The 49,762-nt window shown below is 64.0% G+C and carries 49 protein-coding genes and 1 pseudogene; 14 read left to right on the top strand and 36 right to left on the bottom strand.

The features are described from left to right. Positions 1–134 precede the first annotated feature (134 nt). The 8 genes from QOL62_RS17865 to QOL62_RS17830 form a co-directional block, all read right to left on the bottom strand. A complete protein-coding gene (locus QOL62_RS17865) occupies positions 135–1,790 on the bottom strand; it encodes an ATP-binding protein (protein ID WP_089220666.1) in 1,656 nt (551 codons plus the stop codon). An 84-nt stretch (positions 1,791–1,874) separates the two neighbouring features. Beyond that, positions 1,875–2,228, bottom strand: coding sequence for a DUF3768 domain-containing protein (locus QOL62_RS17860; protein WP_020818778.1), 354 nt, complete (start codon positions 2,226–2,228; stop codon positions 1,875–1,877). Continuing rightward, entirely contained in the window at positions 2,225–3,202 is a 978-nt protein-coding gene (locus tag QOL62_RS17855) for a hypothetical protein (RefSeq protein ID WP_037485697.1), read from the bottom strand. Before QOL62_RS17855 ends, QOL62_RS17860 begins: the two co-directional genes overlap by 4 nt. A 412-nt stretch (positions 3,203–3,614) precedes the next feature. Continuing rightward, positions 3,615–4,397 (bottom strand): arsenical resistance protein ArsH, encoded by a 783-nt coding sequence (arsH, locus tag QOL62_RS17850; protein WP_021223100.1) that lies wholly within the window; start codon positions 4,395–4,397, stop codon positions 3,615–3,617. After that, complete coding sequence (arsB, locus tag QOL62_RS17845; RefSeq protein ID WP_025160954.1) at positions 4,394–5,467, bottom strand: ACR3 family arsenite efflux transporter; 1,074 nt, start codon at positions 5,465–5,467, stop codon at positions 4,394–4,396. The genes arsH and arsB overlap by 4 nt, the downstream gene beginning before the upstream one ends. A gap of 13 nt (positions 5,468–5,480) precedes the next feature. Further along, entirely contained in the window at positions 5,481–5,927 is a 447-nt protein-coding gene (gene arsC / locus QOL62_RS17840; protein WP_020819444.1) for an arsenate reductase (glutaredoxin), read from the bottom strand. Further along, a complete protein-coding gene (locus QOL62_RS17835) occupies positions 5,924–6,460 on the bottom strand; it encodes an arsenate reductase ArsC (protein ID WP_020819443.1) in 537 nt (178 codons plus the stop codon). Before QOL62_RS17835 ends, arsC begins: the two co-directional genes overlap by 4 nt. Positions 6,461–6,470: 10 nt before the next feature. After that, positions 6,471–6,815: an ArsR/SmtB family transcription factor gene (locus QOL62_RS17830; RefSeq protein WP_025160953.1), complete on the bottom strand. Its 345-nt coding sequence runs from the start codon at positions 6,813–6,815 to the stop codon at positions 6,471–6,473. Between the two features lie 231 nt (positions 6,816–7,046). Between QOL62_RS17830 and QOL62_RS17825 the strand changes: the two genes are divergently transcribed. Genes QOL62_RS17825 through QOL62_RS17795 form a run of 7 tightly spaced genes read left to right on the top strand, consistent with a single transcriptional unit; the run spans position 7,047 to position 15,122 of the window. Beyond that, the gene (locus tag QOL62_RS17825) at positions 7,047–7,655 is read left to right on the top strand and encodes a TetR/AcrR family transcriptional regulator (RefSeq protein WP_020819441.1); all 609 of its coding nucleotides are present in this window, start codon (positions 7,047–7,049) and stop codon (positions 7,653–7,655) included. Further along, positions 7,652–8,683: a secretion protein HlyD gene (hlyD, locus tag QOL62_RS17820; protein ID WP_020819440.1), complete on the top strand. Its 1,032-nt coding sequence runs from the start codon at positions 7,652–7,654 to the stop codon at positions 8,681–8,683. The genes QOL62_RS17825 and hlyD overlap by 4 nt, the downstream gene beginning before the upstream one ends. 1 nt (position 8,684) lies before the next feature. Beyond that, positions 8,685–10,457, top strand: coding sequence for an ATP-binding cassette domain-containing protein (locus QOL62_RS17815; RefSeq protein ID WP_020819439.1), 1,773 nt, complete (start codon positions 8,685–8,687; stop codon positions 10,455–10,457). Positions 10,458–10,492: 35 nt separating this feature from the next. Next, on the top strand, positions 10,493–11,611 hold the full coding sequence (locus tag QOL62_RS17810) for an ABC transporter permease (protein ID WP_020819438.1): 1,119 nt from the start codon (positions 10,493–10,495) through the stop codon (positions 11,609–11,611). Positions 11,612–11,617: 6 nt separating this feature from the next. Further along, positions 11,618–12,742, top strand: a complete 1,125-nt coding sequence (locus QOL62_RS17805; RefSeq protein WP_020819437.1) for an ABC transporter permease — start codon at positions 11,618–11,620, stop codon at positions 12,740–12,742. Between the two features lie 29 nt (positions 12,743–12,771). Further along, positions 12,772–14,265, top strand: a complete 1,494-nt coding sequence (locus tag QOL62_RS17800) for an efflux transporter outer membrane subunit (protein WP_223308155.1) — start codon at positions 12,772–12,774, stop codon at positions 14,263–14,265. Then, entirely contained in the window at positions 14,262–15,122 is an 861-nt protein-coding gene (locus QOL62_RS17795; protein WP_020819435.1) for a class I SAM-dependent methyltransferase, read from the top strand. Before QOL62_RS17800 ends, QOL62_RS17795 begins: the two co-directional genes overlap by 4 nt. Before the next feature lie 7 nt (positions 15,123–15,129). Here QOL62_RS17795 and QOL62_RS17790 read toward each other — a convergent pair whose 3' ends face one another. The 19 genes and pseudogenes from QOL62_RS17790 to QOL62_RS17700 form a co-directional block, all read right to left on the bottom strand. Next, positions 15,130–16,377 (bottom strand): TolC family protein, encoded by a 1,248-nt coding sequence (locus tag QOL62_RS17790; protein WP_020819434.1) that lies wholly within the window; start codon positions 16,375–16,377, stop codon positions 15,130–15,132. Beyond that, a complete protein-coding gene (locus QOL62_RS17785; protein WP_020819433.1) occupies positions 16,374–16,673 on the bottom strand; it encodes a DUF3240 family protein in 300 nt (99 codons plus the stop codon). Before QOL62_RS17785 ends, QOL62_RS17790 begins: the two co-directional genes overlap by 4 nt. Then, the gene (locus QOL62_RS17780; protein WP_037485651.1) at positions 16,666–19,737 is read right to left on the bottom strand and encodes an efflux RND transporter permease subunit; all 3,072 of its coding nucleotides are present in this window, start codon (positions 19,735–19,737) and stop codon (positions 16,666–16,668) included. The genes QOL62_RS17785 and QOL62_RS17780 overlap by 8 nt, the downstream gene beginning before the upstream one ends. A 9-nt stretch (positions 19,738–19,746) precedes the next feature. Next, complete coding sequence (locus QOL62_RS17775) at positions 19,747–20,859, bottom strand: efflux RND transporter periplasmic adaptor subunit (protein WP_037485649.1); 1,113 nt, start codon at positions 20,857–20,859, stop codon at positions 19,747–19,749. 58 nt (positions 20,860–20,917) lie between these two features. Then, a complete protein-coding gene (locus tag QOL62_RS17770; protein WP_037485648.1) occupies positions 20,918–21,934 on the bottom strand; it encodes a sensor histidine kinase in 1,017 nt (338 codons plus the stop codon). Further along, positions 21,931–22,608 carry a winged helix-turn-helix domain-containing protein gene (locus QOL62_RS17765; RefSeq protein WP_020819429.1) on the bottom strand — a complete coding sequence of 226 codons (678 nt, stop codon included), beginning with the start codon at positions 22,606–22,608 and terminating at the stop codon, positions 21,931–21,933. Before QOL62_RS17765 ends, QOL62_RS17770 begins: the two co-directional genes overlap by 4 nt. An 85-nt stretch (positions 22,609–22,693) precedes the next feature. Next, positions 22,694–23,425 (bottom strand): cytochrome b/b6 domain-containing protein, encoded by a 732-nt coding sequence (locus tag QOL62_RS17760; protein WP_245656672.1) that lies wholly within the window; start codon positions 23,423–23,425, stop codon positions 22,694–22,696. 74 nt (positions 23,426–23,499) lie between these two features. Beyond that, positions 23,500–24,201 carry a VIT1/CCC1 transporter family protein gene (locus tag QOL62_RS17755; RefSeq protein WP_020819427.1) on the bottom strand — a complete coding sequence of 234 codons (702 nt, stop codon included), beginning with the start codon at positions 24,199–24,201 and terminating at the stop codon, positions 23,500–23,502. A gap of 78 nt (positions 24,202–24,279) precedes the next feature. Further along, on the bottom strand, positions 24,280–24,981 hold the full coding sequence (locus QOL62_RS17750) for an energy transducer TonB family protein (protein WP_021224255.1): 702 nt from the start codon (positions 24,979–24,981) through the stop codon (positions 24,280–24,282). 3 nt (positions 24,982–24,984) lie between these two features. After that, a complete protein-coding gene (locus tag QOL62_RS17745; protein ID WP_020819425.1) occupies positions 24,985–27,129 on the bottom strand; it encodes a TonB-dependent receptor in 2,145 nt (714 codons plus the stop codon). 63 nt (positions 27,130–27,192) lie between these two features. Further along, positions 27,193–27,588: a hypothetical protein gene (locus tag QOL62_RS17740; RefSeq protein WP_020819424.1), complete on the bottom strand. Its 396-nt coding sequence runs from the start codon at positions 27,586–27,588 to the stop codon at positions 27,193–27,195. 81 nt (positions 27,589–27,669) lie between these two features. After that, positions 27,670–29,010: a ferredoxin reductase family protein gene (locus QOL62_RS17735; protein ID WP_020819423.1), complete on the bottom strand. Its 1,341-nt coding sequence runs from the start codon at positions 29,008–29,010 to the stop codon at positions 27,670–27,672. 192 nt (positions 29,011–29,202) lie between these two features. Beyond that, positions 29,203–29,469 (bottom strand): hypothetical protein, encoded by a 267-nt coding sequence (locus tag QOL62_RS17730; RefSeq protein ID WP_025160949.1) that lies wholly within the window; start codon positions 29,467–29,469, stop codon positions 29,203–29,205. 98 nt (positions 29,470–29,567) lie between these two features. Next, entirely contained in the window at positions 29,568–29,738 is a 171-nt protein-coding gene (locus tag QOL62_RS17725; RefSeq protein ID WP_020819421.1) for a hypothetical protein, read from the bottom strand. Positions 29,739–29,742: 4 nt separating this feature from the next. After that, positions 29,743–30,000, bottom strand: a complete 258-nt coding sequence (locus QOL62_RS17720; protein ID WP_145907140.1) for a hypothetical protein — start codon at positions 29,998–30,000, stop codon at positions 29,743–29,745. 10 nt (positions 30,001–30,010) lie between these two features. Continuing rightward, positions 30,011–30,211, bottom strand: coding sequence for a hypothetical protein (locus QOL62_RS17715; RefSeq protein ID WP_089220669.1), 201 nt, complete (start codon positions 30,209–30,211; stop codon positions 30,011–30,013). Beyond that, complete coding sequence (locus QOL62_RS17710) at positions 30,204–31,568, bottom strand: hypothetical protein (protein ID WP_342746610.1); 1,365 nt, start codon at positions 31,566–31,568, stop codon at positions 30,204–30,206. Before QOL62_RS17710 ends, QOL62_RS17715 begins: the two co-directional genes overlap by 8 nt. A 262-nt stretch (positions 31,569–31,830) precedes the next feature. After that, entirely contained in the window at positions 31,831–32,475 is a 645-nt protein-coding gene (locus QOL62_RS17705) for a hypothetical protein (RefSeq protein WP_020819416.1), read from the bottom strand. A 61-nt stretch (positions 32,476–32,536) separates the two neighbouring features. Then, a pseudogene (locus QOL62_RS17700) lies at positions 32,537–33,570 on the bottom strand (deazapurine DNA modification protein DpdA family protein). A gap of 28 nt (positions 33,571–33,598) precedes the next feature. On the opposite strand from QOL62_RS17700, the gene QOL62_RS17695 reads away from it, so the two are divergent. Next, positions 33,599–34,093 (top strand): hypothetical protein, encoded by a 495-nt coding sequence (locus QOL62_RS17695; RefSeq protein WP_020819414.1) that lies wholly within the window; start codon positions 33,599–33,601, stop codon positions 34,091–34,093. A gap of 35 nt (positions 34,094–34,128) precedes the next feature. Here QOL62_RS17695 and QOL62_RS17690 read toward each other — a convergent pair whose 3' ends face one another. The 4 genes from QOL62_RS17690 to QOL62_RS17675 all read right to left on the bottom strand — a co-directional run bounded on the left by QOL62_RS17690 (position 34,129) and on the right by QOL62_RS17675 (position 36,137). Then, complete coding sequence (locus QOL62_RS17690) at positions 34,129–34,635, bottom strand: thermonuclease family protein (protein ID WP_020819413.1); 507 nt, start codon at positions 34,633–34,635, stop codon at positions 34,129–34,131. Positions 34,636–34,688: 53 nt separating this feature from the next. Next, the gene (locus tag QOL62_RS17685) at positions 34,689–35,168 is read right to left on the bottom strand and encodes a hypothetical protein (protein WP_020819412.1); all 480 of its coding nucleotides are present in this window, start codon (positions 35,166–35,168) and stop codon (positions 34,689–34,691) included. A gap of 118 nt (positions 35,169–35,286) precedes the next feature. After that, positions 35,287–35,493, bottom strand: coding sequence for a hypothetical protein (locus QOL62_RS17680; RefSeq protein WP_020819411.1), 207 nt, complete (start codon positions 35,491–35,493; stop codon positions 35,287–35,289). 32 nt (positions 35,494–35,525) lie between these two features. Then, positions 35,526–36,137, bottom strand: a complete 612-nt coding sequence (locus QOL62_RS17675) for a DUF6927 domain-containing protein (protein WP_067738952.1) — start codon at positions 36,135–36,137, stop codon at positions 35,526–35,528. Positions 36,138–36,301: 164 nt separating this feature from the next. Between QOL62_RS17675 and QOL62_RS17670 the strand changes: the two genes are divergently transcribed. After that, the gene (locus QOL62_RS17670; protein ID WP_020819407.1) at positions 36,302–37,228 is read left to right on the top strand and encodes a PLP-dependent cysteine synthase family protein; all 927 of its coding nucleotides are present in this window, start codon (positions 36,302–36,304) and stop codon (positions 37,226–37,228) included. On the opposite strand, the gene QOL62_RS17665 is transcribed toward QOL62_RS17670, so the two are convergent. Beyond that, positions 37,117–38,178: an ArdC family protein gene (locus QOL62_RS17665; protein ID WP_081796477.1), complete on the bottom strand. Its 1,062-nt coding sequence runs from the start codon at positions 38,176–38,178 to the stop codon at positions 37,117–37,119. The genes QOL62_RS17670 and QOL62_RS17665 overlap by 112 nt on opposite strands. Positions 38,179–38,259: 81 nt before the next feature. Continuing rightward, on the bottom strand, positions 38,260–40,374 hold the full coding sequence (locus tag QOL62_RS17660; RefSeq protein WP_020819396.1) for a ParB/RepB/Spo0J family partition protein: 2,115 nt from the start codon (positions 40,372–40,374) through the stop codon (positions 38,260–38,262). A gap of 179 nt (positions 40,375–40,553) precedes the next feature. Between QOL62_RS17660 and QOL62_RS17655 the strand changes: the two genes are divergently transcribed. Next, positions 40,554–41,393 (top strand): arginase family protein, encoded by an 840-nt coding sequence (locus QOL62_RS17655; RefSeq protein WP_051146802.1) that lies wholly within the window; start codon positions 40,554–40,556, stop codon positions 41,391–41,393. 204 nt (positions 41,394–41,597) lie between these two features. Here the strand turns inward: QOL62_RS17655 and QOL62_RS17650 are convergent, their stop codons facing one another. Next, the gene (locus QOL62_RS17650; RefSeq protein WP_020819394.1) at positions 41,598–42,209 is read right to left on the bottom strand and encodes a PAS domain-containing protein; all 612 of its coding nucleotides are present in this window, start codon (positions 42,207–42,209) and stop codon (positions 41,598–41,600) included. Between the two features lie 248 nt (positions 42,210–42,457). On the opposite strand from QOL62_RS17650, the gene QOL62_RS17645 reads away from it, so the two are divergent. Beyond that, a complete protein-coding gene (locus QOL62_RS17645) occupies positions 42,458–42,706 on the top strand; it encodes a hypothetical protein (RefSeq protein WP_218821450.1) in 249 nt (82 codons plus the stop codon). Positions 42,707–42,779: 73 nt separating this feature from the next. On the opposite strand, the gene QOL62_RS17640 is transcribed toward QOL62_RS17645, so the two are convergent. Together QOL62_RS17640 and QOL62_RS17635 are read right to left on the bottom strand one after the other, a co-directional pair. Further along, entirely contained in the window at positions 42,780–43,946 is a 1,167-nt protein-coding gene (locus tag QOL62_RS17640; RefSeq protein ID WP_283407097.1) for an SH3 domain-containing protein, read from the bottom strand. Between the two features lie 300 nt (positions 43,947–44,246). Next, positions 44,247–45,983: a strawberry notch C-terminal domain-containing protein gene (locus tag QOL62_RS17635; RefSeq protein WP_346770705.1), complete on the bottom strand. Its 1,737-nt coding sequence runs from the start codon at positions 45,981–45,983 to the stop codon at positions 44,247–44,249. Positions 45,984–46,145: 162 nt separating this feature from the next. Here QOL62_RS17635 and QOL62_RS17630 point away from each other — a divergent pair, with 162 nt between their 5' ends. The 3 genes from QOL62_RS17630 to QOL62_RS17620 are packed head-to-tail and all read left to right on the top strand — an operon-like array spanning position 46,146 to position 49,602. Further along, on the top strand, positions 46,146–47,690 hold the full coding sequence (locus tag QOL62_RS17630) for a tyrosine-type recombinase/integrase (protein ID WP_283407096.1): 1,545 nt from the start codon (positions 46,146–46,148) through the stop codon (positions 47,688–47,690). Next, the gene (locus QOL62_RS17625; protein ID WP_283407095.1) at positions 47,687–48,601 is read left to right on the top strand and encodes a tyrosine-type recombinase/integrase; all 915 of its coding nucleotides are present in this window, start codon (positions 47,687–47,689) and stop codon (positions 48,599–48,601) included. The genes QOL62_RS17630 and QOL62_RS17625 overlap by 4 nt, the downstream gene beginning before the upstream one ends. Continuing rightward, positions 48,598–49,602 carry a tyrosine-type recombinase/integrase gene (locus tag QOL62_RS17620; protein ID WP_283407094.1) on the top strand — a complete coding sequence of 335 codons (1,005 nt, stop codon included), beginning with the start codon at positions 48,598–48,600 and terminating at the stop codon, positions 49,600–49,602. The genes QOL62_RS17625 and QOL62_RS17620 overlap by 4 nt, the downstream gene beginning before the upstream one ends. Positions 49,603–49,762: the final 160 nt, after the last annotated feature.

The raw sequence follows: 49,762 nt of genomic DNA, 5'->3' as shown, positions 1-49,762 counted from the left end.
GCGCAAGCGCCATAGCCGAGGCCCGCGTCCGCGGCCTCGGGACGATCCGGTCGATCCATGGATCGATCCGAACAGCCCCCGCCTGGTCCCGGCCTGATCAACCCCACCCCCGACGCCAATCGTCGGGCAGCAGATCAGCTGCTCGCCGAAACCCGCTCAATCCGTAGATCCATGGCCTCGCGTCCGATAACGGCGACGAACCGGGAGCCTTCCGGAACGAACCATTGGGTCCGGTAGGCGAGGACGGCGCGCAGGCGCTCGAGCAGGGCCGCTTCATCGCCCAGAAGGAGACGGGTCGCCATTTCCTGCGCATCGAGCAGGAAACGATCGTGCTGCGTATCCCAGCTATCAGCCTCGCGATCGTCGCTGGCGCAAAAGCAGGCGCCGTCGAGCAGATCGACCAGTTCGGCAGGCGTGACGGCCGTGGGTGCCGCCAGGAGAATATTAGCCTCCTCAAAGCTCCAGAAGAGGCCATCGTCATATTCGATGGCGACAGGCGCCGGTATATGAAGCGTTTCAGGGGCGGGGCCAGAAATCGTCAGCACGAGATCCAGTCGCTCGACCGTGCCGCTGTCGATACCGGGAAGGTCCGACCCACCGAGCACAAGCGTCTCGCCCCCCTTGTCGATCTCGAAGCGGAGATCAGTGATCCGGGGAAGCCGGTCATACCAGCCATAGCCCACCATCGCCTCGTCGGATTCGGCGAGCCGTCCCTCATAGCGGCCGTCCTTCGAGAGCGCGAATGCAGCGCACTGCTCGAGCGGCGGCCCGAAATCATCGATCAGGACGAGATCGTCCGTCGAGGTCAGGTGCTGGTGCCCGGACCCGCTGTTGTAGTCGGCGACCGCCGGCGTCCATGAGAAAAGCTCACCCCGTGCCTCGGGAAGCTGAACATCGAGATCGGCCGCCTCTCGCCAGTCCGCGAAGGCCAGACGATGACTGCCGAGCGCCTGGATATGCCGGTAGATGGCGAGGCGGATCGCCGCGCGCAGGCTCTGCAGCGCGCCATTCTCGACCATCTCCTTGCGGGCTGGGAGTACGAGCTGCAATTCCGGAGCATCGACGATGTCGATCTTGGCCGCCCAGTGGCGATCCTTTTCCGCGACCGTTGGAAGGAGCGACGCGACAGTCACGCCATGGAAGTTGATGCTCGGGCTGAAATGCCGGTGAAGATAGTTGCGATAGATGCCGATGCGGACGCCGTCCTGCTCGATGATCGTCTCTGCGCCCTTCAGCCAGTCCTCGCGGAGTAGATCCTGGCCGTCGAGCCGAACCGGAAGCGGGCAATAACGCGCGGCGCTTTGTGCAATAGTCTCGAGTGACTTGAGCCATTGCGCGTCAATCGGCACCCGGATCTCGGTTCCGAACGGGTGGGTGCAGGGCGCAACGGCGATGGGCGCGCCGGACTCCCAATCGCCTGAAGCGATGCGGATCGACCAGCCCTCGCCAGTCGAGCGCGGGCAGGAGCGAATCTCGACATCGCGACCGGCAAGGCTGAACACGCCCATGCCGGCAGGATCCTCCCGCCGCGCGATCTCGTCACCCCAACCCGACCGACCGAGGGCGAGAATGACCGATGGATCCTCGATCCCGGCGCCATCGTCGGCAATGGCGAGAAACGCAGTCCCATCGGCGTCGATGACCTTGAGGTCGACCGCGCTCGCACCCGCCCGGCGTGCGTTTTGGATAAGCTCGGAGAGAATATCGCCAAGCGTGTTATTGAAGAGGCGGGTGACTCTGGTGACGGCGGCAGGATCGACCTGGCTGTTGATCGTGGCGGGAAGGGACATCTGGGGCTCCTCGACAAGTGGAAATTCTCCACCTGCAGTCCCCCTCCCCTTTTCCCGGACCGCCGAAGGGCGCGATCGAAGCCCTCAATAATCCTCGGCGAGCATGATCGTGAGCACGCGCCGCGTGAGCGATGCGTCCGCTGGATCTTCCGATCCGAATTCGAGGGCGGGATCATAATAGTCGATCTTGAAGAAGATGCGTTCGCCCCGAAGATCAAAGGCGCCGAAGTCTCGTTCCGGGCCGTCGCCGGGGCCAAAGTCATACCGGCGGACGGCGGCGAGGAGTTCAGCCTGGGCAATGATTTCACGAACCGCGTCTTCTTCGCCTGCGAGACGAGCGAGGCAGGCGCGGGTCACGACAAGGCGAGCGGTCGGATCGAAACCCTGGCGGCAACGGTCGTTCAAACGGGCGATCTGTTCTGTAACGGAGATGGTCATGCTGCCTCCTTCAGGCCGGCGTTGAACTGCTCGAGCCACTCCGCCATGGCCGGACGGTCGGGGAGCGGGACATGGGCCGCCACATCCTGGAACCGGATGAGGTCGGCAGGCGCGTCGTGGATGATCGCGTCGATGTCGGCGGCCGGCAGCAACTCTTCGGCGCGGATGAAATCGGTCATGCGCCCGGGCCGCGTGCGCGTCGAGCGGCGCCACAGGCCTTCGACGGTCCTGAGACGCGGGGCCGCTCTCGCCTCGACCAGCACGATGAGGCGCAGACACCAGGACGGAAGGGCGCGAACTTCGTCCGGCTTCATCGCCCCGCAGATGAAGCAGCTCGATTTTGGCGGGACGGGAAGCTGAGCGGCTTCGATCCGGGCGATGCAGGCCGCGCGATCCCAGCCCCATTCGCGCAGTGGGTAGCGGCATTCGAAAAGATCGCTCGTGATGGTCGAGGCATGGGTATAGCGCCGCGTGTCAGCCGGCGATGCGTCGTAGCCGATAAGGCGAACGACCTTCTGGCCGCGCGCCCAGGCGTCCTTGGCCGGTTCCCACTGCTTGAGAAAGGCGTCCTGCGGGGCGACCTTCCATTTGAGCGAGCACGAATGGCGCCCCAGCGAAATGCTCGGCAAGGTGGCGTTCGTCAGAACGTTGGACAGCAGATCGAAATAGGGCGGCCAATGCTTGAAACGGCGCGGTGTGTAGCGCACCGTCACATAGGGAATTCCTCGCGCCGCCATCCAGGCGGCGATCATCTTCTGATAGGCATAAGTTTCCGGCTTCTCGACGCCAGGATCCCCGGTGATCACGAGGTCAGGCGGCGTGCCCCGGCTTTCAAGTTCGAGAAGAAGCGCGGTGCTGTCGACACCGATGCCATAGGCCAGGACGACGGGCTGCGGCGCATCGACGCGAATATAATCGAGCAGGCGCGCGGGAGCGGAGCCGGCCTCGGCCGGGATTGAGGTGAGATCGCACATGGGGATATCCAAATGGGCTTGAGCAGAGCTTTGGCTCGATCACTCCTTCCCACTCCCCTCTCATCTGGACGGCTCCGGCATCGATCCACGTCCATGAGATATTGTTGCGCGCCGTTGGCCGCGGCAGCCTGATTTCGCTATTGGCACCGCCGGCGCACAACAGGCGTCATCGGCGGCGTTTTGCGGAAAAGTGCGCTCAGCCTCGAACCATTCCCATAATCCGTCGCATCGCCGCTGATGTAGAAAGCCGCCCACGCCCCATCCTGGGCACCGGCGATCCAGCTCCTTTCGGACTCGGCATAGCAGCAAGCCGTCACGCCCTCGTCCAGACCCGGTCAGTCGAAGGCACTCAAACGGCCATAAATGTCTGCCAGTTCGTTCTGGATACCGAGACGCGCGGGGCCATTGGGCATCATGCCTTCTGTCGTGGCGGAACCAGAGTCCCATCGATCGAGGCGAGGATTTCCGCCGGAGCAATGACCGGTCGATCCGTTTCGACCCGCTCCGAATAGCGATCGACCAGTTGATCGACATGCGGGCGGAGCAGGACAGTGAAACGCACCAGTTCCTCCATCACGTCGACGATCCGGTCGTAATAGCTCGACGGCTTCATCCGCCCGGCCTCGTCGAACTCGGTGAAGGCTTTGGCGACGCTCGACTGGTTGGGGATGGTGAACATCCGCATCCAGCGGCCGAGGACGCGCAAGCTGTTCACGCTGTTGAACGATTGTGAACCTGCGGAGACCTGCATGACGGCAAGGGCGCGACCCTGCGTCGGGCGCATGCCCTTCAAAGCCAGCGGCAGGTGATCGATCTGCGATTTCATGATCCCGGTGATCTGGCCGTGCCGTTCCGGGCTGCACCAGACCTGGCCCTCGGACCAGAGCGCATGCGCCCGCAGTTCGTGAACCGCCGGATGATCGTCATCCTGGACCTGATCGGGCATCGGCAAATCGGAGGGATCGAAAATCCGCGTTTCGCAGCCGAAGAACTGGAGCAGACGCGCCGCCTCTTCCACCACAAGCCGCGAATAGGACCGTTCGCGCAAGGATCCGTAGAGCAGCAGGATGCGCGGCGGCGGATTGAGATCCCCCAGGCCCAGGGCTGGACGCCGATGAACATAGTCAGGCTTGAGCGCTGGAAGACGGTCGGGATCGGCAAGCGTCCGCAATCGGCTGTGGTTCGTCTCGTTCATGCCCGGACCTCCGCCGGCACGCTGTCGGGGAACCAGCGCCGCCCGAACCAGAAGGCGGCGTTGACCAGCAGGATCAGCACCGGAACCTCGACCAGCGGCCCGATCACCGCAGCGAAGGCGACCGGGGAAGCCAGTCCAAAGGCGGCGATGGCGACCGCAATCGCCAGTTCGAAATTGTTGCCCGCGGCCGTGAACGCCACCGCCGTCGTGCGCGGATAGTCGCTCTCGATCAGCTTGCCCATGAAGAAGCTGATGCTGAATTGAACCACGAAGTAGATGGTGAGCGGGATGGCGATCCGCAGTATGTCACCCGGCAGTGTCACGATCTCATTGCCCTTGAGGCTGAACATGGCGACGATGGTGAACAGCAGCGCGACGAGCGTGATCGGGCCGATCCTGGGCAGAAAGCAGGTTTCATACCATTCATTCCCCCTAGCCTTGACCAGCCATTTGCGGGAGAGAAATCCAGCCAGAAAGGGAATGCCGAGATAGATCAGCACCGCCTCGGCGATGGTCCAGAAGCTGACATTGATAACGCTGCCCTCCAGCCCGAGCAGCGGCGGCAAAAAGGCGAGGAAGAACCAGGCGTAAACGCTGAAGAACAGGATCTGGAAGATTGAATTGAACGCGACCAGCGCAGCCACATACTGGTTGTCGCCCTTGGCGAGATGGTTCCAGACGATGACCATGGCAATGCAACGGGCGAGGCCGATAAGGATCAGGCCTGTCATATATTCCGGCTTGTCGCTGAGGAAGATGACGGCGAGCGCAAACATCAGCACCGGGCCGATGATCCAGTTCTGGATCAACGAGATCGCCAGCACCCGCTTGTCTTCGAACACGCGCGGCAGTTCCTCATAGCGCACCCGCGCGAGCGGCGGATACATCATCAGGATCAGGCCGATGGCGATGGGCAGGTTGGTGGTCCCCCAGGACAGGCTGTCGATCGCCCTTGGCAATCCTTCGAAGGTCGATCCCAGACCCACGCCGAGCGCCATGGCGAGGAAAATCCACAAGGTGAGATACCGATCGAGAAACGACAGGCGTTCACGCCTGGGCTGTGCGGTCATCTTGATCCCTCGTTCAACCGGTGACACGCCTGCCGGCGGCATCGATCACCTGTTCGCCGTCTTCCTTGGCGAAGGCGCTGCGCTGGTCAGCCGGTAGGAGGTCGAGGACCTCCTCGGACGGACGGCAAAGCTTCACGCCCAGCGGCGAGACGACCAGCGGCCGATTGATGAGGATCGGATGTTCCATCATCGCATCGATCAACTGCGCATCAGTGAGATCCGGATTGTCGAGTCCCAGTTCGGCAAAGGGCGTGCCCTTCTCGCGCAGCAGGGCGCGCGGGGTGACGCTGGCGCGGACGATGAGGCTTGCCAGCAAGGCACGCGAAGGCGGAGTCTTGAGGTACTCGATGACATGCGGTTCGATGCCGGCATTGCGGATCATGGCCAGCGCATTGCGCGAGGTTCCGCATTCAGGATTGTGGTAGATGACGATGTCGACAGGCGTCTCCGGGTGGGTCATTCGCATGCTCCTGCCCTGACGCTGGCGCCCTCGCTCTGGCCGATTTCCCTGAGTTTGCGCCGCATCGCCATCTCGTCGAGGCTGGCGAGCGGGAGCGCGAGGAACAGCGAAATACGGTTCTGCAAGTAGCGCAGGGCCTGCATGAAGGCCTCGCGCTGATCATCGCCTTCGACGGCGGCCGGATCCTCGATGCCCCAGTGCGCCGTCATCGGATGGCCGATCCACACGGGACATGTTTCGCCTGCGGCGTTATCGCAGACGGTGAAGATGAAATCGAATTGCGGCGCGTCCGGCACGGCGAACTCGTCCCAGCTTTTCGAACGCATGCCCGCTGTGTCGAACCCAAGCCCGTTCAAAACCGAGAGCGCCATCGGATGGACTTCGCCCCTGGGCTGGCTGCCGGCGCTCCAGGCGCGGAAACGCCCTTCCCCCAGCTTGTTCATGATGGCTTCGCCCAAGATCGAGCGGGCGCTGTTACCGGTGCACAGGAAGAGCACGTTGTAGGTCTTGCCGGGGCCGATCGTGTCGGACATGGGAGTAACCTCAGGCCTTGCAGTCGAGCTCGCCGAACAGATCGGCGCACATTTCAGGGACGCCCTGGCAGCAGTCCTCCATCAGGAAGGCCAGCAGCCGGCGCATCCCCTCATAATCGGCGCGATAGTGGATGAGCCGGCTTTCCCGCTCGGACTCCACGAGTCCCGCCCGTTCAAGAATACCCAGATGATGCGACATGGTGGACGGAGGCACATTGGCGGCCTGCGCGATGGCGCCGGCGATCAGTCCATCGGGCCCTGCCTTCACCAACATACGAAAGACAGACAGGCGCGTGTCATGCGCCAGCGCGCCAAGCGCCTCGACGGCCGAGTCCTGCGGATTGAACTCCTTCATGGTCGATTCCATCCTTCCAAACTCATCGAATAATAGTAGGCGCCTGCGCGGTCAATCTACATTTCGAGAAGTATAGAATCATATACCACTATGGAGATGGCCGATGGTCTGAGTGACCATGATGCACTCATGCGGATGGGCCGACAGCCTCGATCCAGGCGGAACCATCTTGCGCCAGACGCTCATGACAGATAGATAGTAATAGATTACTATCTTTTGAAGGCGCAAGCTATGAACGGGCGGTCCAGACATCTTCCCGCTGACGAGCGACGGGCGGCGACCGTGGAGGCGGTGGTCGGCCTGGCCGCGGAACAGAACCCGAGCGACATCACCACGACGGCCATCGCCCAGCGGATGGGTCTGACCCAGGGCGCGCTCTTCCGCCACTTCCCGACCAAGGACGCCATCCTGCAGGCGGTCATGTCCTGGGTGACCGAGCGCTTGCTCGGCCGCGTGGACAAGGCGGTCGAGGAAGCCGCCTCTCCGGCTGCCGCGCTTGAAGCGGTTTTCATGACGCATATCGATTTCGTGTCTGATCACCCGGGTGTACCGCGAATGCTGTTCGGGGAGTTGCAGCGACCGGGCGAGACGCTTCCCAAGCGCATGGCCCAGACCCTGATCCGCCATTATGGCGAACGGCTGCATACCCTGCTCGACGCCGGAAAGGCACGGGGCGAACTGCATGCGGACCTCGATCCGGAAGCCGCGGCCACCCTGTTCATCGGCACGGTCCAGGGCCTGGTCATGCAATCCATGCTGGCGGACGATGTGACCCGCATCCGCAGCGATGCGCCCGGCGTGTTCGCCATCTATCTGCGCGGCGTCGGAGCATCATCATGAAGAACATCCGCCTGTCCGGCACGACAAAGCGGATCCTGATCATTGCGGCCGTCATCGTGATCATCGGTGCTGGATGGCTGTGGATGCAGCGGGGCAGCCGCGACGGCGACGCCCTCAATCTGTACGGCAATGTCGACATCCGGGAGGTGCAATTGGCCTTCCGCCAGTCCGGCCGCGTCGCGCAGATGCTGTTCGATGAAGGCGATCATGTCGAGCCGGGCGCACATATGGCGACTCTCGACGCGCAGCCGTTCGAGGAAGCGCTCGCGGCCGCCGACGCCGCCGTAGCGGCCGCACAGGCAGACCTCGACAAACTGCGCCGCGGGCTGCGGCCGCAGGAGATTGCGCAGGCGCAGGAGGCCCTCAATCAGGCCCTGGCCGTCGCCAGGGACACGGAGCGTAATTTTGATCGGCAGAGCCAGTTGCTCGCGTCGGGAGCCGCCAGTCAAAAGACGGTCGATGCCGCGCGCACTGCGCGCGATCAGGCCGCCGCCAGTGTCAAGGCGGCCCGGGCCGCGCATTCGCAAGCCGCCGAAGGCTTCCGCAAGGAAGACATCGCGGCGGGGCAAGCGCGCCTCGCCGCCGCACAGGCAGCACGGGCTCAAGCCGCCACCGCGCTCGCCGACACGGTTCTGCTTGCACCCGGCACCGGCACGATCATCGCACGGGTGCGCGAACCCGGCAGCATGGCTGTCAGCCAAAGCCCGGTCTATAGCCTCAGCCTTGATGCTCCGGTTTATGTGCGGGCTTATGTCGGCGAACCGGATCTGGGGCGTATCGCGCCCGGAATGCGGGTGCGCGTTCGCAGCGATTCCTCCGACAAACTCTATCAAGGCCAGATCGGGTTCATTTCGCCTCGCGCCGAGTTCACGCCCAAAACGGTAGAAACGACCGATCTGCGCACGGATCTGGTCTATCGTCTGCGGATCGTGGTCACCAATGCCGATGCCGCGCTGCGTCAGGGCATGCCGGTAACGATCGAGGTCGTAGTCGGACAAACCTCCGGCGCGCGCGCCAAAGGCCGCTGACGTGCCGCCCGCCACCGCGCCACAGGAGCAAAATGGCGATGTCGCGGTCGTCATCGACAGGTTGAGCAAGCATTTCGGCAGTGCGCCTGCGTTACAGGATCTCAGCGCGCAGATAAGCTATGGCCGACTGACCGGGCTGGTCGGGCCGGACGGCGCGGGCAAGACCACCTTGATGCGTATCCTGACAGGACTGCTGGTGCCGAACAGCGGCCACGCCAGGGTAGCGGGCTTCGATGTGGTGGACGACAATGACGCCATCCATGTCGCGACCGGCTACATGCCGCAACGCTTTGGCCTCTACGAAGACCTGTCGGTCATGGAGAATATGCGGCTCTATGCGCAGTTGCGCGGTATGGCCGCCGATGGACACGCCGACCTGTTCGCCCAACTGCTCGACTTCACACGTCTTGCCCCCTTTACCGGACGCCTGGCGGGCAAGCTCTCCGGCGGCATGAAGCAGAAGCTGGGTCTCGCCTGCGCATTGATGGCCCGGCCTGCTGTCCTGCTGCTCGATGAACCGGGTGTCGGTGTCGATCCGGTCAGCCGTCAGGATCTGTGGCGCATGGTGCAGGCGCTGACCGACGAAGGGATGGCCGTAGTCTGGTCGACCGCCTATCTCGACGAAGCCGAACGCTGCGACAGCGTGCTGCTGCTCAACGAAGGGCGGCTCGCCTATGACGGACCGCCCGGAGAGCTGACCGCGCGCCTTACAAGCCGGAGCTTTCGGCTGGAACAGGTCGGCGAGCGGCGGCGGGCCGTGCTAGCCGAAGTGCTCAGCCTGGACAGTGTCGGCGACGGGGTGATCCAGGGCGCCGGCGTCCGCGTGGTGCTGCGCGCCGATGCGGGAACCGAGCAAATTAGCGCGCTCGCCGATCGGGTCGGCGCACAACTGAAAGCGGTGCCTGCCCGCTTCGAGGATGCTTTCATTGATCTTCTGGGCGGCGGTCCGGGCGGCACATCGGCGCTTGCCGAAGGGATGCCGCCGGTCGAACTGGCTTCAGACGTTGCCGTCTCCTGCCGCGATCTGACCAAGCGTTTCGGCGATTTCACCGCCACCGACATGGTGAGCTTCGAGGTCCGCAAGGGCGAGATATTCGGTCTGCTCGGGCCGAACGGCGCCGGCAAATCGACCACCTTCAAGATGCTGTGCGGCCTGCTCAAACCCACCAGCGGCGAAGCGCAGGTGGTGGGGCTGGACCTGCGCCGGGCGACCGGTGCTGCCAAAGGCCAGCTTGGCTATATGGCGCAGAAATTCTCGCTCTATGGTTTGCTGTCCGTGCGGCAGAACCTGGAGTTCTCCGCGGGCGTCTATGGCCTGAAAGGCGCCGCGCGGCAGGCGCGGATCGACGAGATGATCGACATCTTCGGGCTGCAACCCTGGCTGTCGGCGGCGCCGGAGTCCCTGCCGCTCGGGGTCAGGCAACGTCTGGCGCTGGCCTGCGCGGTGATGCACCGCCCGCCCGTGCTGTTCCTGGATGAACCGACTTCGGGCGTCGATCCCATCACGCGCCGCGAATTCTGGACCCATATCAACGGCCTTGCCCGCAAGGGGGTGACGGTGATGGTCACCACCCATTTCATGGACGAGGCGGAATATTGCGACCGGGTGGCGATGCTCTATCGCGCCCGGCTGATCGCGCTCGACACGCCGGACGCCCTCAAACGCAGCGCGGTAAGCGATCTCCGTCCGGACCCGACCATGGAAGACGCCTTCATTCATCTGGTCGAAGCCGAGGACCGCGCTGACGAAGCCCGCAGCGGAGTTGCCGCATGAACGGCGCGGGCGGATCGCGAACGGACCTTCAAGCCATGCGCCGCTTCGATCCGAAGCGCCTTTGGGCGCTGGTGTTCAAGGAAAGCCTGCAGGCGATGCGCGACCCGTCCACGCTGCTGATCGCCTTCGCCCTTCCGGTCGTGCTGCTGCTGCTGTTTTCCTATGCGGTATCACTCGATGTGCGCGCGGTGCGCATCGGCGTCGTGCAGGAATCCGAATCTGCTTCGGCGCAATCGCTGGCCGCCGCCTTCGCCGGCACCCGTTATCTGGACGTCACCTTCGCCCATGACCGGCGCGAAGTCGCCGACCAGGTCGTCTCGGGCGATTTGCGCGGATTTGTGGTGATCCCGCAGGATTTCGAGCAGCGCCTGGCCGATCGCGGCACGCGGCCTCTGGTGCAGATCATCGCCGACGGTTCGCAGCCCAATACCGCCAACTATGTCACCAACTATGCGCAGGGCGTGGTGCAGACCTGGCGGGGCGGGCTTGATGGCGAGACGCCACGCGCAGCCGTCACGATGGAGCCGCGCTACTGGTTCAACGCCGAACTGGAAAGCCGCCGCGCGCTGGTGCCCGGCGCGATCGCCATCGTCATGACCATCATCGGCACCATGCTGACCGCGCTGGTGGTGGCGCGCGAATGGGAGCGCGGCACGATGGAAGCGGTGCTCTCCACGCCCGCATCGGTCGCGGAGATCCTGATCGGCAAGCTCCTGCCCTATTTTGCGCTCGGCATGCTGGCCACGCTCGGTGCGACCGCGCTGGCGGTCTTCGTGTTCGGCGTGCCGCTGCGCGGATCGCTGGCGGCGCTCCTGCTGCTTTCGGCCACCTTCATGGTGCCGGCGCTGGGCCAAGGGCTGCTGATTTCGTCTGTCACCCGCAACCAGTTCCTGGCCGCGCAGATCGCCTTGTTCTCCGGTTTTCTGCCGGCCTTCATGCTGTCGGGCTTTCTCTATGAGATCGACGCGATGCCCGCGCCGATCCGGGCCATCACCTGGGCGATACCGGCGCGCTATTTCGTCTCTTCGCTAAAAACCGTCTTTCTGGCCGGCGACATCTGGGCCGTCTTCGTGCCGAACCTGCTGGCGATGGGCGCCATCGGCGTCCTGTTTTTCCTCCTGGCCAAGCGCGCCACGCGCAAGAATCTGGAGTGACGAGCCATGACGCGGCACAATGGCTATCTCTCTTTCACCCGGCTGCGAGCCCAGTTCGTCAAGGAAGTGCTGAGCATCCTGCGCGATCCGCGCAGCCGCATGGTGGTGTTCATGCCGCCGCTGCTGCAACTGCTGGTGTTCGCCTTCGCCGCGACGCTCGAAGTGCGCAACGTCGATATTGCCGTGCATAATCAGGATGCGGGCCGCTGGTCGCATGAACTGATCGCGCGGCTCGATCGGGCCGACTTCATTACCCAGGTCTATCGCGTGACCGACGGTCAGGAACTGGGACGCCTGATCGACCAGGGCAAGGTGATCGCGGCGCTCGACATCCAGCCGGACTTTTCGCGCGCAATCGCTGCCGGAGACAGCGGCCGTATCCAGCTGTTGATCGACGGCCGGCGCAGCAATTCGGGACAGATCACCGCCAGTTATCTCTCCGCCATCGCCGCCGAAGTCGGCGCGGAGGCCAACCCCGGCACAGGTCCTGCGACGCCAGTGGCGGTACGCAACTGGTTCAATCCCAATCTGACGTATCGCTGGTTCATCGTCCCGGGCCTCTCCGGCATCCTGGCGTTCTTCAGCGCACTGCTCATAACCTCGCTGTCGATCGCCCGTGAACGCGAACTGGGAACCTTCGACCAGTTGCTGGTCTCACCAACCTCCACGCCGGAAATCATCCTGTCCAAATCCTTGCCGGCGCTGGTCATCGGCACCATGCTCGGACTTCTGATGATGGCCGCGGCCGCGGGACCGTTCCGGATTCCGTTCAACGGGTCGTTCGCGCTGCTGTTTGTCAGCCTGGTCCTGTTCATCCTGTCGGTGGTGGGCATCGGTCTGATGATTTCGGCGATCAGCGCGACCCAGCAACAGGCCATCCTGGGCGCCTTCGCCATCGGCGTGCCATCCGTCCTGATGTCGGGATTTGCCACGCCGGTCGAGAACATGCCCATGCTGCTGCAATGGCTGGCGCAGGCGATTCCACTCACCCATTTCCTGGTCATCGTCGAGGGCAGCTTTCTCAAAGCCATGGCGCCGGGCGACATATTTGCCAGCCTCTGGCCATTGGCGATGATCGCCCTGGTGTCGCTCACCATGGCCACCATCTTCGTTCGAGGACGCCTGCAATGAGATCGCCCCGCCACAGTCATGCGCCGTCATTGTCTGATACGGGCGGACGTTCCCCGCGATGGTCGCGCTACGCAATATTGATAGCTGGCTGCAGTTCGTTGACGGCCTGTATGGTCGGCCCCAACTACCGGGCGCCACCTGCCGTTGACACGGGTAGTGGCTGGAGCCGGCCGGTTGGGGAAGCGTCGGCGCCAACGGACCTGGACCGCTGGTGGAGGGCCCTGGGCGATCCCGAACTGGAGAGGCTGGTCGATACCGCACTGGCGCAAAATCTCGATATCCGTCAAGCCACCGCACGGATCGACGAGGCGCGCGCGCTGCGAGACCGCGCCGCTGGCCGGCAACTGCCCACGGTTTCTGCTGGCGCCAGTGTGAACCAGCGTCGGCAAAGCGAGAACGGCCCGCTGCCCGTTGGGTCCATTCCCGGCCTCGATGCGTCTCAGACGATCTACGATGCCGGCTTCGACGCGGCCTGGGAACTCGACCTGTTCGGCGCGAACCGGCGGGCGCTGGAAGGCGCGAACGCCCGCTTGCAGGCAAGTGAAGCGGAGGCGCAGGGCGTGCGTATGCGGATCGCGGCCGAAGTCGCACGCGCATGGTTCGAGGCGACCGGCGCCAGAGAAGAATTACGCGCGCAGCGGGCGACGGTGGCGACGCTGCACCAGACGCTGGAACTCATGCGCGGTCGCGCGGCGCTCGGCGATGTTGCCGGTGCCGACGTGGACGCAACCCATGAACGCTGGGCCGCCGCCAACGCCCTGCTGCCGGGCATAGAGGCGCGGCAGCGTGCGGCAGTGCTCGGCCTTGGTGTCCTGCTCGGCTCACCGCCGGAACGTGAACTCAAGCTGCTCGATGCAACTGCATCGTCTCTCATACTGCCGGCGCTGCCCGTGGGGGAACGGGCCGATATATTGCGGCGTCGCCCCGATGTTCTGGCTGCCGAACGGCGCCTCGCCGCCAGCACCGCCGATATCGGCGTGGCGACCACCGAACTGTTTCCCAAGCTCTCTATCGCAGCGGGCGGCGGATTTCAGGCGCTTAGCACGGGCGACTGGTTCGACACCTCCAGCACCCGCTACTCCATCCTGCCGCTCATTTCCTGGCGCTTGTTCGACGGCGGCCGCGTGCGCGCGGAGATACGCGCGCGGGAGGCCGTTCAGCGGCAGGCCGCGCTGGGCTATGAACAGGCCGTCCTGGCCGCATTGGGCGACGCGGAGCGCGCCTTGAGCGACTATGACGCCGGACGCGATGCGCTCGCGCGGCGTCAAACGGCGCTGGACGCTGCGCGTCGAAGTGTCGGCCACGCCGAGGCCCGTTTTGCCGCCGGCGATATCGCGGGGATTGAACTGCTTGCGGCCGAGCGCCTCCTGCACGAAGCTGAAACCGCCTGTGCCCGCGCGCATGCCACAACGGCGGTGCAACTGGTGGCGTTGTACAAGGCGATCGGTGGGGGCTGGGACTTGCCCGATGCGCCGACTTCCAAACACGTTTCAATTGGTGCCACAGTGGGAGAAGGGCAATGAATGACGCTGACGGGAACAGCAAGGAACCGGCCGCGCACGACTGGGCGGGGGAAGCGGGCACACGCTGGCTCGCCCAGCTCGACCGTTTCGAGAGCATGATCGAACCGATCGGCGCAGCGCTGCTCGCGCGAGCAGCCTATGTTGCCGGGGAGAAGGTGGTCGATATCGGCTGCGGCGGCGGCTGGACGACGAGGCGGATCGCCGAAAGGACGGGCAACACGGGATTGGCGCTCGGCCTCGACATATCGCCCGAACTGGTGGCGGCGGCAACGGATCGGGCGCAGCGCGCCGGTCTTGCCAACATCCGCTTCGAACAAGGCGACGCCGCGACGGCCATGCCCGAAGAAGCCCCCTTCGACCGGCTGCATTCCCGCTTCGGCACGATGTTCTTTCCCGAACCCTATGCCGCATTCGCCAATCTGCGCCGGATGCTGCGTGCCGGTGGACGGCTCGACATCGCGGTGTGGGCGCCGATCGCCGACAATCCGTGGCAGCGCAATGTCATGGCCGCGATCCGCCGGCATATCGACCTGCCCACGCCGCAGCCGCGCGAGCCCGGCCCCTTCGCGCTGGGCGAGCAGGATTATGTCACCGATCTTCTGCAAAGCGCCGGCTTCTGTGACATATCGTTCGACGCCTGGACGGGCGAGCAGCGCGTCGGCGGACCCGGCAGCGATCCCGAGAGCGCCACCCGCTTCGTGCTCGACGGCATGCAGGTCGGCGATCTCGTCCGGGCGAGCGGGGACGACACACGCGCAGCCGTTCACCGCAGCCTGGTCGAACTGTTCGAGCGCAATTGCGATAATGAAGGTGTTCGCATGGGCGCGAAAGCCTGGCTGGTGAGCGCCCGCGCGTGACCTGGCGTCAACCGCCATCCTCATCGTGAACCACCCACAGGCTATGCGAATCGATTTCCAGCTTGAGCAGGGCGCGGGCCGCTTCCGATCGCGCCATGATCTCGGACCGGCGCGCTTCACCCGCCTGACGGCGGGCATAGAGCAGGTCGGCAAGGTCGATCTGGCCGAGCTGGTAGCCACGTTCGGTTCGGGCCAGCGCACTAGCGGCGCTTTGCGCTGACAGATCCGTGTTTTTCCACGCCTCCAGCCGCAATGTGGCGCTGGACAGATCGGCATCCGCGATGGCCCTCACGGTCCGCTGGACGGACATATGCTCAAGCTGCGCGGCATTGCCTTCCGCGGAAGCCCGGTCCGCCGCCGCGCGTCTGTGACCGCCGCCCAGCGGCATCGACATGACCACCCCCGCGCCCTGCTCCATGCCGCTCCGCTCACTGAACAGCCGGACGCCGAAGGACGGATCGGCAATCCGGTCCGCGCGAACACGCTGCGCAACGACCGCCAGCCGCTGCGCCTCGCGCTCGGCGGCGCGGATTTCATGGCTGCGTTCGATCACCAGATCCCGCATCGCCGCAAGTCTCTGGGCCGGAACCATCGCGACGGACGTTTCCGGCGGCTCGATGGGCAGCGGTATTTCTGGAAAATTCGCGGCAAGCGCCACACGCGCCTGTTCGCGCGCCGCGAGCGAGTTCGCGGCCTGGGCCTGGGCCTGAGCCATTGCCGCCATGGCCTGATCAACATCGAGCGCCGCCGCATCGCGCAGCGCCACGCGCCGGCGCAGCGCGGACAGCTCCTTTTCCAGCCAGCGCACCGTATCGAGGTCGTTGCGATACAGCGCGCCGGCGACCAGCCAGTCGTTCCAATAGCCGGAGAGCAGCAAAGCCGTCTGATGCCGGGCATCCTCCATCCGGTTTTCCGCGACCTCTATGCCCAGGGCGCCCGCCTCGCGATCGAGCGCCGCCTTGCCCGGCAGGCGGAACGGTCGGGCGATCGTGGCGTCGAACTCGTCATAGCCGCCTTCCCTGTCCACGCTGCGGCGAACATAGCTGCCGGTAACGGCAATCTCATGGGTCCCCTTCGCCAGCATGTCGCGGTCGGCACGGGCGGCGTCCACCCGTGCCCGCGCGGCCGCCACGGCCGGATGATTGTCCAGCGCTTCGGCAACCTTTTCGCTCGGCGGCAAATCGGCGCGCTGGGCAAGCGCCCCAGCGGGTGTGAGCAATGCGACAAGCGCCCCGAGGATGATCGGCGATCTCATGCGATCCTCCCCCGGGCTGACACCGGGACTACGTGCCAGCGCACTGGCAGCGACCGCTTCGATTGGGTGACCGCGTCAACCAGTGTCCCCAGAGCGTCCTCATCGACAATCAGTTCCAGCGCGTTGCGGCGCAGAAGGCCCGACACCCGTTCCGCCGTGCTGGCGTCGCCGAAGTCCCAGCCGCGCACCGCCTGCTCGGCGATATGGATCGGCGCGTCGCAGGCGGCGCGGAGTGCGTCAGTCACGCTATCGGCGTCATGCGAGGCGCAATGGAAGGTCAGCAGGATGTCAGCCATTGTCGGTTTCTCCCGCGCTTTCGCCGAAACGCTCGAACAGGATCGGCAGCAGAATGAGCGTCAGCAGGGTGGAGGTGATGAGGCCGCCGATCACGACGATGGCGAGGGGGCGCTGGATCTCCGATCCCGGGCCGGTCGCGAACAGCAGCGGCACAAGGCCGAAGGCCGTGATGCTGGCGGTCATCAGGACGGGACGCAGGCGCCGTTCGGCGCCGAGGCGCACCGTCTCGGTCATGCTCCGCCCATCGGCGCGGAGCTGGCGGAAATAGGTGACCATGACCAGTCCGTTGAGCACCGCGATGCCGAGCAGGGCGATAAAGCCCACCGAGGCGGGAACCGACAGATATTCTCCCGAAGCCCAGAGCGAGACGATCCCGCCGACCATGGCGAAGGGGATGTTGACAAGGATGAGCACCGAGGCGCGCATCGAGCGCAGCGTCGCCAGCAGAACGAAGAAGATCAGGAGCAGCGCGATCGGGATCACGACCGCCAGCCGGGCCGAGGCGCGCTGCTGGTTTTCGAACTGCCCGCCCCAGACGATGCTGTAGCCGGCGGGCAGTTTGACCTTCGCGCCGACCTCGCCTCTCGCTTCATCGACATAGCCGACCAGGTCGCGCCCCGAGACGAACGCCTGCACCAGCGCAAAGCGCGACCCGTTCTCATGGTCGAGCTTGACCGGCCCCTCGGTCCGCTCGATCCGCGCCATGTCGCTGACCCGGGCGACTATGCCGGTCGGCGTATGCAATTGCAGATCGGCAAAACGGGCGGGATCGGCGCGCAGCGCCTCGTCGCCGCGAATGACGATCGGCACGCGCTTCTGGCCATCGGCGACGATACCGACATGGGCGCCTTCGACCTGCGCGCGCAGCGCATCCTGTATGCGGTCGACCGGCATCCCGAAGCGCCCGGCGGCGGCGCGGTCGATGTCGAGCTGGAGATAATCAACGCGGTCATTGGCGACGGTCAGCACTTCGGAGGCGCCATCGACGTTCGACAATATCTGCTGCACCTGATCTGCAAGTTCGCCCAGCGTCGCCAGATCCGGCCCGAAGATCTTGACGGCAAGATCGCCGCGCGCGCCGGTCAGCATTTCGGAAACGCGCATCTCGATCGGCTGGGTGAAGCTCGGCTCGATGCCGGGCAGGTCCGCCATCGCCTTGCGCATGTCCTCGACGATGAGATCCTTGTCGCCGCGCCATTCGGAGCGCGGCTTCAGGCGGACGAAGTTGTCGGTTTCATTGGGGCTCATCGGATCGAGGCCGATTTCGTCCGATCCGACGCGCGCAATCACGTCCTGCACTTCCGGCACGCGCATCAGCGCGCGCTGCGCGGCCATGTCGCCCTGGACCGACTGGTCGAGATCGATGGAGGGCAGCTTGGTGAGCTGGACGATGATCGACCCTTCATCCATCGTCGGCATGAAGGTCTTGCCGACCGCGCCATAGGCGATGCCGGCGAGGACGAGCCCCGCCGCCGACAGCCCGTAGACCAGCCGCTTGCGCGCGAAGGCGCCGTCGAGAAGCCCCCGGTAGCGAGGGCCGAGCTGGCGCATCAGCCACGGCTCGCCATGATGGCCGCTTTTAAGGCCAAAGGATGCAAGCACGGGGACCAGGGTGAGCGCGAGCAGCAGCGAACCGGCGAGCGCGAAGACGATGGTGAGCGCAACCGGCGCGAACAATTTGCCTTCGAGGCCCTGCAATGACAGCAGCGGCAGGAAGACCAGCGCAATGATGGCGATCCCGGCCGAGACCGGCACGATGACTTCGCTTGCCGCCTGATAGACGAGGTTAAGGCGCGGGGTTCCCTCCTCATGCGCCCGGCCGAGCCGTTCGACGATATTTTCCACCACCACGATCGACCCGTCGACCAGCAGGCCGATGGCGATAGCCAGGCCCCCAAGGCTCATGAGATTGGCGGACAGGCCCATGCCCTGCATGAACAGAAAGGTGATGAGCGCCGCCAGCGGCAGGGTGACGGCGACAATCGCCGCCGCGCGCCAGTCGCCCAGGAACAGAATGAGCAGCACGACGACAAGGACGGCCGCTTCGAGCAGGGCTTTCTCGACCGTGCCGACGGCGCGCGCGATCAGGTCGGACCGATCGTAAAAGACATCGACATGGGTGCCGGCGGGCAATGTGCTTTCGATTTCCGCGAGGCGGGCGCGGACACCATCGACCACCTGCCGCGCATCGGCCCCGCGCAGTGCGATCACCAGCCCCTGCACGGCTTCGGCCCGCCCATTCTTGCTCACCGCGCCATAGCGCGTCAGACTGCCGGTGCCGACCGTCGCGACATCGCCCAGCCGAACGATGCGGTCGTTCCGGCTGACGACAACGAGTTGCTGGAGATCCTCGACCGACCGGATTGCGCCGACCGCGCGCACGATCAGAGATTCCTCGCCGCTTTTCAGGCGTCCCGCGCCATCGTTGCGGTTGCCGCTTTCGATCGCCGTCTCGATGTCCGCGATGGAGAGGCCTGCCGCCGCAAGCGCAACAGGATCGGGCCTGACCTCGAAGGTCCGCACATAGCCGCCCAGCGCGTTCACGTCAGCGACGCCGGGAACGGTGCGCAGCGCCGGACGGATGGTCCAGTCGAGCAGTTCGCGCTTCTCCTGTAGCGAGAGCGGCCCCTCGATCGTGAACATGTAGATGTCCGAAAGCGGCGTAGAGATCGGCGCAAGGCCGCCGCTGACCGACGCGGGCAGATCGCGCATCACATTCGACAGTCGCTCCGCCACCTGCTGGCGCGCCCAATAGATGTCGGTGCCGTCGACAAAATCGATGGTGATGTCGGCGATGGCGTATTTGGCGGTGGAGCGCAGGATCGCCTGATCGGGAATGCCGAGCATTTCCATCTCGATCGGTGTGATGACGCGGCTTTCCACCTCCTCGGGCGTCATGCCCGGCGCCTTGAGGATGATCTTCACCTGCGTCTGGGCGATGTTCGGATAGGCATCGACGGGAAGCGTCATGAAGGCCCAGGTGCCCAGCCCGGCAACGGCCAGCGCCAGCGCGATGACGAGCAGGCGCCAGGAGAGCGAGGCGGCGACCAGCGAACGCAACATGGCCCGGACCTATCGCGACAAAGCGAGCGCCTTGAGCGCGCTCGTGCCGGAAACGACCACCTGCTCGCCCGGCCTGACGCCGGACAGCAGCACGGTCTGTCCCCCAACGGAACCGCCTATCTTCACGTCGCGGATCGCATATCCGCCGCCGGTGGCGACGAAGACGATAGTCTTGTCCCCGATCATGGCGGTCGCGCCGGAAGGCACGCTGACGGCGCCGGCCGGCGCCGGGCCGGACAGCGACATGCTGGTCGTGCGCCCCGCGACGATGCCCGGCCCGGCGGGAATCTCGGCCTTGAGCATGGCGGAACGGGTGGCGGGGTCTATCGTCGAGCCAACGGCGGTGACGCGCCCGGCGATGTCGGGTTCGATCACTACGGTCATGCCGGGCCGGACCGCGCCGACGAGCCGCTCGGGCAACTGGCCGACAACCTCATAGCGGTTGGCGGCGTCGATCACATAAGGCGCGGTGGTTCCGTCCACGGGATTGCCCGTCTGGATGTTGGCGGTCGTGACGCGCCCGGCGATCGGCGCGGTCAGCGTATAGGTGCCGCCCCTCCCCTCGCCATTGACCATTTTGAGGATGCGCGCCTTTTCGGCGACATCGGCGCCTGCTTCGGCCGCCAGTGCATGGGCTTCATCAGCGCGCGCGCCGGCGATGATGCCTTCGCGGGCAAGCTGCGAGAGCCGGGCCGCGTTCGACCGCGCGACCCCTGCCCGCGCATTGGCGCGCGTCAGGTCGGCCCCCATCGTCAGCACGTCGCGGCTGGAAATAACCGCGAGCGGCTGGCCCTGCCGGACGGTATCGCCTTCAACCACCAGCGTCCGCATGACCACGCCGGGAAAGGTCGCGGCCACGGCCACGCGCGCATTGGCGGGCGGCTGGATCACCGCCGGAATGACGGCGATGGGGGCTTCGCTCGCGGTGAGGGCGGGCGCCAGGCGGATACCAAGCTGCGCGGCCTGCCTGCGGTCAACGGGCAGAACGCCCGGCGCCGCTTTCCCGGCTTCGGGGGATGAAGGGGCTGGTTCAGGCGCCGTGCCGGACCCGGCAAGCCACCAGATCCCAAGCGCCAGCGCGATGACGGCAAAGCCGGCAAGGATATAATTCCGCTTCGACATGGGCTTCGCCTAGTGCGCGAAACTGACGAGACCCTGACGGGTCGCAATGCTCGGCGCTTCAGGCGCTGGGGAAATGCAGGGACAATTCCCGCACGGCGGGATCGGTGGTCAGCCGTCCGCCGTGCGCCGCCATGATCCGGTCGACGATCGCCAGGCCAAGCCCGGCGCCGTTGGTGCTGGCATGGTCCGCCCGGCTGTGCCGCCGCACAAGTTCGCGAAGGCGTTCGGGTGAAAGGCCCTCTCCGCCATCGCCCACCGCAATCACCGGATCCGGGCCAACCCGTATATTCACCGTGCCTCCCAACGGCGTCACCCGGACAGCATTCTCGATAAGGTTCCGCAAGGCGGCCGCGATTGCTTCACGCCGGCCCCGCGCCATTGGGATCCCGCTGCCCACATCGAGCGTGATGGCTTTCCCTTCCGCGATGATGGCCGGGGCAAGAAGGCTGACGACATCGCGCGCAATCTCGACAAGGGACACGGATTCCAGCGGGAATTGTGCGGCAGCTGTGGCATCAACCTGGGCTAGCAGCATGAGCTGGTCGACCAGGCGGCGCATCCCGGCGACATCGTTCTTGAGGCGCGCGGCGTCGTCATGATCGAGCCGGTCGAATTCGAGCGACAGCACCGCGAGCGGCGTGCGCAGTTCATGCGCGACATCGGCGGCAAAGGCTTCCTGGCGCATGGCGGCGTCGTCAAGCCGGCCGAGCAGATCATTGACGGCATCCGTGAACGGCAGGGCTTCGGCCGGCAGATGGGACGTGTCTATGCGAAAGCCGCGTTCGTGCCCACGCGCGGCCTCGATCGCGGTTGCGGCTTCCTCAAGGGAGCCAAAAGCCTGTCGGATCACGCGCCGCACGACGAAGGCGACGGGCACCATCAGCACGACCAGTGGAAGCGCGACATGCTCCAGCATCTCGCGCACGGCCTTGATCAGCGCGTCCTGCGCCGTCAGATCGTCGAATGTCAGGCTGTAGAAAAAGACGACCGCTGCAAGCAACAAGATGGTGCCGACAAGGCCGACGAGAGCAAGCCCTCGCGCAAGTTTGCGCGACACGGAGCGCCGATAGGTCACGCCGCGACATCCTTCAGCATATAGCCGACGCCGCGGATGGTGTGGAGCGCGCCAGTGGCACCAGCCTCGTCCAGCTTCCGGCGCAAGCGGGAGACCGCCGCTTCCACGGCATTGGGCGTCACCGGCTCGTTGAAATTGTAGAGCGCATCCTCGATCGTCTCGCGGCGGACGACGGTTCCCGCCCGCCGTAGCAGCAATTCCAGGAGGTCGGCCTCCCTGCGGGACAGATCGATGGCGTAGTCCCCGCAGTGCGCCGTGCGCGCCGCCGTGTCGAACCGCAGGCAGCCCGCTTCCAGCACAGGTTGCGCGCGCGGGCCGGGGCGGCGGAGCAACGCGCGAATGCGCGCGGCCAGTTCATCGATCTCGACAGGCTTGACGACATAATCGTCGGCGCCGGCGTCAAGCCCCGTGACCCGGTCCTCCAGCGCGCCGCGCGCGGTCTGGATGATCGCGGGCGGCATTTGCCGATACTGGCGACGGTTCGCCAGCCAGGCGACGCCATCGCCGTCCGGCAGGCCGAGATCGAGTATGATCGCGTCATAGACCGCGCCACCCAGTGCGCTGTCCGCATCGGACAGGGTCGTGGCGATGTCGCACGAAAAGCCCCGGCGCTGAAGGCCGTCCGCAACCAGCTTCGCCAGCCGGTCATTATCCTCTATGACAAGAACGCGCATCTATGCCGGCTTTCCTAGCACGATCCCGCCTCAATTCCCGCCCTGCAATCTGACCAGTCCCGCGCGGGGATCGAAAGAGGCCGTCTCAATCCCGGTCATTATCCTCGCCTTGAACGGCTGTTCCACCTTCGATTTCATGCCCTTGCTTTGCCTCGCCGTGCGACTGCGCACTGAACGCCGCGGAATCGTAGCGCAGGATGCCAAACACCGTCATCCCGATCACCAGGACGGCCAGCAGCACCGCGACGACGGCCGGCCGACGGGCATCGTGGGCGCCAGGGTGCAGAGCGACGCTCTTGCGGCCAGTAACCATGGCGCGCGCGAGATTTTCGCGGGTGAAGACGGACATCAGGACCACCGCTGCGACATGAACGCCGATGAGCGCCAGCAGGCCATAGGCAATCGCCTCATGAAGATCCTCGTCGGCCTGCCCCGCGTCGACCTGGATGCCGGTCCACAGCACCGCGCCGGTTGCAATGAGCATGGCCAGAACAGCGAGCGCCCCCAGCGGATTGTGCCCGATCGTGCGTTGTGGATGACCCGTCACAAGTTCCCGGACGTGGGACAGAAGGCGTGACGGTCGCACGAAATTGGCAAAACGCGCATGCTCGCCGCCGATAAACCCCCAGACAAGACGAAAGACAAGCAGGACAGCGGCGGTCCAGCCTGCCGCCATGTGCCAGTCCGCGATTCCGCTGTCTCCTTCCGAGGACAAAAAGGCAATCGTGATCGCCGCGACCAGCAGCCAGTGGAAAAGCCTGAGCGGGGCATCCCAAACCCTGAAACTATCACTGTAGCTCGTTTTTGCCATGAGCATCATTTGTCTCCTTGGCCTTTGGCCATAAGAGAGATTGCTGACGGCGCGCTGACGAACGCGGGGCAGCGATCACGTCAGACAGCCGCTCCGAACAGGCTGCCCACGCCTGCCGTCAACGCCATCGCCAGGGCGCCCCAGAACGTGACGCGGACGATCGACCGCATGACAGGGGCCCCGCCCGCCTTCGCGCCAAGCGCCCCGAGCAGCACGAGGCACAGAAGCGAAACGGCGACGACGAGCGGTATCAATTGCTGTCCCGGCGCGGCGGCAACCACCGCCAGCGGCATGATCGCCCCGGCGCTGAACGTCGCGGCGGATGTGAATGCCGCCTGCAACGGCCGCGCCGTGGATATGTCGGAAATTCCCAGCTCATCGCGGGCATGCGCCCCAAGCGCATCGTCCGCCATGAGCTGGTCGGCAACCTTGAGCGCAAGATCGGGGTCCAGGCCGCGCGCCATATAGATGTCCGCCAGTTCCTGCCGCTCGAGCCCGGGCTGCGTTGTCAGTTCCGCCGTTTCGCGGGCGAGGTCCGCCTTCTCGGTATCGGCCTGCGAGCTGACCGAGACATATTCGCCGGCGGCCATCGACATGGCGCCGGCGACAAGCGCCGCGATGCCGGCAACGAGGATGCCTGATCGGTCCGTTCCCGAAGCGGCGACGCCGACAATGAGGCTTCCTGTGGAAACGATACCGTCATTGGCGCCAAGGACCGCCGCGCGGAGCCAGCCGATACGTGATACCGCATGTCGTTCGGGGTGAGCGTGCAAGCGGGTCATGGGTCCTCCAGCCAAGGGTCGGCACAAGACCATGACCGCATTTGCTGACCAGCTCCTGACGCAATGTGATTTCCGGCGCTAATTGAAATGGAAAGGCAGGACGCAATCGAGCGTTCCCACGCCGAGACTTTCAGGCGGGCGCGGAAAGGGCGCCGCCAGGCGAACCGTGCGAAGGGCGAGCCGGTCAAGCTGCGCATTGCCGCTGGATTGCGCGAGCGAGATCTCGCGCAAGGCGCCGTCAGCACCGATGGAAAAATTAATCAGCGCCTCACCCTCAAGATGAAGGCCCGCCGGGCGTCTGGCGGCAATCCATTCCCACAACCGCCGAAGATAGGCCGCACGCGCAGTGCTGAGCGTTGATGACGCAGCCTGCGGCGAAGCAGGTTGGGGATGCGGCATGTCGACGTTCATGCGGGCAGGCAAGGGCGACGGTGCGACAGGTAGCGTCAAGGCAGCCTGATCGGAGGCAGGCCGGTCGGGCGACGCCTGCGGCCCTTGCCGCGCGCGTGTCGCTGGCGTTGTACTGGGGGGCGTCAGCTGATTTGCCGGTCTGGGGGCAGCTTTCGGCCGGCGGGCAGACGGCTGTTCGGTTTCGAGCGAAGGCAGCGTCATGATCGTGACCGTGCGGGGTTCCTCCCGCCTTTCGGGGATTAGACGCGGACTGTGGCTCCACAGGCCATAGGCCGCAAGAACACCCGCATGCAGGGCAAGCGACACGAGGAACCCGAAAGCCCTCGTATCGCTCGCCTGGGCCAGCCGGTATGCTGGACTGGCGGCCATGCCTCAGAATTTCGCAGTCAGGCCGATGTTGAAGGAGCGGCCACGACCAGGCACCGGCCGCAAGTCGCCGGTCGCCTTGTAATCGCCGAGCGACATGCCGCCCAGCGGCAGATCATAGCCCTTGTCGAACAGGTTCTGGACATCCAGGCCCAGCCGGTAATTGCCCCAGGCATAGCCGGTCCGAAGATTGACGAGCGCATAGTCGTCCGTTCGGGGTTCGTTGCGCGTGGCGTCGACCCGGTTCTTGTCCGCCACGACCGTCAGTTCGACCGCGCTCTCCCAGCCCCCGAGCCGATGCTCCAGCGCAAACGTCGCGTTGAACGGCATCTGATGGTAGAGCGACCCGCCGTCGTCCAGATTGCGCCCGCGCAACCAGCTTGCCGTTGCGGTCAGTTTCGCCGTGCCGGCCGATGACGACTGCCACAGCGCAAGCGAACCCGAGACATCGACGCCATATAGCTCGGCTTCGCGGTTGGCGAACCGAAGCTGCACGAACCCCGTCGGCGTGCCCATCATATTGGTGAAATCGGCCAGCTTCACGACATCGATATAATCATGGACGCGCGTGTAATAGGGTGCGATCCTGAGCGTCCAGCCATTGGCGCCGGCGCCTTTCAGACTGACCGCGGCACTTATCGTATCAGCCCTTTCGGGCTTCAGGGTGGGATCGCCGACATAGCCGTTGCCATCACCGAACCAGCCGATCATCCGGCTCGACATCGAACCGCGTCCCCAGCTGTAGCGCTCATAGACGCCCGGTGAACGGCTCTTGCGCGCATAGCCCAATTCGAGCGTCGCCTGATCGCTCGGCGCATAGCGGACAAGGGCCGTGGCGCTCCAGTTGCTGTCATGCCGTTTGCGATCCGCGGCGTTGAACGCGGTGGCCGCCATCGCGTCGGCCATATTCATCATCGAGGTGGAATAGGGCTGGACCTCGCCGGTGTTCATCCAGACCTGATCGTTGCGCACGCCGACCAGCGTGGTGAGCTGCGGCGTCCACTTCGCCTCCCATTCGGCAAAGGTGCCAAGCCGGTCGCGCTTCGCGCCGTTCACATTGATATAGGTGTTGGGCCCCATCATCATGTGGCCCGCGACCGCCGGCCAGTAATCATTGAGCCATTGGTGGTGGAATTCGCTCCCGAGACGCAGCGTGTCGCGATTGGACAGCATAATGTCGCCCTTGAGCGTATAGCCGGCGCTATGAACCTCGGTGTTCATGGGCATGCCGCCGGTCGCGGTGCCGCCCTTGTCCGCCAGGAAGTTCATCCGATGATCGGTGTCGCGATAGAAGGCGCGCAGGTCCAGATCGCCCCAGTCGAAGGCGCCCTTCCAGTGACCGTTCAGATACCAACTCTTGTTGGATGTCATGTCCATATACTGGTTGGGAAAGCCCTCGTACGGCGAGAAATGGTAGCCGCCCTTCAGTTCGAACAGCCCGATATCGGTCTGCGCGGCCAGGCTCAGCGCATGGTCCGTCTTCTTGTATTCAGTCGAACGGACGGTGCCGTCACGGCCGCCGCCCTTGTAATTGTCGGACTGGGTGAAGGAACCGGCATAGCTGAGGCTGAGCCGGTCGCTTGCCGCCGTGATCGAAAGTGCGCCGCCGAAGCCGTCGCCGTTACTGCGGTAGAAGGTGGACAGTTCGCCCGTCAGCAATCGTTTGCCCGCCTTGGCGAAGCGCGGTGTCAGGGTTTCCACCGAAATCGCGCCGCCGATGCTGTCACCGCCCATGCTGACCGGCGTCACGCCCGTGATGACGCTGATCGCGTCGATCGTCTGCGGATCGGTGTAGGACAAAGGCGGGTTCATCGCATTCGTGCAGGCGATGTCGATCGGCACGCCGTCGACCAATATGGTCAGCCGCTGGCTTTCGAGGCCCCGGATCACCGGCAGGCTGGAAAAGCCACCGGCGCCGAAGCTGCTGCCCCCCGGCAGGCGGCCGATCAGCGCCGCCGTATCGCTTGTTCCCGATTGCAGGGGTGCGACCTTGTCACGCAAAAGGATCTCGGACGACACGGGACCGGCAGGGCGATCCTCGGAATCGATCCCGATGGACGGAAGAACCTGTGTATCCTGCGCAAAGGCACTCGCGGCCGACAGGCCATAGAATATTGCAGCCGCGCTCGCGGCTTTGGAAATGACAGACATGGATGGATCCTGATCCGGGCGCGCGGCGGTCCGCGCGCCGTTGAAAACGAACGGCGAAAGGGATCAGGCGGCTGTTGGCGGTCCTATTGGCGGAGGCCGCAGAAATGGCGAGGCACCGGGCAGGGCGAAAGATAGGCCAAGAAAGCCCATCGCCAGGATGAAGGCAATGGCGAGCGCCAGCAGGATCGGGTCGGCGGCGGCGAGCGCCGGCGACGACAGACCCGAGAAAGCGCAAGGCATGTCGGCCTGCTTGTGATCCGCGGGATCATGATCGCCGGACCTGCCCGGAAGCTCCATCATGACCGTTTGCGGACCCTGGCCCGAGCAGAGCTGGACCAATATCGTACCCGAAGAGACGGTCGGCATGAACCCGGCCGGCACCAGCACCTTCAGCATGAGCGCGGCCCCGGCCAGCCAGATGGCCAGCCAGCGATGCCGGGCAAGGAAGGAGCGGATCATGGTCACGGGAGCGGTCTTTAGAAATCGGTCCTGCTGATGTCGAGGTGACAAGTCGGATTTTTTCGCATACATCGCCTTGACTTAGCGCATCGCGAACAGCTCCTGATGGAAACGTTTCGCTACCGGAAAGCCCAGCGCGGCAAAGTCCCGGCGCAGCGTTTCACCAAATCCAAGGGGGCCGCAAAACCAGAGGCTCGCCTCCCGCCATTCCGGCACGGCGGCGCGTATTCGCTCGCCATCGAGGCGGCCATCGCGTGCATCGACCAGAACATGCAGGCGAATATGGGCAGCCGCCGCATCCGCTTGCAGCTTGCCCAGAGCCTCCTCGTCGACTTCGGCCGTGCAGTGGAAGAGATCAATCTCCGCGCGCGCGCCTTCGGGACTCTGGGCCAGATACTTCATGCGGGCGATGAACGGCGTGATACCGATCCCGCCACCGATCCAGATCTGACGGGCGCTATCATCGTCGAATGTGAAGCATCCATAAGGCCCCTCGATCCTGATCTCCTGGCCGACATGGAGTTTTTCGGGCAGGCGCCGCGTATGATCCCCCAGTCCCTTGGTGATGAAGGTGATCCGCCGCTCATCCTCGCGCCAGGCGGACGCGATGGTATAGGGATGCGGCCCTTCGGCCGGGTCCGACACGGCAAAGGCGAACTGGCCGGGTCGGTGGCCGGGCCACCCCTCCCCCATGTCGACGATGGTCTCGAGCGCCCGCACGCCCGGATAATGGTGGATGGCGGCAATCCTGCCCGGCACCTGCCGGTCCCGGCCTGCGCGGCGCGACAGAATGAGGATCGCCGCCCCGGTGCCGCAAGCAAGCAGCGCCGCCAGCGTGAGGCCGTACGGAGACAGCCAGTAGCTGAACGTCGTCAGGATCACGGCATGAAAGACCAGCACGAGATAGGCCAGCGCCAGAAGCCGATGCGTTCGATAGAAGAAGCGGTAGGGAATGCGCTGGATGAGCGCGACGGCGATCAGCGCAACCACGGCATAAAAGGCCCACTCGCCCAGACCCTCCGCCGTGTGGCGGAGACTGGCGAACAGGGCCTCGACAGGATTGCTTGCGGGCGGTTGCGGGCCACGCGACGGTCGTTCGAGCCAGCCCCACCCCACGGCCCATTTCGGACCCTTCGCCCACAGCCAGTGCGCGATGGCCGTGACCAGTGCCGCGATGCCGAGCCATTTGTGGAGACGATACATCTTGTCCAGTCCGCCCAGCCCATGTTCGGGCCAGCGGGGGCGGATGGCGAGCATCATCGCGACGCTCATGCAGGCGATCGCCAGCGCGCCGCTATACTGCACCGCCGCGCTGCGGATCGCGAAAAAGCCGGACGACCGGAATATGGACAGGTCCGCAAGAAGCCACAACATGGTGACCAAGGCGGCCAGGCCCCAGAATGTCAGTCGCAGGTTGCGCATTTCGATCCTTGTCCGGCCCTTGCGTCAATTGTTCCCTTCGCCCTGTAGCGATCGGCCCAGCTGTGGGATTGATTTCGGACAAGAAGGCAGAACCCCTTGCTCGGCGCATGCGAACATCGCCGACAAGTCTGACGAAAGCCTGACGAGCATTACCCAAATTCGATAGTGTCAGGCCTCGCAGCGTGACATATTTCACGAAATGGGTGCACCATCGGCAGCATAGGTCCGGCTCCGGTCGTATTCGTGGTCGCCCGCTTCGTCGACAAGATAGCCGGACACTTCTTCGGCGTAGTCCGCTTCAAGCACTCCTGTAGCACTCGGAATCAGACGAACACCGAAACCGTTGGCAAAGAGAAGGCGATCTGCCTCCTTCATTGCTGCAAACTGGTCATGTGCGGTCACGCCCAGTTTGACGCGCACGGTGGCATAGACGTGAACGAAATGGGTTGGCGCAGACATGCTGATCTCCCTTTGAGGCATTGGAATGATCGCGGGTGACAGGCCCAGATGCCTTGGCGCACGGCCGACATCGTCAGCCCCGATCGAGGCCGAAGTCATCAGCGGGGTTCGATGACGTCCCGCAATATAGTGCTGAGGGCATCATTGATCGCGTAAAGCACACCGCTATGGGCAGTGTCGCCCATGCCGTCGAGATAGAGATCCGGGATTAGATTGTTGACTGCATGCGTCGCATCATCAACGAGTTGATCGAATTCGTCCTCGGTCATGGGGCTATTCCTGACCAGGAGATGCGGACAGGCTCTCAACCTGTATCCGGAAGGTGGCGCCATCATTGAGCGTCAACCCGATCTCGACACCGTCTTCATTTTCACAGCTGGAGAGGATTTCCACGTCAGCACGGGTTCCATGCACAGCCGAGACGATATGATGGTGGTGATCCCCTGACGGCCGCCCTCCCACGTCGCATGCCTGCATGTGGGTCTCGAGCAACTCGCACAGCACTGCGGCGACTGTGCATGCTTTCGTCATGGACGATCCGTCAGTCATCTGCGTGCTCCATCCTGTCGTCAAAGAAGGTGCCGTCGTTGCCGAGCGCGGTGAGTTCAGCCTGCAGGGCATGGGGTGGGACATCGTCGACGGATGTGATGGCGAAGGCGCCAACCATGTCACCGAAGTCCATTTCCTCGCCGATACGGGCGAGGCTCATGGTCGAGAGGCGATCCTCATCGCTGTCATGCATCAACAGCGTGACGCCAATAGTCACCTTTCGGATTTTCATCATCGTTCCTTCCCTGGATTGACGTGTTTGCTGGCCTTGGCCATGCCAGCCGCGTTGCACCGCCGAATGCCCGCAGGCGCGCTGCCATCGTGCTGCGCAGACGGGCGCGATTTGCGATGACGGTTTCCCATGCCAATGGCTCGCCTCGCGCCGTGACGAAGCCCGCGGCAGGCTTACCGTCGGCGGTTTCGATGACGATGCGGTGGCCGCGCGGGGGAAGCTTGCCGGCATAACGGGCCGTAAATTCTCCGAGCCGGCCCGTCAGGCCATTGACGGCCTTGCCCCAACGAATGTGGCCTGCCCCGACCGTCTGGCCCGCGAGAAACCCACGGTCGAGCCAGATACGAAAGTGCGTCCGTTGCTGGAGCGCGGTGTTCCGCGTTCGTTCCATTGTCCGGCAAAGCGGAAGCGCTGCAGCATGTGCATCGAGCAAAGCCAGATAATACCCTTGGGCAGCGACAAGGATGTCATCAAAGTCGCGATCACCGAGCAGCGCCCGCAAGCAGGCCTGGAGTGCGCGATCGGACGCGAGTACCTCCAGTGCTTCGGGACCACCGAGGGGCAGCGCCGTATCGGCTCTATCGAGAGGGTGAAAACCGGCTCCGGAAATGACGACGATGGTCGCCTCCCCGCAGCCCGAGCAGGAATCGAGAGCCGGACGAAGCAGGGCCGTTTTTGCCGGCGCGGCGACCAGTCCGGCTTCGGGCGCACCGATCAGGAGGAGGCGACGATGCCAGCGTGCCGGCCGCGGCACGTCAGTCGGCTTGAGCCATTCGCTGGGACGAGGCCGCGCGGGCAAAATGGCCGAAGACGTTGGTGTGCGATCCACCATCAAGGCGCGGCGCGCGGTGTCGAAGAGGTCATCGCGGTTGCCGCCACCATCGCAAAAGCCGTGATCATAGGCTTCGGCGCCCGCATCGAGTGGGCCAGGCTTGCGGCATTCGGGATCCCAGCCCGCATGCGCGGCATACCAGCCATCGGCATAGCGGACCGATCGATCCCAGTCATGGCCATGGAGATCGCGCGCGCGCAGAATGGCACGATCGCGATCATCCCCCCGTCCCTCGGCGACTCGTCTTGCGGTGAAGGCGAAATTGCGGGCCTGTCGTTCCGCCTCGACCATGTGCGCCATCGCTTCCATCACCGGCCGCAGTGCCGTGACACGCTCGCGCATACGTGCCATGCGCTGATCGAGTGGGGAATCGTTCGCAAGGTCCGGGAAGCGGCGCCAGGCATCAGCGAGCGCCGCTGCTTGTACCGGGCTTCGACCATGGGCAATCCATGCGTCGGTGTCAGCGGGGTCAAACGGCTCTGACATCATCGGTCTCCTTCGATGCGAATCCCAGGAGACGTGGCGGCGATGGTCGGAGGGGACAGCGTACCGCTCCGACAGTTTCTCGATCACACCCACAACTGGCATACGCGCGCGCAAGCCCGCGCCCGAAATCGGAATGCACCGAGATCAACGCTTGCCGTTCGAACGAACTTTCCGTGAAAGGTATATAGAGGCGATAGGAATAGCCCGACTCCTGGACGCCAATCCTGACGCGGACGAAAAGAATGCGCATGATCGCCTTCGTTCAGGCGACGAGACGGGGAACAACGGGCTGCGATGTGGACAAGCGAAGCTCCCGCCGGATTCGTGCGGCGAAGCGGCCCGGGTCGACAAGTTCGCGGATTGACGCCCAACAATTACGGTCTCCAAGATGATCGTCGCGGCCCTGCACCTTGCGAAAGCACACTTCCCGATCGGGACCGGAGAGGCCGAGCGAGAGTTGCACCCAGACATCCTCGCCGTGCAGCGTCACTTCGCCTGACACGGCGGGACCACCCTTGTTGGACCGGATATCGAAACTGCCCTCGTCGAGCGCGAGGGCGTCGGCCAGGCGGCGCATGGCGGCGCGCCCCTCCGAATGAAACAGGCGCTTGGCGGGCTCGTCATGGGCAACGCCGCGATAGGCGAGCGTCTTCAGAACCGGCCGGTTCCGCAGCTCGGCGATCCGCGCGATGCAGTCGCGCCGCAGATCCGCGTCCGGTGCACGCGTTTCGCACACCGTCCCCAGATGGCGCGCAAGCAGAATAACCGCCGGATCACGTTCGAGATCGATGCCGGCGTTGCGGCAATCGGTGATGGCGGCGTGGATCGCATGCAGCGCCGTGCCGATCGTGATCAGCGCGCTGGGATCGAGAGCCTGACTGTAGCGGAAGGCGAGATCATAATTCATGAGAGTCTCCGGGTCTCGAGCGGTTCGGCCGCTCACACCTCCGTTCCCCCTCTCCTCACCTTCAGTCCGCTGATGCTGCGCCGTAGATGTCCGCTGCCCATTGCTCGGTCCACAGGGCCGTCATCTCGTCATGGTCGAGATCGCCGGTTTCGATGAGATCGCGTATCTCGCGGCGCGCCTGTGCGATCACCCGCTCCCAGGGGTCTGCCGGTTCGGGAGGTGGCGGCACCTCAGGTTGCACCGGCAACTGTCGCGAAGGCCGATCAAGGCGAGCATGCTGTCTGTGCAACCACTGCGTCATATGGTCCGCCACCAAGCGGTCGGTCTTGGCTTGACCACAACGTCGCGCGGCGATGCGCGCGCTGACCCCATAGGCCTGGCTGTCGATCGAGGCGATACGATGGGCGAAGGCGGTGAGATAGGGGATGGCGGCGCCCTTGACGCCGAAGAGATGCAGACGGGTCTGCCTTGGCAGCACCTGGTCGAGACGATCAACGACGGCGATCAGTCCATCCGCGCCATGGACAGGGCGCCGGCACATGCTGCCGACACCGACAAGCCCGGCGCGCTCGATCATATGCGCGAGCGCCACTGCACAGCGTTCATAATCACCGGGATGACGTCCCTGAATGACCGGCATGAAGGTCGCATCGATCCCGGCATCTTCAGCGCGCAGCCGGCATTCGATGTTGGCCCGGATGGTACGGGACATGCGGTCGAGCACCTCGTTGCGATCGCTGGCCACTTCCTGCTCGACGCAATAGTCGAGGCTTGCCCACCAGCGGAATGGATAGGCTGCGGCCAGGCCGACATAATCATCGACCGTCCAGGGATAGCGCCCATAGGTGACCATTGCGCTGAACCCCGCGCTGTCGAGGCTGAGGCTGCGAAGACCATGCGCATTCATGAGTGGCCGCGTCGTCCAGCCGGCCATTCGCGCCAACCTCGCTTCGTCGACCAGCGCGACAGGGCATTGGCGGAAATCAGGACGGGCTGCTGAAGCTGTCGGGCGCGCCGCAGGAGCACCCCATCAGCAAGGTGCGGCAGTCCCACCATGACAGCGATCGAGCGTGACTTGACCGGATAATTGTTCATGTTATGTTCCATTCAAGGGAGATTTTTAATGACCGAGCAGGCCGCCCGCTATTTTGAACCGTTCGATCTCGATGTGACGCTGCGCGATGCCGCGCTTGACGATCAAAACCGCCCCACCCGCCGCATGCTGGCCAATGCGGCGATCGGTATGCATGTCGAGGATGCCTATTATTCGGTGCGCGAACTGCGCGAGGCGATGTCCTGGGTCCATGAGGGTGAGACGGGCGGCAAGCGCAAGCTCGCGTCCATCCTGAGCAATCCGGCAGGCGACGATTTCCAGCGCTGCATCTATTTCTGCCTCGCTGGCCGCGGCATCGTCGAGATGCTCGACGATCTGATGTGGCTCGAAGAGCTGCTCGAAGCGCGCGGCCGCGTCGCGGGCAGCATCCACCGCCGGAAAATCAGGGCACGTCCGCTGGTCTCGCCTTATGTAGCTGACGAACCGGATGGCCCTGTCGTCGCCTCAACCGAGAACTTCAGGCAAGGCCGTTCCTGGTGGGCCGATCCCGGCCTCACTGCCTGACGGGACCGCGCGGTACGCCGCTCCAGCCTTGGAGATCACCGCTCACACGCGAGGCGGTCGCCGCGCCGCCACCGAGCCGGCTCGATCCACTGGCCAGCGAACGCGCCAGCCTTGTTTCGCTGCGCGGCGGCAAAGGCTTCGGTATATTGCTTCGCACGCGCCGGATCGGTTTTCAGGAATTGGGGTTGGGGAATGGCGAGACCCGCGCGGATCAGCGTCTCTCCGAGATCGCGGCCTTTCACGGTCACAGTCGCCACCGGCCGACCATAGCTCGAGCGGTTGGTGAGCCGGATTTGGGCGTCGGCTTCGCCCAGAATCCGCGCGGCATGATCCTGAGCCGCCTTGCCACATTCCCAGCACGACCGCGCCCGTTCACAGAGCTGACGGCGCTCGAACGCATCGACACCAAGGAGACGGAAATCGGCTGCAATCGTGTCGCCATCGAGCGCGCGAGCGGATGCGGTAAACCCCGGCTCATTGACGGGAGCACCCCGGACGTCGCATGCGGAGACAAGGAATAGGAAACACAGAAAACGATACATTCGATGTCTATGACAAAGGGCGCTGATCTTTTCCATTGCGTCGAACACGAAGTTCAGTCCCCAGGAAACCAGTCGAACGTCAAGGTGCGCGCGCCGGCCCGGCTTTCGAGTTCAAGGACGTCGGCAATGGTCCAGATCTTGCGGGATTCGCGCGCCAGGTCCGCGTAACCACCGTAGGTGCAGCCGCCATGCACGATGAACTGGGCGTGGATGTTCTGGGTCGCCGCTTCGGAGAGAAAGAAGCCCGCAACGCCCTTGATATATTGTGGCGGGAGAACGCCCAGCATAGCGTCGTAGAAACGCTGCGTGATCCGGCTGAGAGGAAATGACGCCAATGTTTCGGCGCGCGTGCGTTCGAAATAGGCGTTGGTGGACTCGACAACAGCGTCGGGATGGCGATCGCGGTGACGCGCGAGCAGCGCGGCTGCGTCCTCCCTGCTGTGTGCGTAGTCGAGGGGGAATTTCGAAGACCGCGCGGTAATGTAAAAGTTAGTGTCCATGGCGGATCCTTCCAGCTTGGAGAACACCGTCATTCATCCCCCTTCCCTCTTGCCATGGGTCGCGAGCGGCGGGATCATGGGCCTGGCTGCGTTGCAGCGGCGGTCAGCATGCGGATGGGCTTTGCTCCGGAAGACATGAATGGAGAGGGCTTCAGGCGACCATCTCGAGGACGATCAGGCCCGACGACGCAGGGTCGGTAGAGATGCGGAAAGGCTGCAGCGGATCGGTAGTGCGCAGGATGCTTACCTTACCCTGCGAATGATCGAAAATCCGGCTGGCGACGCGCAGGGCATTCTCGCGGCTGCAGAGCAACTGGCGTTTGGGAGACAGACAACGCCTGTCGATGGCCGTCGTCATGACCTGATCCCTTTCTCCTCGAGGATTGACGCTCATGCAAACAGCGTCTTGTGGATCTTGGTGACCGGTACGACCACCCAGGCGCGCGTCATGAGGCGACTGATCCGGTAGAAGCAGCCATTCTGCGGATCGCGAAGCACGAGCCTCCGGCCGCGCTTGCAGACGACGAACTCCTGCGCGACATTACCGTCGGTGAAGGTCACCGGCTCGGGAAGCCGGATGCGATCCCCGTCCGCGAGTTTGCGCGCGCGGTGCGCAAGGTTCGCCCGGCAACGTGCGCGCCAATCGAGCGCATATTCATGCTCGGTCGGGCTCAGCAGATCGAGGATCGCCGCGGGGCAGTCGGCCTCGCATGGCCCCATATTTTCGGTCATATCCTTGTACCCGAACTGGTGGCCATCGCGCGAGCGTGGATTCCAGCGCACCAGGCACACTACCGCGAAAACGTTGCCGGCAATGCCGTCCACGATTTCCTGGGCTGCGGCGTAATAGGTCCGATTTCCCGGACAGGAGGACGCGAGCACCCTGAGGCCGCGTTTCGTGCCGTCCTCGAGCGTGTTTTCGTAGGTAAGCTGCGCGTCGAGATAGGATTTGGCGGTCTTGTGGCCGCCCATCGACGTAAAGGGCATGAAGAGCCATCCCATGATGAGTCCTTTCTTGAGGAAGGAAACCGGCCGCTGGCCGTTTCCGGTTTGAGGATCGTCGGGCCGCGAGCGCTGGTCAGCAGGCGAACGCCCGCGTATCAAAGTCGCAGTATTTTCATGTCGTGCGGATGTGACCTTCCGCACCCGTCATTGTCGGAGAAGTCATGCTCGCCGCGTCGGCCATTGAGATAATCGGCGGCACGCCTTTGATCGCACTGGATCGCATCTACACGGGTCCTGGTCGCATCATCGCCAAGGCCGAGTTCCTGCTGCCCGGGGGAAGTGTGAAGGACCGTGCCGCCAAGGCGATCCTGCTTGCCGCAAGAGAGGATGGCCGGCTGAAGCCGGGAATGCCGGTCGTGGAAATGACGAGCGGAAACATGGGCGCCGGACTGGCGGTGGCATGCGCCGCGCTCGGCCATCCCCTCGTCGTCACGATGTCGGCAGGCAACAGTCCGGCGCGAGCGAAGATGCTCGAAGGACTCGGCGCCGAAGTGGTGCTCATCGCCCAGGTGGATGGAAGCCCGGGCCAGGTGACGGGTTCCGATGTCAATGCTGCCGCACAGGCGGCTTGCGCGATCGCCCGGGCGCGTGACGGTTTCTACGTCGATCAGTTCAACGCTGCAGAGGGGATCGCAGCGCACGAGACCACGACAGGCCCGGAGATCCTGGCGCAGTTCGGTGGCCCGGTCGACGGATGGGTTGCAGCGGTCGGCACGGGCTGCACCTTCGTGGGCGTTGCAAAGGCGTTGAAGCGCGCCAATCCCGGTACGGTCTGCGCCGCTGTCGAACCGCTGAACGCGCGGCCGCTGGCCGGAGAACCGGTGCTCGACGCCCGGCATAAACTCCAGGGCATCGGTTATGGCACGGTTCCGCCGCACTGGGATCCGTCGCTGATGGATATGAGTGTCGGCATCAGCGATGATGAAGCTGAAGAGTGGCGGCGTACTCTGGCCCATCGCGAGGGCCTGTACGTCGGCTATTCTGCCGCTGCGAACGTCTGCGCCGCGGCAAAGCTGCTGGCATCGGGGCGGTTGACGGCTGATGCCGTCGTGGCAACGGTGCTTTGTGATACCGGCCTGAAATACTGAACCTCGGCGTGGGGGTGGCCCCGATGGACGTGCATCCGGTCGGCTGCCGGCTGCGCCTTGCTCGCCGCGCCGAAGCTTTTGAGATACGCGAAAGCCTGTTCAGCCTTGGCGGCAGCGTGGATGATCGCGGTCTTGTCGCCGCGGAGGATACCGAGCCAATGCGCCACATAGCTCGCATGACTGTCATGGAGGACGTTGGGCAGACCAAGGTCAGCACAGCAGAGCCCCGCCCCGATCTCCGCGACCAGTTCTTCGAACGCATAGGCCTTGTCGCCGAAGCGCTTGCCGAAGGTCCGTGCGAGTCGGCTGGAATGGCCCGACCAGTGAACCGTCTCGTGGCAACGCGTGGACGCATAGTGATCCATGCTGCGGAAGGCCGTTCGGTTCGGCAGCTGGATATGATCGAAGGTCGGTGTGAAGTAGGCTTGGTTTCCGCCATGGCGAACGTCGGCAGGGATTCCCGTGAAGAAGGCGTCGATCGCCGCCTGCCGCTCGGACGGGATCAGAGGCTGCTCCGGTTCGTCAGAGGGGTAGAAATAGGCTGGAAGACCGTCGATCTGATCGGCGTTGAACACGATGTAATGGCGCAGGAACCGGATGCTCCGCTCCACTTGCTTGCCGGTTTCGGGGTGCTCCTCACGCTTCTTGAACGAGGAATAATAAACCGAAAGCGCGCCGGTTTGACCCTTGCGGACGTGCCCGCCTAGCGTTTCCGCCTGGCGCCAGGTCATCCAGTAACGCGAACGATAACCCTGGGCATCGCCGAGCGCCCAGAGATAAAGCGTATTGATGCCCTGATACGGCGTGCCGCAATGACGCAGCGGGCGTCCGCCCGCCCCGTTCAGCCGCCAGGGCCTCGACCAGGGCGGAACACCCTCCTCGAGCTTGCGGATGATGAGGTCGGTGATTTCGGCGGCGACATCGCGGCTCGTGCGTTTCGCAAGGGACATGGCGCTTCTCCGTGCGGAAGGGGAAAAGGCCGCCGGCACGGGACCACGCGCCGGCGGCAAGGCATCCAGGAGAAAGCGGCGTCAGGCCGCGAGAGCGTCCTGATCGGGCGATTCCGCTTCGATTTCGCAGGCACCGGACACTGTCTCGTCGACGCCAGCCACGCCAACCTCTTCGGCATCCTCGGGCTCGACGATCGCCTGCTCTTCAGGATCGCCTTCGGCGGGTTCGAGATCGTCCGCCTCGGTCTTGTCGAGGAAGCGCATGGCGTCGGGCACCCAGGCAAGCGCCGCGTCCCGGACCTCGGGCTCGACGATCGCTTCGCCCGCGAAGAGCTTCGCGCACGATTCCGAGATCTCCGACTTCTTCATCGTCGCGTGGCGCGCGGTCAGCGCCGCGCCGCCGACATCGGCGAGCAGCGTCAGGATCGAGCCCTTGCTGATGCGGTCGAAGAAGTTCTCGGATGTCGGCCGCCACCAGCTTGCGACATCGACATCCATGATCGTCGCCAACCGGTTGTGGAGCGGACACTGCTCGGCGCGGTAGCTCGCCTTCGCTTCGAGCGACATCGCCACGATGTAGGCGAGCCAGGCCGCCTTGCTGTCGTCGTCGAGCGCCCGGAACGCCTCGAACCGGTCGACCTCGGACTTGTGCTCCAGCCAACTCGCATCGAGCCCGTCATGGGCTTCGGCGAGATAGCCCCGCGCGCGGGTCGTCGGCTGGTCGCCACTCACCGGATCCTGCGGCGAGCGAGCGCGAATGGTCGAGCCATAGGCGCTGAACGTGCTGGCGCGATCGTCAATCATGACGAAGAGCGCATAGTCGAGCGCCAGGGCCGGATGGCTGAGCAGGGTCGCTGCGAGCACGTCGCGCCGCTGCATCGCCAGCTCATCGTAGAGCCGGGCGCTGAGCGGCTTGCCGCCCGGGGCGATCGCTTCGGGCGGCGGAGCAGGCGGCGTGTAGCTGCCGCCCGGGCCGGTCGAACCGCCACCGCCGGCACCATCGCCGTGGTCGTCCTCGCCGTTTTCATCAGCGCCGCCGATGCTGACCGGTTCCTCGCTATAATATTCGGTGTCGAGGACCATCTCGCCTCTGGGCGTCAGCTTGAGAAACGCGCCGACGAGCGGCTTGATCTCGTCAGGCAGCACCGGCGGGATGTTGTGGAGCGCGTGTTCTTCCTCGGACAGGGCATCATATTCCTGGTCGAGCGCCTTGTAGGCATCCTCATCGATGGTCTCGTCATCCATCTCCTCGGCGATGGCTTCCTGCCGCTGTGCAATCGCATCGAGGCGGGCCAGCTGCGCCTCGGTGAAATCAGGCTGCGGCAGGATCACCCGGTAGAGGCCGGTCGCCGCGCTATGCGTGTAGTTCGACGCAATCGGCCGGATCCAGGCGAGACCGAGTTCCTCGCCGATCCGCTTGGCTTCCGCTTCCATGATGTCCGCGGCGAGCCGCTGCGCGATCTCGGGGTTCACCCACTTGTCGCCGCTGTCGCTGAAAAGGTCGCGGTCGATCTTGCCGCCAGCCTCGGCATAGCGGTCCTCGCCGACCAGGATCGCGACCGGATCGGTCGACTTCATCGTTTCGTTGGCGATGACGCGGCGGATAGTGTCGGCATTGGCATAGCTGGTGCCGTAGCTGTTCCAGACGAGAAGCTGCTTCTCCTGGTTTTCGGTCGAGGCATAGGCCTTGGCGACGTCCAGCGTGATGGTGCCTTCGCTCAGCGCCTCGAAGATGGGCTCGGCCAGGGTCGCGAGCCGCAGGCGGCCCTCGACGAACCGACGGGTGAGGCCGAAGCGCTTGGCGACACCGTCGATATCATTATTGAGACCGATGAAATACTGGAACGCGCGGCATTCCTCGGCAGGCGTCATCTTGAGCTGATGGAAGTTGGCCGCGGTCGAGGTCTCGGACAGGGTCGCCTCGTCGCCGACGAGAACCTTGACGGGAACATCGTAGGTTTCAGGGTCGATGGTGCCGCGCTCGGCGAGCATGAGCAGACCGCGCAGGCGGCGACCGCCATCGAAGACCTCGAAAGTGCCGCGCGGCTTTTTCACAGGCGTGACGAGCAGGTTCTGGAGTACGCCGCGAGCTTCGAGATCGGCGGCCATCTGCGGTATTTCCAGCAGGTCGTCGGGCCGCCTGCGGACATTGATGGGAGAAAGCGTAAGCTTCGAGAGCTTAACGGTCGTGGTCATCGGAGGAACTCCTTCTGGCATCCGGATCAGCCCGGACACCAGCATCACTCCCCCTTCCCTCTCGAACCCCGGGGCGCCCCGTGGGCGTGGCTTTTTTCCGCCGGACAACCTACATTGTCTTCTCTTCCGGCCTCGAAAGAATATGATCTGCGGTGACCTCCACGACGCTCCGTTTGAACATGCCGCAATGGCAGGGTGGCGATGAACCCGCCTATAGCTTTGGTTCCGAATTGTTGCGCTGGCTTGCCCCGCCGCATGACGGCCCCGAGGAAACCGTGGCGGTTCCGGAACCGGACGGAAGCTCCCCGCCGGTTAGCCGTGGCATCAAGTGGTGCGCCGCCCTCTTGTCTCAAGCAAGAGCGGCGCGCGAAGCCATCGAGCGGCATGCGCCCGATCGGATCGTGACGCTTGGCGGCGACTGCCTGGTCGATCTTGCGCCGATGGCGTATCTAAGCCGCAGATATGGTGAAAAGCTGGGCGTTCTCTGGCTCGATGCCCATCCCGACGTGATGAGCGCTGCCGAGTTTTCGCACGCCCATGCCCATGTGCTTGCCCTGCTGCTTGGCCGGGGCGACGAGGCTTTCACGGCAGAAGTGCCCCGCAAGCTGGACGCCCGGCGTGTGATGATCGCCGGCATGCAGGGATGGAACGCGGATGAAGACCTGATCCTGAAGGAACTGGGCATCCGGCATATCCCGCCAGCCGTCCTTGCTGACAGCAGCCGGCCGATCCTCGACTGGATCGAGACCGAGGGAATCACGCATCTTGCGGTACATTTCGACCTCGATGTCCTCGATCCGGCTCATTTTTCTCCGCTGCTGTTCAACAGGCCGGGCATGCCGGAGGGGGCCTTCGATGGAATAGAGCAAGGCCGTATGCAGCTGGACCAGGTGGTGCGCCTGTTGAAAGAGATCGGCGCGGCAGTGGATATGGTTGGCCTTGCCATCGCCGAACATCTGCCATGGGACATGCTGCGCCTGAGAAACAGCCTTGCCGAGTTACCCATCATGAAATCATGAAACTCACTGTGGGCTGAAACCGCCCCGAGTTTCGGAATACCAATGGCGCACCACTCGCGAAGCTATCCTCGCCGCTTTGGACACGCCCTCCCCCCGATCTCGAGGTAAACGTCGTCACCGCTACGCGATGCTTCACAATCTGAATGTGACGGACTTCTCCTGTGAGAGCGGCGCTGACCGCCGATGAGACGTCATTAGAGGGTGTCAATGACCAACGAAACCCGCAGTGCCGACTGTTTCGGTGACATCTCGTGCTTGATGCAGAATGCACACCAGCTGCGCTTCGTCATTCAGGATCGGAACGGACACCGTCTGCCAATAGCGCTCGAGAAACCGGCCATCGGAACCCCGCAGGTCATAGCGCTGTGCTTTCATGGCATGCTGGCGCCGTCCCTGTGCCGCGATGCGGATGGAATCAAACAAGCCTGCGACGCCGGTTGCATCCTCAAGATCCGGATTATCCGGAAAGACGTCAAAGAGCCTTTCTCCGGCCACTCTGCTGCGCTCGGTATAGGTGATGGCAGTATGCGCATCGTTGACGTCGAGGATTCGCATACCAGCCCTCGGATCGATGATCATCGTAGGCTGGGTAGAGGTCTCCGTCAGGCGTTGAAAAAGGCTCCGATCACATGATGATAGCGCGCCAAATTCAATAGGATATCTCTGCACGCCAAGTGCGGCGGCGTTGAGCAATGCAAGCTCGCGTTGAATTGAACGGATCTGCTGCAGCAGATAGCTGCGCTCGGTGTCGGCAACGTCTGCGCCCAGGCAGGCCCTGAATTTCTTCAAGTTTTCGTGCAGGATGAAGCGTTGCACATTACCCCCTAAGGTTTCAATTGTGCCTCGGATCTATGAACTTCTCCGGTCCCGAGAAGTTTCCCCGACTCGCTGGCATCTGCAACGCAATAAATACACTGAATGACCTCTGAGCACACGACGCGCACCTTAAGGTGCCATCCAACAGCTTCGCGGGCGCTGGTGACGATCGCCAGATGATAACGCGCAATCGCCGCTCGCCGACCCGCTTTAATGCGCTCAGTTCGACCAGCCCTGCCAGATCGCGCGTGGCGGTCGCCGAAGCGGCATCCGGGATCGTGCCGATAGTCGCGCGCGCTCAGCCCCCCAGCGAAGCCGTCCGGCCATTAGGCCGTCATGCGGATCAACGTCTTCTCGATCAAGAAACGGATACTCTCGATCGTTCGCCCATGCGCCTCCAGCACGATACCGGCGAACCAACCCAGCCGGTCATCGATCCGGTTGCTCTGGCTGGCCCGTTGCAGCTCGGCGTAATAAGCCTTGCTTATGCCGATTAATCATCGCCGAGAATATCGACTCCTTCTGAGCGCGCCGGGCGGCGCCTGCGCGCGGCCCTTCAGTCGTTGAAGGTTACTGTTCCGGTATGTTCAGCAGCTCGCCTGCCGGCGCGAAGACCCAGCCTTCGGAGAGCTGGTCGGTGAGCGGATCGCGATAGACCACGAGCCGCCACTTACCGCGGCTATCCTTCACGGCAAGCAAGGTGCCGGCATCGCCGCGCATCAGTATCTGCGCCTTGCCCTGCGGCTCGCGACGGATCGGCGCGTCACGCTTCAGCTCTGCGCGGGGGAGGTTCGCGACATAGGCTTCGTCTGCCTTCTGATTGGCGGCGATGATCTTGTCGATCTTCTCCTGCAGGGTCTCGACTTGGACTTTCATCTCGGCATGGACCTTCTGCTCTGCTGGCGTCAGGTCTGCAGGGACGACCTCCTTGTAGATGCCATAGACGGTCATGATGAAGCCGATGAGCGCGATCGCACCGACATTGCGGAGCTCCTTCAGTGTGTTATCGCCGAACGTCGAGAAGATCACGCCTATCAGCTGCATGAATGCCGCCAGCAGGTCGACACTCTGTGCCGGATCTTCAGCGTGGCCGATCGCTTCGATCAGGCGGTGGGCCTCGATCACCTGCTCGGCCATGACGACCGCGCTGCTCGTCGCCACAGCCTCGGCCGTGGCGCGCAAGGTCATCATGTCGATCGTGCGCGCTCGCTCCGCCGCGACCTTCAGGATGCCAAGGCTGGGCGCCATGCGCTCGCTCAGCGCCTTGATCTGATCGCCGACCTGCGAGCCAGCCATCAGCTTTCCGATTATCGCCCTGTTCGCCTCGAACATGCTGCCAAGCTTCACCATGTCCGCGATCGTCGAGCCAATCAGCAGCTTTTGTGCCGCCAGAATGCCGGTGGGATCACGGTTAATCCCCATGGCGGTCCTCTGGATCTGCAACAACCAGCTCGTGGAGGCGAAGTCCTTCAGCACGGGGACGCGACTCATGCGCAGCGCCTCGGCTGCCGCTATCGTGTCGCTAACGCGCGTACCCTTCAGCATCGCCGCGGTCTTGAGGATACCGGACTTCTCGACTGCGTCCAGCGCCGTGAAGACGCTCGGCAGCGGCTTGATCGCGCTCGGCAGGGCAAAGTTCGGGCCCATCGCCCGCTTGATAAGGTCCGACTGCTCGCGCTGCAGCTTCATGGCTTCATACAACGGGCTGTCAGGCCCGAATGGGAATTTGTTGCTCATGGAGATTCCATCGCAGAATCGAGTCCCCGGTTCGACCAACTTTTGGGCAACCACAGTGAACCGCGCACATTTTTTCAGCGCACCGAGCGATCGCAACATGGGACGGGGCGCGCGGCACTGTATGGACATCGAACCCCTTCACGCCGGCGGGGCCTGACCTTCGGTCGTTTCATTCATGAACCTACTTTTCAACTCTCTGCACGACAGTCAGAAAGGAGGGATGTTGTTCACTGTCAAACCCGAAGAACTCAAAGACTTTGATCGACTGACAGGCCGTGCCGCCGGACCGTCGAAGAGCCATCAACTTGGCTCTTCGAAGAGGCCCGACAAAACTGTCTCGGCCGATGGCACCGGCACGAACACACGGGTCCGATATTGTATTACTTCGGTAAAGCAGCCGATCGACTTGAGCCACGGCAGGCGATCATGCGGACAGCCGACCAGTTCGATGCGAGGCGAGCCGTTGACGAGCGAACGCTTGATCGTGAGGGGGAACGGTTGCGAGACATCGATGCTCCGCCCTGCCGTCACCGCCTTGACCACAGCGTCCGCCGGTAGGGCCTCAGCGCGGTCGATGCCGAGCCTGGCGAAGAGTGGGGGAACATGATCGTCGAAGACGAGGCGGCCCAACCATGATCGTCCTTCCCCATCGACGATGCGGTTGACTGCAAGATGGTCGCTCGGCAGCGCCGACCAGATGGGCAGAAGCAGGCCGGTGGCCAGCCGGATCGTCTCGCTGTCCACGGCTTGGCGGGCCGCTTCCACCTCGCCTGCCCAGGTTGTGCTGAACGTCTCGCGTGTCACTTCCTCCCAGGACGATTCATAAAGATCGTCTTCGCGCATATATTCGTTGCGCGTCGGCCGCATCATCTCGACACGCGGGATCGGCGTGCCTTCCTTCTCCTCCATCAGGGCCCGCGCCCGGGTCCGGAGCGCGGACTTGCCGGACTTCCGATTGATCATGAAGCGGGCACTGGCATCGCCATCGGCGATCCGCAGGATGCGCTCCAGTGTGACCGGATTGCGGCGGCGCGCGATTTCGATGGTGAGGAGGTGCGACGTCGCGCCGGTGAGCGGATCGGTGCGCAATATGATATCATCAATGAGTGTCGCCCGATCGACGAGGATCGTTTCGACCCCGACATCGAGGCGCCCGGCATCGCGCGCCGCCGAGACGCGGGTCTCGATCAGGGCGAGGAACTCGTCGAAGATGCTGTTCTGGAGTGCGATCGGTAGCGCGAGGATGCGGTTGAGCCATCGCTGTATAGGCGGCATTTCATCCTTGAGAACGCCATCCTTGTCGACCAGCTCGAGACCGGTGCGGTGCTGGAATTCGTCGAGGCTGGTGCTGGCAAGCTTGCCTGCCGCCAACAGGTCGAACCAGCTCAGGAGAGCAGCGCAGGCATATTCGCTCTCGAGATTGTCGGCGGGGTCGAACAGTCCTTGTCCGCCGGTCTGGCGCTGGCCGCGCGTGAGCGCCCCCAAGCTGTCGAGGCGGCGCGCGATCGTGCTGGTGAAGCGCAACTCGCCCTTGCAGTCGGTCGTCACCGGCCGGAACAGCGGCGTCGCCGCCTGATGTGTGCGGTGCGTCCGTCCTAGCCCCTGGATCGCACGATCCGCGCGCCAGCCGGGTTCCAGAAGAAGATGGACGCGCTGCTCCTGGTTCGCCGCGTCGAGCGAGGCATGATAGCTGCGCCCCGTGCCGCCGGCATCGGAGAAGACGAGTATCCGCTTGCGCCCCGCCTGGAATGCGGCAGCCTCCGCCTGGCTCGTGCGCGCCGACCGGCTCTCCAGTTTCTGCCTGCCATCGCTCGCGGTGATCAGGCGCTTGGTACGGCCCGTGACTTCGGCGACGGTCTCGTGCCCGAAATGTTCGAGCAGCGCATCAAGCGCCGACATGATGGGAGGCATCGCGCAGAGCTTTTCGATCAGCTCGGCCCGCGCCGCTTCGGCCTCCGGATTGTAGACGGGGTTGCCGTGCTCGTCGGTCATCGGCAGTGACCGCGGCGTGCCGGTGTCGTCTTTGAAGATCTGCATCTGCCGCGTCGGGAACGCACGCTCGAGATAGTCGATGATATATTCTTTGCAGTCGAGATTTATGTCGAGTGGTTCGCGCGCGGGCGCAGGTTTCCGTGATGAAGACATCGTTTCTACTCCAGATAATTAAAGTGCCCCCAGCACCAACAAGCTGGAGGATCTATGACGTTGCCAAAGACGGTCGTTTCGTACGGACGGCCCAAGCCCTGGACGGGAGACGCTCCCACCTCAGAAGCTCTATCCACCGCCTTCCACTCTTCTCTTCTGGGGAGTGCGGCAGGATCAGCAGCGCTTTACAAAGCTGCCGCTCGCCATTTCCTGTTCTGGATCGAACAACAGGGCATCGCGGTATCGACCGTCGATGACGCTGTCGTCCGACGTTTCGAGAAGCATCGGTGTCGCTGTCAGGGCTTTCCCCTGCACAAGCCTGACCGACCAGGCTTCACCAGTAAAGTCCGGCGTTTCGTCCGTTTCCTGGAGGACCAGGGCGTTATCGACGTGCCCGACGACGTGGACCGCCTGGACACGCTGTTGGCGGACTATGCGGTATTCCTGGTACAGGAGCACTACAGCGCCGCGGTCATCAAGAGCTACCGTTCGGAAGCGGCGCACTTTGCCGCATGGGTCCGCTTTTCTCGTCTGCGGTGGCAGGATGTCACCGACGATCATGTTGCCCTATATGCCGGCCACAGCTGTCGTTGTCCGGTCTACCGCAAGCGCGGGACGCTGGTCGGTCATTTCGGGCCGCTACGCCGTAGCAAGGGAGCCCGGCGCTTCCTTGGGTTTCTTCGCGATCGGAACATTCTCTCGCAAGTCGACCGCTGGGATCACCAGGATGATGCTCTGGCCCCCTACAAGACGTGGCTGAAGGCGCATTGCGGCAGCTCGGCCGAGACGATCCGGCGCTATTGCGGCGAGGTGAAGCACTGGCTGCCGGAGCTGACCAAGCCCTCGGAGCTGAACGCGGGCATCATCAGGCGGATCGTCGGTCATCGCATCGCTCAGGCGCCGGGTTCCGCTTCGACCATCACTAGCATCATGCGGAGCTATGTGCGTTTTCTCGTCTCGCGGGGGGAGTGCGAGCCGGCGCTCCAACACGCCTTTCCACCGATCAGGCGCTATCGTCTCGGCACCCTGCCACGCTACATGGATGATGCAACGATCGAGAAGATCATTGCGTCCTGCCAGGCCGATACCGCGGTGGAGATCCGCGACAAGGCTATCATCCTGCTACTCGCCAGACTCGGATTGCGGGCTGGCGATATCTGCCAGTTGCGCTTGACCGATATCGATTGGAACGACGGATATCTTCGGGTGAGCGGCAAGAGCAGACGGCCCGACCGCCTGCCATTGCCACAGGATGCCGGGGACGCGATCCTCGATTATATCGAGCGGTCCCGCCCTCCGATCGCCGAGGAGGTGTTGTTCGTTCGGGTGCAAGCTCCTTTTCGGCCGTTCAGTTCGTCGGCTGAGATCGCCGGCATCGTCGCGCGTGTCTTGGATCGGGGCGCCATCGAAGGCGTGCCGACGGGCGCCCACGCCTTCCGCCATTCGCTGGCCACACGGATGCTGCGCGCCGGCGCCGGCCTTGAGTCGGTCGGCACGATCCTGCGCCATCGGTCCCCAGCGACGACGGCCATCTACGCCAAGGTCGACGTTCCGATGCTGCTCAAGGTTGCCCAAGATTGGCCCGGAGACAGGGCATGATGAACGCCCAGATCGAGCGGTATGTCGCGCTGCATCGCAGCTTCGGCCGCAAGTTTGAGGTGCAGGAGCAATTGCTCCGACTCTTCGCCGCCTATGCTCGTGGTTTCGGCGACCGGCACGTCACAGTCGAGCGGCTCTACGATTGGTGCCGGTCGGCGAGTTCCCAGAACGTGGCCAGGGACAGGTTCGACCATCTACGTCGCTTCTGTCTTTATGCTCATGCTGAGGATCGGCAGCATCGGGTGCCCCCAGCTGGCGTATTCGGGAGAGGGAAGCGACGTCGCCCGACGCCTCACATCATCGAGCCCGAGCAAGTTCAGGCGATCATGCAGGCCGCCCTTGATCTTCCGCCCAAGGGCAAGATTAGCCCACACACCTACCACTATTTGTTCGGGCTGCTCGCAACAACCGGGTTACGACTTTCCGAAGCGCTCGCATTGCAGCGCGAGGATTTCACCGCCGACGGCCTGATCATCCGCAACGGGAAGTTCGGTAAGCAACGCCTCCTGCCGATCCAGCCATCAACGCGCAAGGCGTTGGAGGCTTATCTCGCTGTTCGGCGGAAGCTCGGCGCCCACGGCAATGATCTGTTCGTTCACATCCGAGGGCACGCCCCCAGCACAACGCGCGCCTATATAATGTTCGTCAGATTAGCGCGCGAGTTGGGTTTTCGTGGCCCGCCCGGAGATCCCGGCATGCGCGTCCATGACCTACGGCACACGTTCGCCGTTCGGTCGCTGGAGTCCTGTCCTCGCGATTGGGAAGCGATCCGACATCATATGGCAGCGCTCAGCTCCTATCTGGGCCACACGGACGTGGCCAACACATACTGGTATCTCGAAGCCACGCCGGTGCTGCTTCGCGACATCGCTGTCGCGGGTGAGCAGCTTTTCCTGGGAGGTGCAGCATGACCGCGCTCGCTCCCCATCTCGCCGCGTTCCTGCGGGATCATCTTCCCCGCGAGCGTAATGTCAGCCCGCATACGGTGACGACCTATGCGAACTGCTTCGCGCTTTTGGTCCGGTTCGCAGCCGATCGGCTCAGGCGAAGGCCAACTGACCTCACGATCGAGGATTTCGATCCCGAGCTGATCATGGCGTTCCTCGACCATACGGAAGATGCGCGCAAGAACAGCCCCAGAACTCGCAATGCCCGGCTCGCGGCGATCCGGGCGTTCTTCCGTTACGTCGAGTATCGCGTCCCAGCATGCCTCGACCTGGCGCTGCGTGTTCGTGCCGTGCCGACAAAGCGGACCGACACGACCCTCATCGACTATCTGACACGAGATGAGATTACTGCGGTGCTCGACGCACCTGATCCTCGGTCCCGCCTGGGCACTCGAGATCGGGCGATGCTGCACCTTGCCTATGCCGGTGGCCTGCGGGTCGCCGAGTTGCTGTCGCTGCAGATACAAGACTTTCCAGAACGCTCGCTCGCGACGGTTCACATTATCGGCAAGGGCAGACGCGAGCGCGTCTTGCCCCTGTGGCGCGAGACGCAGGCAGCATTGCGGGCTTGGCTCGCCGTCAGGCCGCCATGTCAGGCGGCGGAGATATTCCTCAACGCCAAAGGCGAGCCAATGACGCGCGATGGATTTGCGTTCAGGCTGGCCTTGCATGTCGCCACGGCGGCAAAGAAGCAGCCGTCGCTGCTGCGCAAGCGGGCCACGCCTCATGTGCTACGGCATTCCTGCGCAATGCACACGCTCGCTGCGACCGGCGACATTCGCAAAGTAGCGCTCTGGCTCGGCCATGCCAGCATCCAGAGCACTGAAGCCTACCTGCGCGCCGATCCGGAAGAAAAGCTGCACATCCTCGCCGCACACGGCTCGCCAGCGATCAAGCCAGGCCGGTTCAGGCCTCCGGCTGACCCGCTGATCATGATGCTCAACGACGTTCGGAAACGAGCATAGCTCCGGAGGTCTCTCGCCTCCGACATCGCCCACAACCTTAATTATCTGGAGTAGAAACGATGTCTTCATCACGGAAACCTGCGCCCGCGCGCGAACCACTCGACATAAATCTCGACTGCAAAGAATACGTCTTATCCGGAGATCCAGATAAGATGTATTC

This window comes from Novosphingobium panipatense, assembly GCF_900182875.1.
GTDB lineage: Bacteria > Pseudomonadota > Alphaproteobacteria > Sphingomonadales > Sphingomonadaceae > Novosphingobium > Novosphingobium panipatense.
Note: the sequence above shows the minus strand (reverse complement) of the source record. Positions and strands in the feature narration are given on the sequence as shown.

Excerpts from the sequence above, each read along its gene's own strand:
- QOL62_RS17765 (WP_020819429.1), bottom strand. The coding sequence starts at position 22,608 with ATGCGCGTTCTTGTCATAGAGGATAATGACCGGCTGGCGAAGCTGGTT.
- arsH (WP_021223100.1), bottom strand. The coding sequence starts at position 4,397 with ATGAACGAGACGAACCACAGCCGATTGCGGACGCTTGCCGATCCCGAC.
- QOL62_RS17725 (WP_020819421.1), bottom strand. The coding sequence starts at position 29,738 with ATGACCGAGGACGAATTCGATCAACTCGTTGATGATGCGACGCATGCA.
- QOL62_RS17810 (WP_020819438.1), top strand. The coding sequence starts at position 10,493 with ATGCGCCGCTTCGATCCGAAGCGCCTTTGGGCGCTGGTGTTCAAGGAA.
- QOL62_RS17670 (WP_020819407.1), top strand. The coding sequence starts at position 36,302 with ATGCTCGCCGCGTCGGCCATTGAGATAATCGGCGGCACGCCTTTGATC.
- QOL62_RS17680 (WP_020819411.1), bottom strand. The coding sequence starts at position 35,493 with ATGACGACGGCCATCGACAGGCGTTGTCTGTCTCCCAAACGCCAGTTG.
- QOL62_RS17735 (WP_020819423.1), bottom strand. The coding sequence starts at position 29,010 with ATGCGCAACCTGCGACTGACATTCTGGGGCCTGGCCGCCTTGGTCACC.
- QOL62_RS17690 (WP_020819413.1), bottom strand. The coding sequence starts at position 34,635 with ATGTATCGTTTTCTGTGTTTCCTATTCCTTGTCTCCGCATGCGACGTC.
- QOL62_RS17720 (WP_145907140.1), bottom strand. The coding sequence starts at position 30,000 with ATGACGAAAGCATGCACAGTCGCCGCAGTGCTGTGCGAGTTGCTCGAG.
- QOL62_RS17740 (WP_020819424.1), bottom strand. The coding sequence starts at position 27,588 with ATGATCCGCTCCTTCCTTGCCCGGCATCGCTGGCTGGCCATCTGGCTG.
- QOL62_RS17745 (WP_020819425.1), bottom strand. The coding sequence starts at position 27,129 with ATGTCTGTCATTTCCAAAGCCGCGAGCGCGGCTGCAATATTCTATGGC.
- QOL62_RS17795 (WP_020819435.1), top strand. The coding sequence starts at position 14,262 with ATGAATGACGCTGACGGGAACAGCAAGGAACCGGCCGCGCACGACTGG.
- QOL62_RS17710 (WP_342746610.1), bottom strand. The coding sequence starts at position 31,568 with ATGTCAGAGCCGTTTGACCCCGCTGACACCGACGCATGGATTGCCCAT.
- QOL62_RS17715 (WP_089220669.1), bottom strand. The coding sequence starts at position 30,211 with ATGCATGACAGCGATGAGGATCGCCTCTCGACCATGAGCCTCGCCCGT.
- QOL62_RS17865 (WP_089220666.1), bottom strand. The coding sequence starts at position 1,790 with ATGTCCCTTCCCGCCACGATCAACAGCCAGGTCGATCCTGCCGCCGTC.
- QOL62_RS17655 (WP_051146802.1), top strand. The coding sequence starts at position 40,554 with ATGCCGCAATGGCAGGGTGGCGATGAACCCGCCTATAGCTTTGGTTCC.
- QOL62_RS17760 (WP_245656672.1), bottom strand. The coding sequence starts at position 23,425 with ATGCTCATGGCAAAAACGAGCTACAGTGATAGTTTCAGGGTTTGGGAT.
- QOL62_RS17675 (WP_067738952.1), bottom strand. The coding sequence starts at position 36,137 with ATGGGATGGCTCTTCATGCCCTTTACGTCGATGGGCGGCCACAAGACC.
- QOL62_RS17780 (WP_037485651.1), bottom strand. The coding sequence starts at position 19,737 with ATGTTGCGTTCGCTGGTCGCCGCCTCGCTCTCCTGGCGCCTGCTCGTC.
- QOL62_RS17775 (WP_037485649.1), bottom strand. The coding sequence starts at position 20,859 with ATGTCGAAGCGGAATTATATCCTTGCCGGCTTTGCCGTCATCGCGCTG.
- QOL62_RS17790 (WP_020819434.1), bottom strand. The coding sequence starts at position 16,377 with ATGAGATCGCCGATCATCCTCGGGGCGCTTGTCGCATTGCTCACACCC.
- QOL62_RS17860 (WP_020818778.1), bottom strand. The coding sequence starts at position 2,228 with ATGACCATCTCCGTTACAGAACAGATCGCCCGTTTGAACGACCGTTGC.
- QOL62_RS17705 (WP_020819416.1), bottom strand. The coding sequence starts at position 32,475 with ATGAATTATGATCTCGCCTTCCGCTACAGTCAGGCTCTCGATCCCAGC.
- QOL62_RS17785 (WP_020819433.1), bottom strand. The coding sequence starts at position 16,673 with ATGGCTGACATCCTGCTGACCTTCCATTGCGCCTCGCATGACGCCGAT.
- QOL62_RS17630 (WP_283407096.1), top strand. The coding sequence starts at position 46,146 with ATGACGTTGCCAAAGACGGTCGTTTCGTACGGACGGCCCAAGCCCTGG.
- arsB (WP_025160954.1), bottom strand. The coding sequence starts at position 5,467 with ATGACCGCACAGCCCAGGCGTGAACGCCTGTCGTTTCTCGATCGGTAT.
- QOL62_RS17755 (WP_020819427.1), bottom strand. The coding sequence starts at position 24,201 with ATGACCCGCTTGCACGCTCACCCCGAACGACATGCGGTATCACGTATC.
- QOL62_RS17620 (WP_283407094.1), top strand. The coding sequence starts at position 48,598 with ATGACCGCGCTCGCTCCCCATCTCGCCGCGTTCCTGCGGGATCATCTT.
- QOL62_RS17835 (WP_020819443.1), bottom strand. The coding sequence starts at position 6,460 with ATGTCCGACACGATCGGCCCCGGCAAGACCTACAACGTGCTCTTCCTG.
- QOL62_RS17695 (WP_020819414.1), top strand. The coding sequence starts at position 33,599 with ATGACCGAGCAGGCCGCCCGCTATTTTGAACCGTTCGATCTCGATGTG.
- QOL62_RS17805 (WP_020819437.1), top strand. The coding sequence starts at position 11,618 with ATGACGCGGCACAATGGCTATCTCTCTTTCACCCGGCTGCGAGCCCAG.
- QOL62_RS17830 (WP_025160953.1), bottom strand. The coding sequence starts at position 6,815 with ATGAAGGAGTTCAATCCGCAGGACTCGGCCGTCGAGGCGCTTGGCGCG.
- QOL62_RS17730 (WP_025160949.1), bottom strand. The coding sequence starts at position 29,469 with ATGTCTGCGCCAACCCATTTCGTTCACGTCTATGCCACCGTGCGCGTC.
- QOL62_RS17635 (WP_346770705.1), bottom strand. The coding sequence starts at position 45,983 with ATGCAGATCTTCAAAGACGACACCGGCACGCCGCGGTCACTGCCGATG.
- hlyD (WP_020819440.1), top strand. The coding sequence starts at position 7,652 with ATGAAGAACATCCGCCTGTCCGGCACGACAAAGCGGATCCTGATCATT.
- QOL62_RS17640 (WP_283407097.1), bottom strand. The coding sequence starts at position 43,946 with ATGAGCAACAAATTCCCATTCGGGCCTGACAGCCCGTTGTATGAAGCC.
- QOL62_RS17685 (WP_020819412.1), bottom strand. The coding sequence starts at position 35,168 with ATGACGGTGTTCTCCAAGCTGGAAGGATCCGCCATGGACACTAACTTT.
- arsC (WP_020819444.1), bottom strand. The coding sequence starts at position 5,927 with ATGACCCACCCGGAGACGCCTGTCGACATCGTCATCTACCACAATCCT.
- QOL62_RS17665 (WP_081796477.1), bottom strand. The coding sequence starts at position 38,178 with ATGTCCCTTGCGAAACGCACGAGCCGCGATGTCGCCGCCGAAATCACC.
- QOL62_RS17825 (WP_020819441.1), top strand. The coding sequence starts at position 7,047 with ATGAACGGGCGGTCCAGACATCTTCCCGCTGACGAGCGACGGGCGGCG.
- QOL62_RS17750 (WP_021224255.1), bottom strand. The coding sequence starts at position 24,981 with ATGGCCGCCAGTCCAGCATACCGGCTGGCCCAGGCGAGCGATACGAGG.
- QOL62_RS17625 (WP_283407095.1), top strand. The coding sequence starts at position 47,687 with ATGATGAACGCCCAGATCGAGCGGTATGTCGCGCTGCATCGCAGCTTC.
- QOL62_RS17855 (WP_037485697.1), bottom strand. The coding sequence starts at position 3,202 with ATGTGCGATCTCACCTCAATCCCGGCCGAGGCCGGCTCCGCTCCCGCG.
- QOL62_RS17660 (WP_020819396.1), bottom strand. The coding sequence starts at position 40,374 with ATGACCACGACCGTTAAGCTCTCGAAGCTTACGCTTTCTCCCATCAAT.